Origin of the sequence: Bradyrhizobium sp. BR 10261 (genome assembly GCF_019455395.1) — a bacterium.
GTDB lineage: Bacteria > Pseudomonadota > Alphaproteobacteria > Rhizobiales > Xanthobacteraceae > Bradyrhizobium > Bradyrhizobium manausense.
Genome location: NZ_JACOFQ010000006.1, coordinates 1 through 56,634 on the forward strand (window position 1 = coordinate 1; position 56,634 = coordinate 56,634).

At 65.1% G+C, this 56,634-nt stretch carries 53 protein-coding genes and 1 other RNA gene (1 of these 54 only partly in view); 17 read left to right on the forward strand and 37 right to left on the reverse strand.

All coding sequences use genetic code 11. From position 1 onward, the window contains the following. The 3 genes from HYH07_RS08220 to HYH07_RS08230 form a co-directional block, all read right to left on the reverse strand. Positions 1-750, reverse strand: a 750-nt coding sequence (locus tag HYH07_RS08220) for an amidohydrolase family protein (RefSeq protein WP_220002034.1), incomplete at its 3' end; no start/stop codon positions are given. 14 nt (positions 751-764) lie between these two features. Continuing rightward, positions 765-1,262, reverse strand: a complete 498-nt coding sequence (locus HYH07_RS08225; protein ID WP_220002035.1) for a GAF domain-containing protein — start codon at positions 1,260-1,262, stop codon at positions 765-767. Next, entirely contained in the window at positions 1,259-2,617 is a 1,359-nt protein-coding gene (locus HYH07_RS08230) for an MFS transporter (protein WP_220002036.1), read from the reverse strand. The genes HYH07_RS08225 and HYH07_RS08230 overlap by 4 nt, the downstream gene beginning before the upstream one ends. A gap of 116 nt (positions 2,618-2,733) precedes the next feature. Between HYH07_RS08230 and HYH07_RS08235 the strand changes: the two genes are divergently transcribed. Further along, positions 2,734-3,657 (forward strand): LysR family transcriptional regulator, encoded by a 924-nt coding sequence (locus tag HYH07_RS08235; RefSeq protein WP_057759236.1) that lies wholly within the window; start codon positions 2,734-2,736, stop codon positions 3,655-3,657. Positions 3,658-3,670: 13 nt separating this feature from the next. Here the strand turns inward: HYH07_RS08235 and HYH07_RS08240 are convergent, their stop codons facing one another. The 8 genes from HYH07_RS08240 to HYH07_RS08275 are packed head-to-tail and all read right to left on the reverse strand — an operon-like array spanning position 3,671 to position 11,456. After that, positions 3,671-4,795, reverse strand: coding sequence for an FAD-binding oxidoreductase (locus HYH07_RS08240; protein WP_220002037.1), 1,125 nt, complete (start codon positions 4,793-4,795; stop codon positions 3,671-3,673). Then, positions 4,792-6,210 carry an NAD(P)/FAD-dependent oxidoreductase gene (locus HYH07_RS08245; RefSeq protein ID WP_220002038.1) on the reverse strand — a complete coding sequence of 473 codons (1,419 nt, stop codon included), beginning with the start codon at positions 6,208-6,210 and terminating at the stop codon, positions 4,792-4,794. Before HYH07_RS08245 ends, HYH07_RS08240 begins: the two co-directional genes overlap by 4 nt. Then, positions 6,207-6,503 (reverse strand): (2Fe-2S)-binding protein, encoded by a 297-nt coding sequence (locus HYH07_RS08250; RefSeq protein ID WP_220002039.1) that lies wholly within the window; start codon positions 6,501-6,503, stop codon positions 6,207-6,209. The genes HYH07_RS08245 and HYH07_RS08250 overlap by 4 nt, the downstream gene beginning before the upstream one ends. Positions 6,504-6,530: 27 nt before the next feature. Continuing rightward, on the reverse strand, positions 6,531-7,667 hold the full coding sequence (locus HYH07_RS08255; protein ID WP_220002040.1) for an FAD-binding oxidoreductase: 1,137 nt from the start codon (positions 7,665-7,667) through the stop codon (positions 6,531-6,533). 8 nt (positions 7,668-7,675) lie between these two features. Further along, positions 7,676-8,482, reverse strand: a complete 807-nt coding sequence (locus HYH07_RS08260) for an ABC transporter permease (RefSeq protein WP_220002041.1) — start codon at positions 8,480-8,482, stop codon at positions 7,676-7,678. Further along, entirely contained in the window at positions 8,479-9,354 is an 876-nt protein-coding gene (locus tag HYH07_RS08265; protein ID WP_220002042.1) for an ABC transporter permease, read from the reverse strand. Before HYH07_RS08265 ends, HYH07_RS08260 begins: the two co-directional genes overlap by 4 nt. Continuing rightward, positions 9,351-10,391: an ABC transporter ATP-binding protein gene (locus HYH07_RS08270; protein WP_220002043.1), complete on the reverse strand. Its 1,041-nt coding sequence runs from the start codon at positions 10,389-10,391 to the stop codon at positions 9,351-9,353. Before HYH07_RS08270 ends, HYH07_RS08265 begins: the two co-directional genes overlap by 4 nt. Positions 10,392-10,418: 27 nt before the next feature. Continuing rightward, positions 10,419-11,456 (reverse strand): ABC transporter substrate-binding protein, encoded by a 1,038-nt coding sequence (locus HYH07_RS08275; protein ID WP_220002044.1) that lies wholly within the window; start codon positions 11,454-11,456, stop codon positions 10,419-10,421. Between the two features lie 273 nt (positions 11,457-11,729). Between HYH07_RS08275 and HYH07_RS08280 the strand changes: the two genes are divergently transcribed. Then, a complete protein-coding gene (locus tag HYH07_RS08280) occupies positions 11,730-12,629 on the forward strand; it encodes a LysR substrate-binding domain-containing protein (protein ID WP_220002045.1) in 900 nt (299 codons plus the stop codon). On the opposite strand, the gene HYH07_RS08285 is transcribed toward HYH07_RS08280, so the two are convergent. From HYH07_RS08285 to HYH07_RS08325, 9 genes are all read right to left on the reverse strand, one after another. Then, positions 12,626-13,999 carry an amidohydrolase family protein gene (locus HYH07_RS08285; protein ID WP_220002046.1) on the reverse strand — a complete coding sequence of 458 codons (1,374 nt, stop codon included), beginning with the start codon at positions 13,997-13,999 and terminating at the stop codon, positions 12,626-12,628. The genes HYH07_RS08280 and HYH07_RS08285 overlap by 4 nt on opposite strands. Further along, on the reverse strand, positions 13,996-15,579 hold the full coding sequence (locus HYH07_RS08290; RefSeq protein WP_220002047.1) for an ABC transporter substrate-binding protein: 1,584 nt from the start codon (positions 15,577-15,579) through the stop codon (positions 13,996-13,998). Before HYH07_RS08290 ends, HYH07_RS08285 begins: the two co-directional genes overlap by 4 nt. A gap of 23 nt (positions 15,580-15,602) precedes the next feature. Further along, positions 15,603-16,259, reverse strand: coding sequence for an aspartate/glutamate racemase family protein (locus HYH07_RS08295; RefSeq protein WP_220002048.1), 657 nt, complete (start codon positions 16,257-16,259; stop codon positions 15,603-15,605). Between the two features lie 8 nt (positions 16,260-16,267). Further along, on the reverse strand, positions 16,268-17,152 hold the full coding sequence (locus HYH07_RS08300) for a polysaccharide deacetylase (RefSeq protein ID WP_220002049.1): 885 nt from the start codon (positions 17,150-17,152) through the stop codon (positions 16,268-16,270). Continuing rightward, positions 17,139-17,954 (reverse strand): ABC transporter substrate-binding protein, encoded by an 816-nt coding sequence (locus HYH07_RS08305; protein ID WP_220002050.1) that lies wholly within the window; start codon positions 17,952-17,954, stop codon positions 17,139-17,141. The genes HYH07_RS08300 and HYH07_RS08305 overlap by 14 nt, the downstream gene beginning before the upstream one ends. 15 nt (positions 17,955-17,969) lie before the next feature. Beyond that, positions 17,970-18,734: an amino acid ABC transporter ATP-binding protein gene (locus HYH07_RS08310; protein ID WP_220002051.1), complete on the reverse strand. Its 765-nt coding sequence runs from the start codon at positions 18,732-18,734 to the stop codon at positions 17,970-17,972. Continuing rightward, positions 18,731-19,588, reverse strand: coding sequence for an amino acid ABC transporter permease (locus HYH07_RS08315; protein WP_220002052.1), 858 nt, complete (start codon positions 19,586-19,588; stop codon positions 18,731-18,733). Before HYH07_RS08315 ends, HYH07_RS08310 begins: the two co-directional genes overlap by 4 nt. Further along, positions 19,585-20,412 carry an ABC transporter substrate-binding protein gene (locus HYH07_RS08320; protein WP_220002053.1) on the reverse strand — a complete coding sequence of 276 codons (828 nt, stop codon included), beginning with the start codon at positions 20,410-20,412 and terminating at the stop codon, positions 19,585-19,587. Before HYH07_RS08320 ends, HYH07_RS08315 begins: the two co-directional genes overlap by 4 nt. A 71-nt stretch (positions 20,413-20,483) precedes the next feature. Next, the gene (locus tag HYH07_RS08325; protein WP_220002054.1) at positions 20,484-21,440 is read right to left on the reverse strand and encodes an N-carbamoyl-D-amino-acid hydrolase; all 957 of its coding nucleotides are present in this window, start codon (positions 21,438-21,440) and stop codon (positions 20,484-20,486) included. Between the two features lie 150 nt (positions 21,441-21,590). On the opposite strand from HYH07_RS08325, the gene HYH07_RS08330 reads away from it, so the two are divergent. Both HYH07_RS08330 and HYH07_RS08335 read left to right on the forward strand, forming a co-directional pair. Continuing rightward, positions 21,591-22,517 (forward strand): LysR family transcriptional regulator, encoded by a 927-nt coding sequence (locus HYH07_RS08330; protein WP_220002055.1) that lies wholly within the window; start codon positions 21,591-21,593, stop codon positions 22,515-22,517. An 18-nt stretch (positions 22,518-22,535) separates the two neighbouring features. Continuing rightward, positions 22,536-23,255 carry a type 1 glutamine amidotransferase gene (locus HYH07_RS08335; protein WP_220002056.1) on the forward strand — a complete coding sequence of 240 codons (720 nt, stop codon included), beginning with the start codon at positions 22,536-22,538 and terminating at the stop codon, positions 23,253-23,255. Positions 23,256-23,403: 148 nt separating this feature from the next. On the opposite strand, the gene HYH07_RS08340 is transcribed toward HYH07_RS08335, so the two are convergent. The 7 genes from HYH07_RS08340 to HYH07_RS08370 form a co-directional block, all read right to left on the reverse strand. Beyond that, the gene (locus HYH07_RS08340) at positions 23,404-23,871 is read right to left on the reverse strand and encodes a nuclear transport factor 2 family protein (protein ID WP_220002057.1); all 468 of its coding nucleotides are present in this window, start codon (positions 23,869-23,871) and stop codon (positions 23,404-23,406) included. A gap of 77 nt (positions 23,872-23,948) precedes the next feature. Beyond that, entirely contained in the window at positions 23,949-24,398 is a 450-nt protein-coding gene (ybgC, locus tag HYH07_RS08345; protein ID WP_082813630.1) for a tol-pal system-associated acyl-CoA thioesterase, read from the reverse strand. 68 nt (positions 24,399-24,466) lie between these two features. Beyond that, the gene (locus HYH07_RS08350) at positions 24,467-25,390 is read right to left on the reverse strand and encodes a metallophosphoesterase (RefSeq protein WP_220002058.1); all 924 of its coding nucleotides are present in this window, start codon (positions 25,388-25,390) and stop codon (positions 24,467-24,469) included. 130 nt (positions 25,391-25,520) lie between these two features. Then, complete coding sequence (gene ruvB, locus HYH07_RS08355) at positions 25,521-26,579, reverse strand: Holliday junction branch migration DNA helicase RuvB (protein ID WP_312016655.1); 1,059 nt, start codon at positions 26,577-26,579, stop codon at positions 25,521-25,523. Positions 26,580-26,704: 125 nt separating this feature from the next. Further along, positions 26,705-27,322: a Holliday junction branch migration protein RuvA gene (gene ruvA, locus HYH07_RS08360; RefSeq protein ID WP_220002059.1), complete on the reverse strand. Its 618-nt coding sequence runs from the start codon at positions 27,320-27,322 to the stop codon at positions 26,705-26,707. Next, positions 27,319-27,846: a crossover junction endodeoxyribonuclease RuvC gene (ruvC, locus tag HYH07_RS08365; protein ID WP_220002060.1), complete on the reverse strand. Its 528-nt coding sequence runs from the start codon at positions 27,844-27,846 to the stop codon at positions 27,319-27,321. Before ruvC ends, ruvA begins: the two co-directional genes overlap by 4 nt. A gap of 79 nt (positions 27,847-27,925) precedes the next feature. Further along, positions 27,926-28,672, reverse strand: a complete 747-nt coding sequence (locus HYH07_RS08370; RefSeq protein ID WP_220002061.1) for a YebC/PmpR family DNA-binding transcriptional regulator — start codon at positions 28,670-28,672, stop codon at positions 27,926-27,928. A gap of 208 nt (positions 28,673-28,880) precedes the next feature. Here HYH07_RS08370 and HYH07_RS08375 point away from each other — a divergent pair, with 208 nt between their 5' ends. The 4 genes from HYH07_RS08375 to HYH07_RS08390 all read left to right on the forward strand — a co-directional run bounded on the left by HYH07_RS08375 (position 28,881) and on the right by HYH07_RS08390 (position 35,070). After that, on the forward strand, positions 28,881-30,629 hold the full coding sequence (locus tag HYH07_RS08375; protein WP_220002062.1) for a methyl-accepting chemotaxis protein: 1,749 nt from the start codon (positions 28,881-28,883) through the stop codon (positions 30,627-30,629). Between the two features lie 459 nt (positions 30,630-31,088). Continuing rightward, entirely contained in the window at positions 31,089-31,553 is a 465-nt protein-coding gene (locus tag HYH07_RS08380; protein WP_220002063.1) for a (2Fe-2S)-binding protein, read from the forward strand. Positions 31,554-31,561: 8 nt separating this feature from the next. Next, on the forward strand, positions 31,562-33,730 hold the full coding sequence (locus tag HYH07_RS08385) for a molybdopterin cofactor-binding domain-containing protein (protein WP_220002064.1): 2,169 nt from the start codon (positions 31,562-31,564) through the stop codon (positions 33,728-33,730). Continuing rightward, entirely contained in the window at positions 33,727-35,070 is a 1,344-nt protein-coding gene (locus HYH07_RS08390; RefSeq protein ID WP_220002065.1) for a cytochrome c, read from the forward strand. Before HYH07_RS08385 ends, HYH07_RS08390 begins: the two co-directional genes overlap by 4 nt. 245 nt (positions 35,071-35,315) lie before the next feature. Here the strand turns inward: HYH07_RS08390 and HYH07_RS08395 are convergent, their stop codons facing one another. The 5 genes from HYH07_RS08395 to HYH07_RS08415 all read right to left on the reverse strand — a co-directional run bounded on the left by HYH07_RS08395 (position 35,316) and on the right by HYH07_RS08415 (position 37,923). Beyond that, positions 35,316-36,140 carry a TIGR00282 family metallophosphoesterase gene (locus HYH07_RS08395; protein ID WP_220002066.1) on the reverse strand — a complete coding sequence of 275 codons (825 nt, stop codon included), beginning with the start codon at positions 36,138-36,140 and terminating at the stop codon, positions 35,316-35,318. Then, positions 36,118-36,714: a 5-formyltetrahydrofolate cyclo-ligase gene (locus HYH07_RS08400; protein WP_220002067.1), complete on the reverse strand. Its 597-nt coding sequence runs from the start codon at positions 36,712-36,714 to the stop codon at positions 36,118-36,120. Before HYH07_RS08400 ends, HYH07_RS08395 begins: the two co-directional genes overlap by 23 nt. A gap of 169 nt (positions 36,715-36,883) precedes the next feature. Beyond that, positions 36,884-37,044, reverse strand: a non-coding RNA gene (gene ssrS, locus HYH07_RS08405) — 6S RNA. 208 nt (positions 37,045-37,252) lie between these two features. Beyond that, the gene (locus tag HYH07_RS08410; protein ID WP_057759298.1) at positions 37,253-37,636 is read right to left on the reverse strand and encodes a cell division protein ZapA; all 384 of its coding nucleotides are present in this window, start codon (positions 37,634-37,636) and stop codon (positions 37,253-37,255) included. Then, the gene (locus HYH07_RS08415; protein WP_409363888.1) at positions 37,633-37,923 is read right to left on the reverse strand and encodes a DUF4164 domain-containing protein; all 291 of its coding nucleotides are present in this window, start codon (positions 37,921-37,923) and stop codon (positions 37,633-37,635) included. Before HYH07_RS08415 ends, HYH07_RS08410 begins: the two co-directional genes overlap by 4 nt. 383 nt (positions 37,924-38,306) lie before the next feature. Between HYH07_RS08415 and tkt the strand changes: the two genes are divergently transcribed. The 8 genes from tkt to HYH07_RS08455 all read left to right on the forward strand — a co-directional run bounded on the left by tkt (position 38,307) and on the right by HYH07_RS08455 (position 47,843). Continuing rightward, positions 38,307-40,292: a transketolase gene (gene tkt / locus HYH07_RS08420; RefSeq protein WP_220002069.1), complete on the forward strand. Its 1,986-nt coding sequence runs from the start codon at positions 38,307-38,309 to the stop codon at positions 40,290-40,292. Between the two features lie 172 nt (positions 40,293-40,464). Continuing rightward, positions 40,465-41,472, forward strand: a complete 1,008-nt coding sequence (gene gap, locus HYH07_RS08425; protein ID WP_220002070.1) for a type I glyceraldehyde-3-phosphate dehydrogenase — start codon at positions 40,465-40,467, stop codon at positions 41,470-41,472. A gap of 150 nt (positions 41,473-41,622) precedes the next feature. After that, positions 41,623-42,819: a phosphoglycerate kinase gene (locus HYH07_RS08430; RefSeq protein ID WP_220002071.1), complete on the forward strand. Its 1,197-nt coding sequence runs from the start codon at positions 41,623-41,625 to the stop codon at positions 42,817-42,819. A 67-nt stretch (positions 42,820-42,886) separates the two neighbouring features. Further along, on the forward strand, positions 42,887-43,954 hold the full coding sequence (fba, locus tag HYH07_RS08435) for a class II fructose-bisphosphate aldolase (RefSeq protein WP_220002072.1): 1,068 nt from the start codon (positions 42,887-42,889) through the stop codon (positions 43,952-43,954). Between the two features lie 184 nt (positions 43,955-44,138). Continuing rightward, a complete protein-coding gene (locus HYH07_RS08440; protein WP_220002073.1) occupies positions 44,139-45,164 on the forward strand; it encodes a class I fructose-bisphosphate aldolase in 1,026 nt (341 codons plus the stop codon). 3 nt (positions 45,165-45,167) lie between these two features. Further along, complete coding sequence (locus HYH07_RS08445) at positions 45,168-45,836, forward strand: thiamine phosphate synthase (RefSeq protein WP_220002074.1); 669 nt, start codon at positions 45,168-45,170, stop codon at positions 45,834-45,836. Positions 45,837-45,844: 8 nt separating this feature from the next. Continuing rightward, positions 45,845-46,933, forward strand: coding sequence for a tetratricopeptide repeat protein (locus HYH07_RS08450; RefSeq protein WP_220002075.1), 1,089 nt, complete (start codon positions 45,845-45,847; stop codon positions 46,931-46,933). Positions 46,934-47,048: 115 nt separating this feature from the next. Further along, a complete protein-coding gene (locus HYH07_RS08455; protein WP_220002076.1) occupies positions 47,049-47,843 on the forward strand; it encodes an inositol monophosphatase family protein in 795 nt (264 codons plus the stop codon). Positions 47,844-47,884: 41 nt separating this feature from the next. Here the strand turns inward: HYH07_RS08455 and HYH07_RS08460 are convergent, their stop codons facing one another. Continuing rightward, positions 47,885-48,925 carry a medium chain dehydrogenase/reductase family protein gene (locus HYH07_RS08460; RefSeq protein WP_220002077.1) on the reverse strand — a complete coding sequence of 347 codons (1,041 nt, stop codon included), beginning with the start codon at positions 48,923-48,925 and terminating at the stop codon, positions 47,885-47,887. Between the two features lie 69 nt (positions 48,926-48,994). Here HYH07_RS08460 and HYH07_RS08465 point away from each other — a divergent pair, with 69 nt between their 5' ends. Next, the gene (locus HYH07_RS08465) at positions 48,995-49,396 is read left to right on the forward strand and encodes a hypothetical protein (protein WP_228749321.1); all 402 of its coding nucleotides are present in this window, start codon (positions 48,995-48,997) and stop codon (positions 49,394-49,396) included. A 93-nt stretch (positions 49,397-49,489) separates the two neighbouring features. Here the strand turns inward: HYH07_RS08465 and HYH07_RS08470 are convergent, their stop codons facing one another. The 4 genes from HYH07_RS08470 to HYH07_RS08485 form a co-directional block, all read right to left on the reverse strand. After that, entirely contained in the window at positions 49,490-50,608 is a 1,119-nt protein-coding gene (locus tag HYH07_RS08470) for an AAA family ATPase (protein WP_220002078.1), read from the reverse strand. 216 nt (positions 50,609-50,824) lie between these two features. Further along, complete coding sequence (locus HYH07_RS08475; RefSeq protein WP_220002079.1) at positions 50,825-53,977, reverse strand: multidrug efflux RND transporter permease subunit; 3,153 nt, start codon at positions 53,975-53,977, stop codon at positions 50,825-50,827. Positions 53,978-54,143: 166 nt separating this feature from the next. Beyond that, complete coding sequence (locus tag HYH07_RS08480; RefSeq protein ID WP_220002080.1) at positions 54,144-55,337, reverse strand: efflux RND transporter periplasmic adaptor subunit; 1,194 nt, start codon at positions 55,335-55,337, stop codon at positions 54,144-54,146. 447 nt (positions 55,338-55,784) lie between these two features. After that, positions 55,785-56,634, reverse strand: the 3' portion of a protein-coding gene (locus HYH07_RS08485) for a cyclopropane-fatty-acyl-phospholipid synthase family protein (protein WP_220002081.1). Its footprint extends 182 nt past the window's final position; 850 of the gene's 1,032 nt are visible here — the last part of the coding sequence; its start codon lies beyond the right edge, outside the window; it ends in the stop codon at positions 55,785-55,787.

Genomic DNA, 56,634 nt, shown 5'->3' on the forward strand with positions numbered 1-56,634 from the left:
GATGGTGCGGACGCCGCAGCGGACCGCGCGCGCAATCGCTGGAGCCGTATAGGCATGGGCGAGCACATAGGTCTGCCGGCCCTGTGCTTCGTCGACGATGGCACGGATCTCGTCCTCGGAGTAGCCGAAGGCGCCGACCGGATCGGTCGGAGAGGCCACGCCGCCGGACGCCATGATCTTGATCTGGTCGGCGCCCATCTGCAGCTCCTCGCGGACCGCCTTGCGCACGCTGTCGACACCGTCGGCAACCCGCGCCAGCGCGCCGACCCGCACGCAGCAGGGACAAACGGAATCGCTGGCCAGATAGTCCGAGCGGGCCCGGCCGTCGCCATGGCCGCCGGTCTGACTCAGCGCACGGCCCGAGACGAACAGGCGGGGGCCATCGGTCAGGCCAGTCTCGATGGCCTGCTTCATCGCGTGGCCGGCGCCGCCGGCATCGCGGACGGTTGTAAAACCTCGCCGCAGCATGCCCTTGAGAATCAGCGTCGAACGCAGCGTCACCAGGACATTCGGCATTTTCGCCTGTGCCGCCAGGTTGAGCTCGATCGCGATGGTATGGACGTGCAGGTCGATCAGGCCGGGCATCAACGTCCTGCCCTTGAGATCGATGGTTCGATCTGCGGTAGCCTGGATCGGACGGTCCGAGACCTCCTTGATCATGGCATCCTCGACCAGAACGTCATGGCCGGTCAGCAACTCAGGTCGGAGCGGATCAAGCAGCGCGGCGTTCTTGAAGAGAGTGCTGGGCATGGAGCTTTCCTCTATCAGGCCATCAAAAGCAGCGCCGGCAGCGCGAGTTGGGCAAACGGAAGACACGCGGCCACGTCGTCCCCGTCATACCAGCCGGCTTCGTGAAGCAGGTTGAGCGAGCCGAGCGTGCGGCCGCGCCAGCGCACCGGCATGTTGAGCACGCTGGCGCAGCCAAGCGAGGCGATCAGTGCGTGGTCGGGGAACACGGTGCGCAGATCGTCCTGCGTCCGGCCGATATAGGCCTCGCCGGAATCGAGCACGGCTTCGGTCCACGGTCCCGGCGCGAGGCGCTTGCGACCGCCGGTGGGGTACGGACCCGGCAGATTGGAATACACCCGCGCGGCTTCGAAGGTCGCGCCGTCGTAGGTCAGGATCGTGAACAGCTTGTGCCCGATCGCCGACTTCAGGGCTTCGTCCAGCGCCGCAAAGAGCGCGCCCGGTTGATCCGCCCTGTCCTGCGCCGCCGCAACGGCGCAGAGCAGCGGGTCGGCCGGGCGCCTGGTCGGCCTCATGCTGTTTCACCTGCGGCGATCTCTTCGAGCGAGCGACCGCGCGTCGGCACGCCCATCAAGACGACGGTGACCGCCCCTAACAGCAGCACCGTGGTGGTGACGCCGAACACGCCGGCAAAGCCGAAATTGGGATAGAGGTAGCCGACCAGGATCGGCGAGACGATCGCGCCGATGCGGCCGATGGCGGAAGCAAGCCCGGCGCCGGTGGTCCTGATCGGGGTCGGGAACACTTCGGCGGTGTAGGCATAGACACCGGCATAGGTGCCGTTCATGAACAGCGACAGCAGAATTCCCGCCAGTATGATGTGCTGATCCGTCTGCGCGAAGGCAAGGCCGAGCGCGCTGACGCCGCCGAGCACCATATAGGTCGCAATGGTCGCCTGCCGGCCGATCCGCTCGTTGAAATACGCGGCGCTGAAATAGCCGGGGATCTGCGCGCAATAGATCGCGATCGAATAGCCAAAGCTCTTGGTGATGCTCATGCCGTTCTGGACCAGGAGGCCGGGAATCCAGACGAAGAAGGAATAATAGCTGAAGGTGATCGCAAGCCACATGATCCAGGTCATGATGGTGATACGCGCCTGGCGCGCCGCCAGAAGCGCTGCGAAATTGGCAAGCAGCGTTCCACCGGTGCCGGCGGGAGGGACGACTTCGACCACCGGCGGCGGCAACACACGGCCCTCGCGCGCAAAGACCACCTCGATCCGATCAAGCACGGCCTCGGCTTCCTTCTTCCGTCCGCGGCTCTCCAGCCAGCGCGGCGATTCCGGCAGAGCGCGCCGCCACCACAGCAGCATGACGACAGGCACCGCCGTGATCACAAGCACGATACGCCAGCCATTGTCGTAGGAGGGAACGATGAAGTAGCCGAGCAAGGCCGCGGCCACGAAGCCGAAGGAGAAGAACCCTGCGAGCGCCCCGGTGAAGGCGCCGCGGTAACGTCGCGCCACGAACTCCGCAAGATAGGGCGCGATGATCGCGCTCTCCGCACCCGTGCCCATGCCGGCGATGATGCGGGCGGCGAAGAAGGCCGGCCAGGTATCGACCATCGCGCTGACGATCGATGCTGCGCAATACAGCGCCAGTGCCGACATCATCACGGCGCGGCGCCCGATGAGATCACCGAGCGTGCCGGCGAACAGGGCGCCGAACAGGAAGCCGATATAGGTGCTGCTGCCGAGCACGCCGATCTGGACGCTCGACAGATTCCACGCCGTGCGCAGCACCGGCAGGATGAAGGCCAGCACCGCCGCGTCCATCGCGTCAAACATGTAGCCGAGCCCACCCATCAGCAACAGATGCGTGTGGAAGCGTGCAAACGGAAGGCGCTCGATGCGCGCCGATATCATCGACATGAATATCCCCTCGATCCCGGCGGGCCGGCACCCGCTTGTCGTTCGGGAGGAAATCATAGACAGAATGACGTTATCGTCATAATTTATAATGATGATCTAGTACATCACTGCGGTGAATATCCGTGTCCTTCCGCGCGCTCGACCTCAACCTGCTGAAAGTCTTCGAGGCATTGATGACCGAGGGCAGCGTCACGCGCGCGGCGAGCGCGTTGACGATGACCCAGCCCGCCGTCAGCAACGCGCTCGCACGCCTGCGCGATGCGCTCGGCGATCCGCTGTTCGTACGGTCCGGCACCGGGATCCGTCCGACCCAGCGCGCCGTCGTTCTCTGGGAGCCGATCGGCGAGGCCCTGGAAAGCGTCCGCAGCGCGCTCGACGAGCAGGTGTTCGATCCGGCTCGCGCCCAGACCGAGTTCACCCTGTCGATGTCGGACTACGTCGCCTCGCTGGTGATGCCGAATTTGTTGAACCATCTCGGCGAGATCGCGCCCAAGACGCGGGTCCACACCGTGCCCAACACCATCCTGGAGATCGCCGATCAGCTCGAGGGCAATCGGGTCGATTGCGTGCTGAGCGTCTATGTCAACGAAGCGCAGCAGCCGACGGCGATTCGCTCGCGCTCGCTCTGGACCGTCGATTATGCCTGCTTCATGCGGCGCGGCCACCCGCTCGCCGCCCAGAAGCGGCTGAGCACGCGCGCCTTCCTGAACGCCGGGCATGTCGACGTGACCCTGGCCGGCAAGCGGGCGCCGACCTACGATCTCTTCCTGGCCTCGCGCGGGCTGTCGCGCAATTTGGTCGCGACCGTCAATCATTACAGCGCCGCCTATGAGATCGTGCGCCAGACCGATCTGATCGCCGTGCTGCCGAGCGATCTGCGTTCGCAGTCGCGTCACGCGCCGTTCCTGCATGCGATGCCGCTGCCGCTCAAGGCGCCGGCGCGGATCGTCAGCCTGTTCTGGCACCAGCGCAACGACACCGTGCCTGCGCAGCGCTGGCTGCGCGAGACCCTGGTCGGAATGTTTGCCAAGTCGGAATGAGCGAAGCAGTGCCTCAACGGACGGCCGACGCATGGAAACGCTCGATGCCGAGATCGCTGATGCGAGTCTGGGTGCCGCCGCCCACGATCAGCTCCGCCATCACGGCGCCGGCGCCGGGCCCGAGCTGGAAGCCGTGCAGCGAGAAGCCGAACTGGTGGTAGAGGCCCTTGTGCCGGCTGCTCGGCCCAAATACGGGGATATCGTCCTTCATCTTCGCCTCGATGCCGGCCCAGGCGCGCACGATGGTGGCGCTGCGCATCACCGGGAACAGCTCGAACACGGTCTGCGCGCTGGTGGCGAGGCTCTTCCAGTCCAGCACCGTCTCGTTGCGATCCTGGTAGGGCGTCGCCAGATGACCGCCGCCGATCAGCACGGTGCCGTTCTTGAATTGCTTGAAGGAGAGCTTTCGTCCACGCAGGATCACGACGGGATCGATGAAGTGCGGCACGCGCGAGGTGATCATCAGCATCGGCGCCACGGTCTCGACCGGCACCGGCTCGCCGAGATCGGCGGCGATCTTGCCGGCCCAGGCGCCGGCGGCATTGACGAGCACTGGCGCGGCATATCCGTCGGCACCGACATCGACATGCCAGAGGCCGTCACGGTGCCGGATATTGCTGGCCGCGACGCCCTCACGCACGGTCGCGCCGAGCTGCTCGGCCTTGCGCCGGAACGCCGTTGTCGTCTGCGCCGGGTTGGCCGCGCCGTCGCGGCGCGACACCACGCCGCCGGGGCAGGTCTCGGCCACCGCGGGCACAAGGCGCCGGAGCTCCGCCGCGTCGATCAGCTCCTCATGGGTAAAGCCGAGCGCGTTGAGTTCGGCCACGCGTGCACGGCAAGCGGCGAGCTCCTCCTCGTTCTCCGCGACCAGCACCTGGCCGTAGCTCTCGAAGCTGCAATCATCGTCGAGGAGATCGGTGATCTTCTCCCAGATGCCCATCGAGCGGATCGAGAGCGGAATCTCGGGGATATGCCGCGCGAGCTGGCGGACGCCACCGGCGTTGACGCCTGAAGCGTGGCGGCCGGCATAGTCCTTCTCGATCAGCACCGGCTTCAGGCCGGCGAGACACAGATGCAGCGTCGTCGAGCATCCGTGGATGCCGCCGCCGATGACGATCGCATCCACTGATGTGGTCATCCGCGCACCACGGCCCTGACGTCCTCTTCCGTTTTCGGGACGGCGGCGAGCTCGGCAAGGGTGATCGGTTTCACCGGTGCGCGCAGACGGTAATAGCCGATCTCCTGCGGGGTCTTAGCCCGCGCCTGCGCCATCAGCTCCGTCACCGTGAGGCCGCAGAGCCGGCCCTGGCACGGCCCCATGCCGGTGCGGCGATAGGCCTTGAGCTGGTTCGGCCCGGTCGCGCCGATCGCAACGGAATCCAGAACATCCTTTGCCGTCACTTCCTCACAGCGGCAGACGATGGTGTCGCCTGAGGGAATGCGGAACTGCGGCGCGGGACGGAACAGCGTGTCGAGGAACACGCGGCCGCGCTCGGCCTTGGCGAGATCGGCGCGGAGCGTCGCCACCGGCGCAAGTTTCGCGGCAGCCGCAGGCGCCAGCGCTTCGATCGCAGCGCGTGCGGCAATGCGACCACGGACCACGGCCGCATTGGCACCACCGATGCCCGCACCGTCGCCAGCGATCGCGATGCCGGCGACCGAAGAATTGCCGTTCGCGTCCAGCACCGGCGACCAGCACAATTGCAGGTCATCCCAGCGATGCTCGATACCGGCCGCCATCGCCAGATTGACGTTGGGCACCACGCCCTGATGCAGCAGCAGCAGATCGGCAGCAATGGTCTCGCGCTTGCGGCCGGCAACGTAGCTGACGCTCGCGAGCTGCCCGTCGCCAGCCGCAGCCAGCTCGGTGATGCCGGAGACGACCTGCACCTTCGCCTTCACCTCGCGCATCATCGACAGGCCCTTGGTGAAATAGGGCGAGGTGAGGAATGCGAAGGCGTGCGGGAGCGCGGCGAAGTAGTTGCCGCGCTCGGTGGTGTCGAGAATGCGATCGATACGGCCGCCGAGGCGCAGGATCTGGGCGGCCAGCAGCCAGAGCAGCGGGCCCTGCCCTGCGATCACGGTGCGACCATCGGGCACCAGGGCTGACGATTTCAGCATGGTCTGTGCCGCGCCAGCGGTCATCACGCCCGGGAGGGTCCAGCCAGGAATTGGGAACGGCCGCTCCAGCGCGCCGGTCGCCAGAATCACGCGCTTGGCCCTGACGAACGCAGAGGCGCCGCCGATCGAGACGGCGATATCGAGATTGCGGTCGAGGCTCCAGACGGTGGCACGATGGATGACTTCGGCCTTGCTCGCGCGGAGTGACTGCACGAGATCGGCACCGACCCAATAATCAGCACCGAGCTGACCACGATCCGTCACCGGCGTCGACGAAATGGCGCGGAATACCTGACCGCCGGGACCGATATTCTCGTCGAGCAGCAGCGTCGTGAGACCCGCCTCCGCGGCTGTGGCAGCGGCGGCAAGACCCGCAGGTCCGGCGCCGACCACCACGACATCGTAGTCTTCGCGCTTGGGAGCGACGCTCATCTTCCGATCTCCCGCTTGCCCTTCTGGATCTCGATCTGCATGCCCTCAGCCACTGGCACGAGGCAGCCCTGGCGATTGCCGACACCGTCGATGGTAACGAGGCAGTCGAAGCACACGCCCATCATGCAGTAAGGCAGACGCGGCGCGCCGCTGATTGCCGTGGAGCGCCGTGCGTCGCGGCCGGAGACCAGCAGTGCTGCTGAAACGGTGTCGCCCTCGCGCGCCGCGACGGCGACGCCGTCGACGAAGATCTGCACTGGAGGACGTTTGTCCTGTTCGGATCGTCTAAACATGGGATGCCTCGTGGCTCCTTAATATCTCTAATAGCCGCTGTTGTTCGCAGCGCCGGCGCCGCCAAAACGGCTGGCCGAGAACGCGCCGACCAGCTCGGGCTCGAGCGCGCCCTGCTCGACCATGCGTGCGATCTCGAAAGCGTGGTTGGAGGCCAGCGTCACGCCGGAATGGCAGCAGGCGACGAAGGCGCCGGGATGCGTCTCCGACTGGTCGTAGATCGGAAACCCGTCCTGCGGCATGACGCGAATGCCGGACCAGCTCCTGACAACGTTGAGCCGTGACAGATGCGGAAACATGCGCTGCGCGCGATCGGCCATCACGCCGCTGATCGACGGCTTCAGCGTACGATCATCGAGCTCGTCCTCCTTGCTGTCGCCGATCATCACCGTGCCCTCGTCGGTCTGACGAATCGTGGTGAGGGGATGCGGCAAAAACGGCATGGTGCGCTCGGTCACCACGACCTGGCCGCGGGTCGGGCCCATCGGTGCATGGAGACCGACCATCGGCGCCAGCGCCTGGTTGGCATTCCCGGCGGCAAGCACGATTTTGACGGCGCGCAGCTCGCCCTGCGGCGTGGTCAGGCGGAATTCGCCGCCACTCTTGCTGATCGCCGAGACCGGACGCTCGGGAAAATAGGCGATGCCGAAGGCCTTGAAGCCGGTATGGAACGCGCGGAACGTCCGCAGCGAATTGACGTGGCCGTCGAGCGGACAATAGCTGCCGCCGGAGACCTCTGGCCCGATCAGCGGCAGCCACTTCTTCACCTCGGATGCGGACAGCATCTCCATCTTGTAGTCGGCCGCGCCGGTCTGGTTGTGCATGCGCTTGACGAGCTCGGTGCGCTGGCCGAACTCGTCATCGCCGAGCGTAAGGTGAAAGCCACCGTTCTGCTGAAGCGCGACATCGAGGCCTGTCTGCTGCTTCAGCTCGGACGCGAGCCGCCCCCAGGCCTGCGAGGCCTGCACCGTCCAGACCGTATAGGCGGGCATGCCGAGACCCTTGCTCTGGACCCAGACCAGCGCAAAGTTTGCACGCGAAGCGCGCTTGGTGATGTCGCCTTCGTCGAGCACAGCCACGCTCTTGCCGAGCCTTCCGAGGCCCCAGGCAATGGCGGAGCCGAGCAATCCGCCGCCGACCACGGCGACGTCGTATTCAGTTCGCATAGGTTCTCCTATCGTCCCGCATCGCCCTTGCCGGCGAGCACGCGGTCGAGCCCGTAGAAGCGGTCGAGCAGAATGAGGGCGGTCATGGTGACAGCGATCACGCAGGCCGAGACCGACGTCACCAGCGGATCGATGTTGTCCTGGATATAAAGGAACATGCGCACCGGCAACGTCTCGGTGCCGGGCGCGGCGAGGAAGACGGTCATGGTGAGATCGTCAAAGGACTGGATGAAGGCGAGCGCCCAGCCGCTGATGACGCCGGGCAGGATCAACGGCAGGGTCACCCGGCGAAACAGCGTCCAGCCGCCGGCACCGAGCGAGACCGCGGCCATCTCGACGGTGCGGTCCATGCCGGTTGCCGCCGCCAGCGTCAGCCGCAGCGCGAATGGAAACACGATGACGACATGAGCGATGATCAGCGCGGCAAAACTGCCGCCGAAGCCAACCGATGTGAAGAAACGCAGGAAGGCGATGCCGAGCACGACATGCGGGATCATCAGCGGCGAGAGGAACAGCGCCGCGAGCGCATCGCGGCCGCGGAAGCGATAGCGCGCGATCGCGAGCGCCGCCGGCACGGCAAACAGCAACGCCACGAAGGACGACAGCGCGCCAAGACCGAGACTGACCCAGAACGCATGGATGAATTCGGGATATTGCGCGATCGCCCTGAACCAGCGCAGCGAAAAGCCGTTGGTCGGCAACGACAGAAAACCCTCGGGGGTGAAGGCGACGAGGCAGACCACCAGGATCGGCGCCACCATGACGATGACGAAGACGGTGTGGAAGATCAGTGCGAGCGGGCCGTTCCGGCTCATCGGAACACCTCCGCATAGCGGCGTTCGATCAGTGCGTTGCTGCCGACCACGATCAGCACCAGCGCGACCAGCAGCAACGTGGCGACGGCCGCCCCCAGAGGCCAGTTCAGCGTGTTGAGAAATTCGTCATAGGCGAGCGTCGCCGCGACCTTGAGCCTGCGGCCACCGATGATCGCGGGCGTCGCAAAGGCGCTGGCAGAGAGCGAGAACACGATGATCGCGCCCGACAGCACGCCCGGCATGATCTGCGGCATGATGATGCGGCGGATGATGGTCACGGGTCCGGCGCCGAGCGACATCGCGGCATTCTCGATCTGCGGATCGAGCCGTTGCAACGCCGCCCAGACCGACAGCACCATGAACGGCATCATCACATGCGCGAGCGCGACGACCATGCCTGTTTCGGTGAACATGAAGGGAATGGGGAAACGGATCACGCCAAGCGTCATCAGAAGCTTATTGACGAGGCCGTTGTTGCCGCCGAACAGCAGCGCCCAGCCGAGCGTGCGCGCCACCACCGAGATCAGCAACGGGCCGAGAATGACCAGCAGGAAAAAGCTCTTCCAGCCGCCGCTCATGCGGTTGAGGATGTAGGCTTCGGGCGCGCCCAACAGCGCGGTGAGCAGCGTGGTCAGGATCGCGATGCGAAAGGTTCGCCAGAACATCTCGGCGTAATAGGGATCGGTCGCGATCTCACGCCAGTTCTTGAGAATGAAGACCGGCTCGATGCCCTTGTACTGGCCCCAATCGTGGAACGACAGCATCACGGTCATGGCGAGCGGGATCACCAGCACGCCGACGAACAGCATCAAGGCGGGTGCCGTCAACGCCCATGGCGCACGCGCGCTGCGCTCCCCGGCGGCCATGCTCATGCGCCAGCCCTCGGGCGCACGCTCATGTCTTGGGGACGCCAGGTGAGGCAAACCGCCTCGCCTTCGGCCGGCTGCGGCTTGCCGTCGTTCTGACGGATCACGATCGCAAGGCCGCATTCGCTCTCGCACTGGAACAGCCAGTGATTGCCCTGGAAGATGCGAGTGACGATCTTTGCGTTAAGGCCAGCATTGCCGAAGCCGATACGTTCGGGGCGAATACTAACGGTGACGGAGCCGCTGAGACCCGCAGGCGCCGGCGCACTCCAGGAGCCGGCCAGGAGTTGCGCCGGCGTGGCGATCCGATCAATCCTGCCGGCAAAGTCGTTGGTCTTGCCCAAAAACTGCGAGACGAACGCCGATGCCGGCTTTTCGTAGGTCTCCTGCGGCGTGCCGATCTGCTCGATCCTGCCCTGGCTCATCACCACGATACGGTCGGACAGCGACATCGCCTCGTTCTGGTCGTGGGTGACCAGGATGGTGGTGGTGCCGATGGTGCGCTGGATCTGGCGCAGCTCGATCTGCATCTCCTCGCGCAGTTTTGCGTCGAGGTTGGACAGCGGCTCGTCGAGCAGCAGCACGCTCGGCTTGATCACCAGCGCGCGTGCCAGCGCCACGCGCTGCTGCTGGCCGCCGGACATGCGGCGGGGATGGCGGTCCTCGTAACCGGCGAGGCCCACCATCGCGAGCGCGGCACGGACGCGCTCAGCCCGCTCATTGCGCGGCACATTGCGCATCTCGAGGCCGAAGGCGACGTTCTCCGCCGCGGTCATGTGCGGAAACAGCGCATAACTCTGGAACACGATGCCGAGGCCGCGCTTGGCCGGGTGGATTGCGGTGAGGTCCTTGTCCTCCAGGCGGATCGCGCCGCGCGTGGGATCGAGGAAGCCCGCGATCATCTGCAAGGTCGTGGTCTTGCCGCAACCGGAGGGACCAAGGAAGGAGATGAATTCCCCCTTGCCGACCGCGAGACTGAAGTCATCGACCACTGTCTGCGCGCCGAATTGCTTGGCGACCCGATCGAGCTCGAGATAGGCCATAGGCTGTCTCCGCCGCGGACGATCAGATCAGCGCTCGACCTCGCGATTCCAGCGCTTGGTCCACTCCTCGCGCTTGTCGTTGATGGCGGTCCAATCCGGATTATAGAGCTTGGCTGCACGCTCGCCGATCGGCGCCATCTTGCCGAGTTCCGGCGGCACCTTCAGCGACTTCAGCACCGGGCCGTAGCCGTAATCCTTCAGCATCACGAGCTGGATCTTTGGATCGAGCAGCATTTTCACGAAGCTGGATGCGAGCGGCGAGGCGTTGGGCTTGTTGATCGGACACGCGGTGGTCAGCAGCGTTGCCGCACCTTCCTTCGGATAGACGAAGTCGACGGGGAAGCCGGTATTGGCAAAGCTCTGCACGCGGCCGGTGCCCCACACCGCGATCACGGCCTGGCCGGACTGGAACAGCTCGGTCATCTTGCCCGGCGACGGTTCATAGGCGAGCACGTTCGGATTGATCTCGTCCTTGAAGATCTTGAAGCCGGAATCGACGTTGGACTCGCCGCCGCCGTTCATCTTTGACAGCATCACCAGCGCTTCGAGACCATAGGTGTTGTTGATCGGCGGGATCACGAGCTGCTTGGCGTATTTCGTGTCCTTCAGATCGTTCCACGAGGTCGGCGGCGCCCAGCCTTTGTCCGCGAATACTTTGGTATTGTACATCAGACCAGTCGCGACGATGCCGATCGCGACCGCGCGGTCATCCTTGAAGCGTGCGGTGTCGTAGAGATCGGCGGTCGGCAGGCCGTCGAGCTTGCCGCAGAAGCCGAGCTGGATCGCCTGATACATCGGGCCGTCGTCGACGATGGCGACGTCGATCTGCTGATTGCTCTTCTGCGCCTGGAGTTTTGCCAGCGTGTCGGTCGAGTTGCCGGCGACGTACTCGACCTTGACGTTGTTCTCCTTCTCGAAGGTCGGGATCACCTCGTCGCGGATGGTCTTCTCGAACGAGCCGCCATAGCCGGCGACATAAAGCGTTTTCTGCTGGGCCCAGACGGCCGTGGGGATGGCAATGAGCGCTGCGATGCTGACCGCGATCAGAAGGCTGGAAGTCTTCATGTGGACCGATCTCCAATACCGGAATGAGGTGACGTGCCGACAAACCCTGCGAGAAGCGACTTGCCGCATTTCCTTCCGCGCCGATCCCCTTTGAAGCAGGGCTCCGGCCCCTGCTCGACGGGTTCTGGCGCGATCTGGGACGTTTTGAGCCCCAATCTGCCGAAAAAGCGGTCTGTCTCCAGCTCTGCTGAAAAAGATCGCAAACCCCGGCTTCCATCGTCCAATGAATAATGGCACCCTTTACATGCCTAAATGTTATGAATTGGATTTGCGATGGCGCGGATCAACTCGCGGCAGGTGGAGGCCTTCCGGGCGATGATGCTGACCGGCAGCGTCACCGAAGCTGCGGCGCTGATGACAGTCACGCAGCCGGCGGTCAGCCGGTTGCTGCGCGACCTCCAGGCGCTGTTGAAGATGGAGCTGTTCGAGCGGCGCGGTACGGGCCTGGTGCCGACGGCCGCTGCGATGGCGCTCTACACCGAAGTGGAACGTTCCTTCGTCGGCCTCGAGCGTATCGCCGCCGCAGCGGAGGAAATCCGGGGACGCCGCACCGGCTCGCTGCGGATCGCAGCACTACCGGCGCTGTCGAACGGATACTTGCCGCGGCTCACGGGTCACTTTCTGAAAGAGCGGCCGAACCTCAACCTCGCCTTCTTCGGCGTGATCTCGCCGATCGTGGTCGACTGGGTGCTGAACAATCAGTGCGACGTCGGTTTTGCCGAGGTGCCGATCGCGCATTCCGGCCTGCCAAGCCAGAAGCTGCCGGCGCCTGCGCGCGTCGCGGTACTACCGACCGGTCATCGCCTCGCGGAAAAGCAAGTGCTGGAGCCGCAGGACTTCGAGGGCGAGACCTTCATCTCGCTGTCGGCGGGATCGTCGAGCCGCCACCTCGTCGACCAGATCTTCCATCGCCACGATGTCCGCCGCGTGCTGCGTGTGGAAACCGCGCTGTCCGAGATCATGTGCGGCCTGGTGTCGTCAGGGCTCGGGGTTGCGATCTGCGATCCCTTCACCGCACAGGAATTCTCCACCCGCGGCGTCGTCGTGCGCCGCTTCCTGCCGCGCATCGACTTCGAGTTCTCCGCGGTGTTTCCGGCGCAGCGCAGCCCCTCGCCGGTCGCGCTCGATCTGGTCGAGACCATGCGGAAGTCGCTGGCGGAGTTTGAGAGCTAGCCGTTGAACGCAGCCTGCGCCTCCGGCAGGTCCCAGATCTTGCCGATCGCAGCAGTACCTGCCGCAACCATCGCAGCCTCATCCGCTCCGAGATAGCGGCCCTCATCGATCAGCACACGGCCGTCGACCATGACCTGATCGATATTGGCGCGGTTGGCGAGCGCGATCAGCGCGCGGCGCGGGTCGAACAACGGCTGAAGATGCGGATGGGTAAGATCGACCACGGTGAGGTCGGCGGTCGCGCCGGGCTCGATGCGGCCGAGATCCGGCCGCTTGATCACGTTGGCGGCGACCGCCGTGTTCGCCTCGATCAGCTCGGGCGAGTTCGCGACGTCGGCACGCTGCGACGTGACCTTGGAGATCAGCGAGGCCGCATTGAGCTCGCCGAGCAGGTCCATGTTGTAACCGTCGGTGCCGACCACGGTGCGGACGCCGTGCTCGGCGAAGCGGCTGAACGCTGCGGTGATCCCGGCGCGCGCGAACACGCGCGGGCAGTTCAGCACGGTCATGCCGCGCGCGGCCATCAACTTGAGATCCTCGTCGCTGCTGAACATGCAATGCGCCGCCATCAGGTCCGGCGCAAGCAGGCCGAGCCAGTCGAGATATTCCGCCGGCGTGCGGCCGCCATAGCGCTTGCCGATGGTCTCGACCTCGGCGCGGCTCTGCGCCATGTGCGTCGTGATGGGCACGCCGAGCTCACGCGCCCGTGTCGCGCAGGCTTTCAAGAGATCGGGGCCGCAGGTGTCGGTGGCATGCGGGCTCATCGCGAGGCTGATGCGACCGTCGCCCCGATTGTTCCAGCGCTGGTAGAGCGTATCCCACCTCGCCATGTCGGCAGCGCCGCCGTCGCCGGAATAGCGGACCACGCCATCGGGGCCGGCTTTGGCGTCGGAGGTCGAGAACAGATAGGGCGCGCCATAGAAGCGGATGCCCATCTCCTCCGCCGCGTCGAACATCTCGGGGATCGAGTTGCGGAACGGCTCCATCACCGTGGTGGCGCCGCCCTTGAGCAGCTGGAGGATGCCGAGCCGCGCCACCGCGAGGCGCTCTTCCGCCGACAGGATTTCAGCGCCGCGCTTGGTCAGCGGCAGCAGCACCGTATAGACGATGCTCTGGTTGTTTTTGCGGCCATTGCCATCCTCGCTGTGGCTGCGCGCCACGGCTTCAGAGAAGCAGTGATTATGCAGGTTCAACAGGCCCGGCAGCACGAAGCGGCCAGGACGATCGTAGACCTGATCTGCGCGCGGCCTGTCGCGCGTGACGGCCGCGATCTTCTTGCCTTCGACCAGAACCCAATGGTCGCGCAGCACGTCCTGCGCGCCGTCGTTGCGTGACAGCACATAGCTGCCGAAAATTGCTGTGGTGCTCATGCGGGGCGTACGTTCCAGAACACGGCGGTGCCGTCGAGAATTCCGGTGATATCTTTGCGGTAGGCGGTCGGCTGCTTGTACAGGCCGATCGGAATATAGGGGATTTCCTCGAAGGCCACCGCCTGGATCTCGCGGCAGATGCGCTGCTGCTCGGCAAGCTCCGAGGCCGCCAGCCACTGGCTGCGCAATGGCCCCATCTTCGCGCTCGCATACCAGCCGGCCACCTTGCCTTCGCCGCGAATGTTGGTATTGCCGGCCGGATTGAGCCAATCGATGCCCTGCCAGTTGCCGACCGCCGCGCTCCAGCCGCCCTGCCCGATCGGATCCTTCTTGAGCTGGCGCTGCAGCACCACGGCGAAATCGAGGCCGGCATATTCGACGTTCATGCCCGCCTTGCGCAGCGAGTCCACCGCGATCTCGCCGAGCGGCTTCTGCGCCAGCGAGTTGGTGGGGACCAGCAGCACGATCTTCTCGCCATTGTAGCCGGCGGCCTTCAGGTCGGCCTTGACCTTGTCGTAGTTGCGCGGACCGCGGAACACGTCGAGGCCGACTTCGTTCGCCATCGGTGTCCCCGGCGCGAAGAAGCCGATCGGCGACACCCGGAAGGCGGGGTCGGTGCCGGCCACCGCCGTCATGAATGCCGACTGGTCGATCGCGCCGAGCAGCGCGCGGCGGATGGCAGGATTGTCGAACGGCGGCTGAAGATGATTGAGCCGCATCATGCAGGCGTAACCTCTGGGATCGAGGATGCGCGTCTCGATATCGCCGGCAGCCTTGATGATCGGCAACAGATCGTGCGGCGTGGTCTCCTGCCAGTCCTGCTCGCCGGTCTGGAGCGCGGCAACGCCGGTGCCGGCATCGGGCGTGGTGGTCCAGACCACGCGGTCGTAGTGCACGATCTTCGGGCCCGCGGTCCAATCCGGCTTGCCGTCGGTGCGCGGCTGATAGCGCTCAAACTTTGCGTAGGCGTTGCGCGCGCCCTGCACGCGCTCGTCGGCAAGATAACGGAACGGGCCGCTGCCGATCACCTCGGTGAGCGGCTTGAACGGATCCTGGCTCGCCAGCCGTTCCGGCATCATGAAGCAGGCGTTGATCGCGGCCTTGCCCAGCGCTTGCGGCAACAGTGGAAACGGACGCTTGAGACGGAAGCGGATGGTGCGGTCGTCGGCGGCCGACAGCTCGGCGGTCGCCTCCATCAGCTCGCCGCCAAAGCCGTCGCGCGCCGCCCAGCGGCGGATGCTGGCGACGCAATCGCGTGCGAGCACGCGCTCTCCATCGTGCCAGAACAGGCCGTCGCGAAGCGTCAGGTCCCACTGGAGCTGGTCGCCCGAGATGACGTGGCCCGACAGCATCTGCGGCGAGACCTGGAGCGAGGCGCTCATGCCATAGAGCGTGTCGTAGACCATGAAGCCATGGTTTCGCGACACCTGCGCCGTCGAATAGATCGGATCGACGAAGGCGAGATCGATGACGGGGATGAAGCGCAGCGTGGACTGCGATTCAGCGCGGACGATGCCCGGCAATGAGAGCGCCGGCACCGCTGCGGCGGCCTTGAGGAGCGAGCGACGGGAGATCGGCATTCCTGGAGGCTCCTAAACGTACTTTACGTATTCAATAAGACCGCGCCGATCGCGACGGCCACTGCCTGTTGCGCCGGCTCGACCACGGGGACGCCGATCGCCTCCGCGATGGCGGCGCGGTGCGAGGCCATCCCCGCACAGCCCATCACCACGACATCGGCGCGATATTGCGTGACCAGCGCGCGGCCAGCCTCGATCAACCGCCCGCGGATGTCCGCACTCGCCGTCTCGGCCGCGCTGGCGCCGACCGACCAGCTTCCGGCAAAACGGCCGTCGACGCCCATCACCCGCGCCATGCGCTGCTGACGGCGGATGCTCGACGGCGACAGAGCGATGATGCCGAAACGTTCGCCGAGCATCAGCGCGCGGAAGATGCCACATTCGGCGATGCCCATGACGGGGCGCCCGCCAGCGGCCTCGCGCACCGCATGCAGGCCGGGATCGCTGAAGCAGGCGAGCACGAAGGCATCCGCGTTGTCGCGCGATACACGGTTCACCAGCGGCATCACCACGCTGTCGGCATCGCGCTGCGAGCTGATGCTTGGCGGCCCCTCGGCAAGTCCGACCACCTCGATCTCGGGCCCGCCCGCGATGCGCAGCGGCGCCACCGCGTCGTCAATCGCCGCCGTCACCGACGCCGAGGAGTTGGGGTTGATGACGAGGATGCGGCGACGGGTCATGGTACTTCTCAACGGTTGGCGGCCTCGTGGCGCAGAAAGTTTTCCGCGATCTTCTCGCCGGTGGTGATCCAGACGTCCGGGCACGACTTTGCGTAGGTGAGAAACTCGCGCAGCAGACGCAGACGCATCGGACGACCGCTGCATTGCGGATGCAGCACGGTCGTCACCATCGCGCCCCAGTCGCGCACTTCATCCAGCTCGTCCTTCCAGATCGAGAGCACATGCTCCTTGGGAAAGATCGAGCGCGGGCTGAAGCGGGCGGAGAGACCATGCATCCAGTCGTCATAGCTCGCCGTCACCGGCAGCTCGATCGTGCCGGGCTTGCCGTCGGCGAGGCGATGCCGATAGGGCCTGACGTCGTCGCGGAACGAGGAAGTGTAGACGATGCCATGGCGGACCAGCGCCACGCGCAGCTCCTCGGTGAACTCGCCATAGGGCGCGCGGTATCCGGTCGGCTTGACGCCGAGCCGACGCCTCAAGGCCTCGAAACCGCGCTCCAGCTCCTCCTCGATCCAGGGATCGCCGGGATCGGGCAAGAGATGGTGATAGCCGTGATGGCCGATCTCGTGGCCGGCCTGGAGGATCGATTCCGCCATGGCCGGATGCGCATCGACCGACCAGCCCGTGACGAAGAAGGTCGCCTTGAGATCGAGCTGATCGAGCAGTTCCAGAAGCTTGGGCGTGCCGACGCGCGCCTCATAGCCGCCATAGCTCATGGTGATGAGCCGCTGCGCATGCAGCGCGTCCTTGCTGGTCCACGCGGTCTCGGCGTCGACGTCGAACGACAGGAACATCGCCGATGTGTACGGCTTCGGCCACGGATAGTCCGGCGCAGGATCCGCGGTGTTGGCTGGGGTGAGCGGAATGCTCTGGAGTGCCTTACTGTCCAGCATTGATGGTCGCCTTCTCTATTCCGTTGTCGTTCAGTTTCCATTTCGCCAGCAGCGTACGATAGGTGCCGTCGGCGATCAGCGCATCGACGGCCTCGACGATCGCTTGCTGCAACGCCTTTTCCTTGACCGGCAGCGCGATGCCCGTGAACTGCGTCGCGAAGGGATCGCCGACCGGCGCATAAGTGCCCGGCTCCAGGTCCATCACATAAGGCAGCGTCTCGTTGCCCTGCACGGCGGCGTCGATACGGCCCTGCTTGAGCTGCGTCCGCGCATCGGCCGAGCCGTCGGTGCCGACGAACTGGATCGGATTGCCCGCACAGTTCTGCTGGCTCCACTTGTCGATCTCGGCCGGAAACATGGTGCGACGGCTGGCGCCGACCTTCTTGCCGCACAGGGCGGCCATGTCCTTGAACTCCGCCGCACGGGACTGCTGCACGAAGAACTTTGGACCGCTGCGCAGATAATCGACGAAGGAGGCAATCTCGTGCCGGCTCGCATAGTCGGTGAAGCCGGACAGGATGGCATCGACCCGCCCTGTCGAGATCGACGGCATGAACTCGGCAAAGCTGGTCTCGGTCCATTCGATCTTGACCCCGAGCTTGCGGCCGATCGCCTCGCCGAGATCGACGTCGAATCCGGACAGAGCGTTGGTGGCGGGATCGCGGAACTCCATCGGCGGATAGTTCGGCACCAGCGCCACCTTGAGGCTGCCGCGCTTGGCGATATCTGCCGGCAACTCGACCGCCAAGGCCGATACGGTCATGGCTCCGAACAGCGCCCCCGCAATCAAAACTCTCTTCATCAACATGCCCTCATCTCAGATCACAGCCGAAAGAAATGCCTTGGTCCGCTCCTCGCGCGGTGCGCCGAGGACATCCGAGGCGCGGCCCTGCTCGACGATCGCGCCCTGGTCCATGTAGACGACGCGGTCGGCGACCTCGCGCGCAAAGCCGAGCTCGTGCGTCACCACCATCATGGTCATGCCGCTGTTGGCCAGCTCTTTCATCACGGCAAGCACCTCGCCGACAAGCTCCGGATCGAGCGCGCTGGTCGGCTCGTCGAACAGCATCAGCATCGGCTTCATGGCGAGCGCCCGCGCAATCGCCACGCGCTGCTGCTGGCCGCCGGAGAGCTGCGCCGGATAGGAGTCCGCCTTGGCCGCCAGCCCGACACGACGGAGCAGCTCGATTGCCTCCGCGCGCGCCTCGTCGGCTTTGCGGCCCTGCACCTGGAGCGGGCCTTCGGTGATGTTCTCCAATGCGGTCTTGTGCGGAAACAGGTTGAAGCGTTGGAACACCATGCCGGTCTTCAGCCGCTGCCGTCCGATTTCACGCTCACTGAGACGATGGAGCTTACCACCCTGCTCGCGCACGCCCAAGAGCTCGCCGTCGAGCCAGATGCCGCCGCTGTCGATGATTGCGAGCTGATTGATGCAACGGAGCAGCGTGGTCTTGCCTGAACCCGAGGCGCCGATCAGGCACATCACCTCGCCGGGCCAGACGTCGAGCGAGACGCTTTTGAGAGCCTGAAACTCTCCAAAACTCTTGCTGACGGAGCGGATCGCGACGAGGGGCTTTGTCATCGCGCGAGCCGCATTGTGCCGCGTGCAAAACGGCGTTCGAGCAGCATCTGGAGCGGGGTGAGGATCGAGACGACGAGCAGATACCAGAGGCCCGCGGCGATCAGGAGCTCGATCACGCGGGAATTGGCGTAATAGATGTTCTCGGCGTTGTGCAGCACCTCGGGATATTGGATGACGCTCGCGAGCGAGGTCGCCTTGACCATGCCGATGAACTCGTTGCCGAGCGGCGGGATCACCACGCGCATCGCCTGCGGCAGGATGATCCGGCGCAGCGCGCGCAGCTGCCCCATGCCGATCGCCTGCGCCGCCTCATATTGCCCGATGTCGACCGACAGCATGCCTGCGCGCATGACTTCGGACGTATAGGCGCCCTGGTTGATGCCGAGCCCGAGCAGCGCCGCAAGGAACGGCGTCATGACGTCGACGGCGCGCGCGCTCCACAGGCCGGGAATGCCGATGGTCGGAAACACCAGCGCCAGGTTGAACCACAGCAGCAATTGCAGGATCAGCGGCGTGCCGCGGAACAACCAGGTGTAGCCGGCCGCGACCGTCTTCAGCACCGGATTGGGCGACAGCCGCATGATCGCGACGATGATGCCGAGGACAATGCCGAGCGCCATCGCCAGCACCGCCATCACCATAGTGTTGACGATGCCTTCGAGGATCACTTTTGCGGTGATGAAACGGCTGACATAGGACCATTCGATCTGGCCATTGGCGAAAGCACGCGCGATTGCTGCCAGCACCAGGACGATCAGGGCCGCGCTGAACCAGCGAAACCAGTGCGGCTCGCGCGCGATCCGCATTCCCGACAAGTCGGGGAAGCCTTCCGCGAGTGCCGGCGCCGGCTTCATTGCGGCGCCGCGTTCAGCATGGGCTGGGCGACCGCATTGGCGCCCAGGCCCCATTTGTCGAGCACCGCCTTGTAGGAGCCATCAGCGATCATCGCAGTGAGCTTCTCCGTCACGACCTCGCGGAGTGCCGTATCGTCCTTGCGGAACATGATGCCTTGATAACCTCTGGCAAAGGCCTCGCCGACGATGCGGTATTTTCCAGGTTCTTGCGTCTGCGCATACGGCAGCGTCTCGCTGCCCTGCACGGCGGCGTCGATGCGGCCCTGCCTGAGCTGGTTGCGCACGTCGATCGAGTTCTCGCCAGGCACGTACTGGATCGCCGGCTTGCCGGCCGCTTCGCAATTCTGCTTGCTCCATTTCTCGATCTCGACCGGGAAGCTGGTGCTGCGCGTGGTGCCGACCTTCTTGCCGCAGAGATCGGTCGCGGCCTTCGCGTCGCTGTCGGCCATCACGAAGAACTGCGGTCCTGTCGTCAGATAGTCGACGAAATCGGCGGTCTCGCGCCGCGAGGCGCGGTCGGAGATGCCGGAGATGATGAAATCGGCCCGCTTGGTCTGGAGCGAGGGGATCAGCTCGGCGAATGGCGTCTCGCTCCAGACAATCTTGAGGCCGCCGAGCCGCCTGGCAAGCTCGTTCGCCAGATCGATGTCGAGCCCGACCAGCTCGTTGCTGGCGGGATCGCGATATTCCATCGGCGCATAGGTCGAGTTGACCGTGAGCTTGAGCGCGCCCGCCTGCTTGATTTCCGGCGGGAGCTCGGCCGCTCGCGCGGACGTCACGGCAGCCAGCGCTGCGAAACCGAGGGAAAGCGAGAGGCGTGTCATGTCAATCCTTCAACCTTTATCTTTGCCGACCCTTTTCGTTGCCAATCCAAGCCAGCGCTGTGCCATTTTGCTCAGTCCGCATCGAGCACGGCCGGCTCGATGACGCCGGCGCGCTCGGTGATCACCCTGTACTGCTCAGGCCGCCGGTGGGCGGCGAAATTGAACATCTTGTCCTTGCCCTGGCGGCAGAGGTCGAGATCGATGTCGGCGACGATGACCTCGTCTGTCAACGTCGCCGCCTGCGCGACGATGCGGCCGTTGGGATCGACGATGCAGGAGCCGCCGATCAGGCCGGAGCCGTCCTCCTCGCCCGCCTTGGCCACCGAGATCGCCCAGGTCGCGTTCATGTAGGCGTTGGCTTGCGTCACCAGCGTCGAGTGGAAAGTGCGCAACGAGGCATCTTCGGTGCTGCCGCCATTGGGATCATAGGCCGCCGAATTGTAACCGATGCAGACCAGCTCGACGCCTTGCAGGCCGAGCACACGCCAGGATTCCGGCCAGCGGCGGTCGTTGCAGATCATCATGCCCATGATCGCATGCGCCCAGGCAGATCCCGCGCGGAACGCTGGAAAGCCGAGATCGCCATATTCGAAATAGCGCTTCTCGAGCTGCTGGTAGCGCGCGCCCTCCCGAGGCTCGACCGAGCCCGGCAGATGCACCTTGCGGTAGCGGCCGAGGATCTCGCCGTCGCGATCGACCAGGATGGCGCAATTGTAACGGCGGCCTTCGGGCGTCAATTCGGCATAGCCGACATAGAAGCCGACGCGCAGCGCACGCGCGCGCTCGAACAGTTTTGCCACGGCCGGGTTCGGCATGCCGCGCTCGAAATATTGGTCAAGCGCGGCGCCTTCCAAAAGCCAGCGCGGAAAGAACGTGGTGAAGGCGAGTTCGGGAAACACCACGAGGCTGGCGCCGCGGCCCGCCGCTTCCTCCAGCATGGCCAGCATCCGCGACAGCGTCTGCTCACGCGCATCGGCTTTCTGCGTCGGCCCCATCTGGGCGGCGGCGGCGCGAAGGACACGAACCAAGTTTGCCTCCAATCTGTGCGCAATGCTGCCTCAATGGGCTAGTGAACCCTTTGATCCAGCGTGCAAATCCGCGGTATTAGGCGCAAGCCGGGCTGCAAAAGCAATTCATCGTGCTATGATCTTTTGGCCCAGAGTATAACAGCCAGTGATATGAACCTGCGCCAGCTCGAGATCCTGCATGCCGTTATCCGCCATCGCACCACGGTGGCGGCGGCCGACGAGCTGGCGCTGTCGCAGCCGGCGGTCAGCAACGCGCTGAAGACGATGGAGGCGCAGGCGGGCTTTGCGCTGTTCGAGCGCATCAACAACCGGCTGTTTCCAACCGCGGAGGCGATGGCGCTCTACAAGGAGAGCGAGGCGATCTTCGCGCTTCACGCCAAGCTCGAGAATCGCGTGCGCGATCTGCGCGAGAACCGCGCCGGGCATCTCGCCATCGTGGCAACGCCGCCGCTCGCGTACAGCATCATCCCCACAGCGCTGTCCGGCTTCCTGCGCCGCCGCCCGGAGACGCGCGTGTTCTTCGACGTCCGGCGTTATGAGGGCATCATCGAGGGCGTGCTCAGCCATGTCGCCGAGCTCGGCTTCGCACTCGGGCTGACGCATCATCCCGGCATTGCGCATGAGGTGGTGCACACCGGCGAAATGGTCTGCGTCTTGCCGCCGCAGCACCCGCTGGTGTGCAAGCCTGTGATCTCGGCCTCCGATCTGTCTGGCCTGCCCTTCATCGGGCTCGAGCGCGGCACGCGGCTGGGCGAAGCCGTGCGCGACAGTTTTGCTCGCGCCGGCGCGCCGTTCCAGCCGACGGTTGAGGTACGCTATTGCAACACCGCCTGCGTGCTCGCAGCCGCCGGCGTCGGCGCCGCCGTGGTCGACCCCTTCTCACCGCGCCAGAATGGCGGGCACGGCCTCGTCGTACGGCCGTTCACACCGACAACACGCGCGGTCGCTTACATGCTTTGGTCGGAAGCCGAACCGCTGTCGCGCCTGGCAAAGGCCTTTCTCGGCGAAGTCCGCAAGGAGAGCGCGCTGCTGGCGCGCACAGCGCCACACCAGCAAGATGAGGCAGGAAGCGACTGAGCTTTGACCTGAGGGCATATGGCACGCATCACCATCATCGAGACCGGGCAGGTCCCGCCGAAATATCGCGAGCAGCATGGCTCCTTTCCGGACATGTTCGAGCGCATGGTCCGCGCCGAGGATCCGACCGCCGAAATCGAGGTCGTCAGCATTCCGAATGGCGATGCGCTGCCCGATCCGAGCAAGCTCGAGGCCGTGCTGATCACGGGGGCAGCCGCCGGTGTCTATGACGGGCTCGACTGGATCGCGCCGCTGGAAGATTTCGTCCGCAGTGCCTACGCCAACAAGACGCCGATGGTCGGCGTCTGCTTCGGCCATCAGCTGATCGCGCAGGCGCTCGGCGGCACCGTGCGCAAGTCCGAAAAGGGCTGGGGCATCGGCCGGCACGTCTACCAGGTGCTGCCGGAGAACGGCGTCGTTGGCGGCGAAGCGGTCGCCATCGCCTGCTCGCATCAGGACCAGGTGATCGAAGCGCCCGACGACGCGCTGACCATCCTTTCGTCGGAATTCACCCCGCATGCCGGCTTGCTCTACGCCAACGGCGCGACGCTGACGGTGCAGCCCCACCCTGAGTTCGACGTCGAGTTCGCCCAGGTCTGCTGCGACCTGCGCGACGGCAAGGCGCCGGACGAGGTCGTGGCGACCGCGAGGCAGTCACTGGCGGAGCCGTTGGACAACGCGAAGCTCGGTGGAGCGATTACGCGCTTTTTGGCGCGCAAATCCATCTCCTCACCCTGAGGGCCTGCCAAAGGCGGGCGTCTCGAAGGGTCGAGGTCCCCGCTGTACCGGCCGGGCCTGCATGGTTCGAGACGCCGTGGAGCCTGTCATCGGGCCGCGCGTTGCGCGAACCCGGTGGCGGCTCCTCACCATGAGGATTGAGAGTTACTCAGAACGGATCCGTCCCCAGTCCCGGCACATCCGCCGGCCGCGGTCCCGGCGCGGGCCAGTGAAACCGCCGATCCTTCTCCGCAATCATAATGTCGTTGATCGAGGCTTCGCGCCGCCGCATCAGACCGTGCTCGTCGAACTCCCACTGCTCGTTGCCGTAGGAGCGATACCACTGTCCACCGGCGTCGTGCCATTCATACTGGAAGCGCACCGCGATGCGGTTGCCATCGAAGGCCCAGAGATCCTTGATCAGGCGGTAATCCTGCTCCTTCTCCCATTTGCGGGTGAGGAAGGCGACGATGGCTTCGCGACCTTGAAATACTTCCGAGCGATTGCGCCAGCGGCTGTCCTCGGTATAGGCGAGCGAGACACGTACCGGGTCACGTGAATTCCAGGCGTCCTCGGCCATGCGGGCCTTTTGCGCGGCGGTCTCACGGGTGAAGGGCGGAAGCGGCGGGCGCGACATGAGGGCCTCATCAGTTTGCAAGGCCGCAATCTATCGCCACACGCGGCGGAGTCGAGAGGTGATCCCCTATCGACCGATCACGAAATCAGATCGGCCTTCATCAGCGTACGGATCGATTTCGGGATCGGCTGGGCGCGGCCGCCGCTGATGAAGGCGACGCGCACCTCGGCCTTGACCAGCACGTCCTCACCACGCCGCACCTCCTGCGCCAGCATGATGGACGCCCCCTTCACCGCGACCGGCCAGGTCACAACGTCGAGCACGTCGTCCATCCGTGCCGGCTTGAGGAAGTCCAGATGCATCGAGCGCACCACGAAGGCGAAGCCAGCACCTTCCGTCTCGACCTGATCGAACAGCGCCTGCTGCTCGGCGCCCATCAGACGCAGGTGATTGGTGCGCCCGCGCTCCATGTAGCGCAGATAATTGGCGTGGTAGACGATGCCGGAGAAATCCGTGTCCTCGTAATAGACGCGGACCTGCATGTGATGGCGGCCGTCGCGGATCTCGCCGTCGAGATGAGCTGTCACGTCGCGAGCCTCTTCGCTTGTCGCTGCAGATCCGTTTTGCGCAAAAACGGCCGGCAGCGCAAGCACGGCTAAGACACCGTTGCCACCGGCGCCCGCCCCAGCGTCACCTCGACAATCTCCGGCGGCACGCCGACGCGGACCGGGATGATGCTGCAACCGAGGCCGCCGGAGATGACGACGTCGCATTTCAGCCGGAGATGGCCATAGACGAGCGGAACGCCATGCTGCGGCGGAAGCGCCGGCGACCAACCGAGCAAGCGAACTTGGCCGCCATGGGTGTGACCGGACAATTGCAGCGCAACGCGCGCGGGTACCCGCGTCGCGATATAGGGCTCATGCGCGAGAAGAATGATCGGCGCGTCGTCGGTGATCTTCGCGAGCGTCGCATCGAGATCGTCGGCCCCGAAACTCCTCCCGTGGCCATAGCGCGGCCCAGCAACATAAGCGAGCTGATCACCGAGGCCCGCGAGCCAGAACGAGCGGCCATCCTTGCTCAGACGCACAACGTCGTTCTCGTAGACGGGAATGCCAGCCGTCTCCAGCGCACGATGGGCGACCGTGGGCCCGTGCCCGGCGCGCTGCACGACCTTGTCGTCCCAATAGTCATGATTGCCCATGACGGCATGAACACCGAGCGGCGCCTTCAGGCCAGCCAGCACCCTCGCCCACTCTCCGGCCGGGATAACGCGGGTGACGTGGTGATGGCCGGCGACATAGTCGCCGAGCAGGGCGATCAGATCGGGCTTGAGCGCGTTGGTCTGGTCGACGATGGCCTCGATCCGCTCCAGCGACATCCAGGGATCGCAGGCATGGATGTCGGCGATGACGGCGATCTTCAGCGGCAGGTCCGCAGGCCATTGTCGCGGCATCGGATCATAGCGCGTGATGCGCGGCCGCAGCTCCGGCTCGACGCCGACCCCATAGGCGGCCGTCGAGATGCCAAGCGCCGAAAGGCCGCCGACAGACCGGAAGAGATGACGCCGAGAGATCATGGAAGCCTGCTTGTGATGCGCTTCCGTAATGCAGCCCGATTGGAGCGGAATTGGGGTGCGCTTGTGCAGATCATCTGCACAGATGATTACCGGAAGTTCATGATAGCGACATCATTAACGATTGAGCAGATCACTCGTCGCTGTCGTCGGTGCCGAACAGGCCGAACTGGGCCGCCGCATCCCGCGATGGCTCGGCGATGCCGAGATGTCGGAAGGCGTGCGAGGTGAGCAGGCGGCCGCGCGGGGTGCGCTGGAGGTAGCCGCACTGGATCAGATAGGGTTCGATGATGTCTTCGATCGCATCGCGTGGCTCGGACAGCGCCGCGGCCATCGTCTCCACGCCGACCGGGCCGCCACCGTAGTTCGTCGCGATGGTCGTGAGGTAGCGGCGGTCCATGGCGTCGAGGCCGGCGGCATCGACCTCGAGCGCGCTCAATGCATGGTCGGCGATCTTGCGGTCGATCTTGTCGGCATCGGCGGCTGAGGCGAAATCACGCACGCGACGCAACAGGCGGCCTGCGATACGCGGCGTGCCGCGGGCCCGGCGCGCAATCTCGTTGGCGCCGTCAGCACTCATGCCGACATTGAGCACGCGCGCACCGCGGGTGACGATGCTCTCCAGTTCCTCGATCGTATAGAAGTTGAGCCGGACCGGAATGCCGAAGCGATCGCGCAAGGGATTGGTGAGCAGGCCCGCCCGCGTGGTGGCGCCGACGAGGGTGAACTTCGACAACTCGATCTTCACCGAGCGCGCCGCCGGCCCCTCGCCGATGATGAGGTCGAGCTGAAAATCCTCCATCGCGGGATAGAGCACCTCTTCCACCGCCGGATTGAGACGATGAATCTCGTCGATGAACAGGACATCGCGCTCTTCGAGATTGGTCAGCAGCGCGGCGAGATCGCCGGCCTTGGCAATCACGGGGCCCGACGTCGCACGAAAGCCGACGCCGAGTTCCTTCGCCACGATCTGCGCCAGCGTGGTCTTGCCGAGGCCGGGCGGGCCGACGAACAGCACGTGATCCAGCGCCTCGCCCCGCTTGCGCGCCGCCTCGATGAAGATCGAGAGATTCTTGCGCGCCTGCTGCTGGCCGACGAAGTCGGACAGCGATTGCGGACGCAGCGCGGTGTCGCCGACATCGTCGCTGCGGCGCTCGGGGGAGACCATGCGGTTGGCTTTGGGATCGCTCACTCAGCGAACTCCTCGTAGGGCGGGCAAAGGCGCCCTTCGCGCCCTGCCCACCATGTCTCCGATCAATCCGAAGGTGGTGGGCACGCTCCTCTTTGCCCACCCTACGAGATTGAGCCTTGCAGCCCTCACTTCGAGAGCTCCTTCAGTCCGAGGCGAATGAGCTGCGCCGTTTCGGCGTTCTCACCTGCGCTGCGCGAGGCTGATGCGATCGCCGCAGCCGCCTGCGGCTGGCCATAACCGAGATTGACCAACGCGGAGATCGCATCGGCAACGGGGCGCGGTGCACGCTGGTCGTCGACGGCCCCGGCAAGATGCACGACGGCGGGATCGACACTGGCGAAAGCCGGCGCCTTGTCCCTCAGCTCGGTGACGATGCGCTCGGCGACCTTCGGCCCGACGCCCGGCGTGCGCGACACCGCGGCCTTGTCGCGCAGCGCAATTGCGTTGGCGAGATCGGGCGGCGCCAGGGTGCCGAGCACCGCGAGCGCGACCTTGGCGCCGACGCCCTGCACCGTCTGCAGCAGCCGAAACCATTCGCGCTCCTGGTCGGTGCGGAAGCCGAACAGTTTGATCTGGTCCTCGCGAACATAGGTCTCGATCGACAAGACGGCCGCTTCGCCCGGCGATGGCAGGTGTTGCAAGGTGCGAGACGAGCAATGCACCTGATAACCGACGCCGCCGACGTCGAGGATCACAAAATCCTCGCCATAGGAATCGATCAGGCCCTTGAGCTTGCCGATCATAACCCCGCCACCTTCAGCCTGAGCGCCGTGCTCTGGCGGTGATGGGCGTGGGTGATGGCGATGGCGAGCGCGTCGGCAGCATCAGCGGACGGCGGCTCGGCTTTCGGCAGCAATATCTTCAGCATCATCGCGATCTGTTGCTTGTCGGCGTGGCCAGCACCGACCACCGTCTTCTTGACTTGGTTCGGCGCGTATTCGGCAACGGAGATGCCGAACATTGCGGGCGCCAGCATGGCGACGCCCCGGGCCTGGCCGAGTTTCAGCGTCGCGACGCCGTCCTTGTTCACAAAGGTCTGCTCGACGGCCGCTTCCATCGGCTGATGGCTGGAGAGAATGGCCGCGAGCCCCTCGTGGATCGCCAGTAGCCGGTTCGACAGCGGCAGATCGTCCGGCGGTTCCACCGAACCGCAGGCGACATAGATCAGGCGGTTGCCCTCGGCCTCGATCACGCCCCAGCCGGTGCGGCGCAGGCCGGGGTCGATGCCGATGATGCGAACGGGCTGGCGAATCGGGAGCGCGGTCATGGACCAGTGATAGCGGTTGGCCCATGATAGCGAAACAGAAACAGAACAGAAGTCCCCTGCGGAAAGGCGGTTAGCCGCCCTACCCGCCCATCTTCGCCATCAGCGCGTCCGACACCTCGAAATTGGCGTAGACGTTCTGGACGTCGTCATGCTCGTTGAGCAGGTCCATCAGCTTGAGCAGCTTCTCGCCGGTCTCGTCGTCGACCGCGACCGTGTTCTGCGGCTTCCAGATCAGCGCGGCTTTGCGCGGCTCGCCGAACTTGGCTTCCAGCGCCTTGGCGACGTCGCGATAGCTTTCCGTTGAAGCGTAGATTTCGTGGCCGCCCTCGCCCGAGACCACGTCGTCGGCGCCGGCCTCGATCGCGGCATCCAGCACTGCGTCGTCATCGGCAACGCTGCGGTCATATTCGATGACGCCGGTGCGGTCGAACATGAAGGAGACCGAACCGGTTTCGCCGAGATTGCCGCCCGATTTGGTGAAGAAGGAGCGGATGTCTGAGGCGGCGCGGTTGCGGTTGTCGGTCAGGGCCTCGACGATGACGGCGACGCCGCCCGGGCCGTAGCCCTCGTAGCGGATCTCGTCATAATTCTCGCCATCGCTGCCGAGCGCCTTCTTGATGGCGCGCTCGATATTGTCCTTCGGCATGTTCTCCTGCCGCGCGGCGATCACCGCGGCGCGCAGGCGGGGGTTCATGGCGGGGTCGGGCGTGCCGAGCTTGGCGGCGACGGTGATTTCCCGCGCCAGCTTGCCGAACAGCTTCGACTTCTGGGCATCCTGCCGCCCCTTGCGGTGCATGATGTTCTTGAATTGGGAATGTCCGGCCATGCGTGATCTTCTCTAGGGAATCGTGCGTCAAAGGTGAGCGTGGGGATGCGCGGCCTTATAGGCCGCCAACCCACCGGAATGAAAGAGCCTCTCATACTTTAAGGTAAGATCGTAGAGGCCAGTGCCCAGAACTCAGGCACCGTTAACCCTGATTTCATCCCAGCCTGCAAAAATAGCGTCCGCCCACCTTCCCACAAGAGTAGTCCCAATGGCGTTCTCATTTTTCCGGAAGCGCCTGCCCGACATGGTGACGCCAGCAGCAAGCCCGCAGACCGCGGTGCCGCCCGCCCAGCCCGCGCCCGCTCCGGCCACGGAAGCCGATTCGACCCGCGAGATCCTGGAACTGCTGGAACTCGAGCTCGGCGCCATGATCCGGCAGCTCGAGCGCGCCGCCAATTCGGTGGCAGGCGGCGCCGAGGCGACCGCGGCGACGCTCGCCGATATCCGTAAGCGTACCGACGCGCTGACCGGGCGGACCAATGCCGCGCAGTCCAACGCCTCGAGCTTTGCGGATGCCGCCGACAAGTTCACCCAATCCGCGCGAGGCATCGGCTCGCAGGTCCGCGAGGCCGGCAAGCTCGCCGATCAGGCCAGCGCCGCGGCGCAGGAAGCGCGCGAAAATGTCGACCGCCTGCGCGAATCCTCTGCCGCGATCGGCAACGTCGTCAACCTGATCGCCCAGATCGCGCGGCAGACCACCCTGCTCGCACTGAACTCGACCATCGAGGCCGCGCGCGCCGGCGCTGCCGGCAAGGGCTTTGCCGTCGTCGCCACCGAGGTGAAGGCACTCGCGGTGCAGACCCAGAGCGCGACGGAGGAGATCTCCAAGAAGATCGACGCGCTGCAGCGCGACGCCGCCGGCTCCGTGGATGCGGTGCACCGGATCTCGCAGGCGATCGAGGCGATCCGCCCGGTGTTCGACACCGTCAACGGTGCGGTGGCCGAGCAGAACGCCACCACCAGCGAGGTCTCGGGCAACGCCAGCAGCGCCTCGCAATTCATCATCGCCGTCGGCGAGAGCGCGGCCGAGATCGACGCCGCGACCAAGGCGGCCGAGACTCATGGCGAGAACGTCGCCAGCGCCGGCAAGGCCGTGACGACCTTCGCGCAGAAGCTGAAATCGCGCTGCGCGGTGTTGCTCAAGCAGAGCGAGCACGACGACCGCCGCAAGACCGAGCGCCTGCCCTGCCATCTCAAATTCGACAGCGCGCGCGGCGTGCTGCCGGTCTATGAGATCGCGATGGACGGCGTCTTGATCGGCGGCGCGGAAGCATCCAGGCTCGCAGCCCAGGCGATCATGGACGGCAGCCTCGAAGATATCGGCGCCTGCCGCCTGCGGGTGATCGAGCAATCCAAGGCCGGCGCGCGCACGCTATTCGTCAGCCCCAATTCCGAGCTGCGCGAAAAGATCGAAGACAAGCTCTGGTCGATCCACGAGGAGAACACCGAGTTCGTCACCCGCGCGATGGAGGCCGGCAACGCCCTGACGAAAATCTTCGAGCAGGCCGTCGCGCGCGGCGAGGTCAAGATGGAGGACCTCTTCGACACCGACTACGCGGAGATCGCGGGCACCAATCCGCAGCAATACCGCACGAAATATCTCGACTGGGCCGACCGCGCGCTGCCGCCATTCCAGGAATCCTTCCTCGCCAAGGAGCCGCGCATGGCGTTCTGCGCCATGGTCGACCGCAACGGCTTCCTGCCGGTCCACAACAAGATCTATTCACATCCGCAGCGGCCGGGCGATGTCGCCTGGAACACGGCCAATTGCCGCAACCGCCGCATCTTCAACGATGCAGCGGGGCTGGCGGCCGCGCACAACCAGCGCTCCTATCTGATCCAGAGCTATGCGCGCGACATGGGCAACGGCAACACGGTGATGATGCGCGAGATCGATGTCCCGATCCGCGTGCAGGGCCGGCACTGGGGTGGCTTTCGCACGGCTTACAAGCTGTAGCGAGCAAAATATCATGCACAGTAGCCGGGGCGTGAGAAATCAACGGCTTGGCGCCGCATCACGCGCGCCGGGCGCCTGTTGCGTTGACTCGTCGGGCAAAACACCTGCATAATGCTATTATTCCGAAATTTGTATCCTGCGGGCGCGCCGCCCCATTTCATGTTCGCACGAATTTCGTCATCGCATGATTTTGCTTGATCGCACGATTGTCTTGCTCCGATCGGCGGCGTCATGGCGAAAATGCGTCAAAACATGACGATTATCATATCAATTAGCCCAAAAGCTTTGCAGCAATCGCCGCACAAATTCGTGAACGTCATGGCGTGACGCTTCGCCGGCGCAGATATGCATTGCTGCGAATTTGAAAGCTTCATCGTTGCGCATCGGTATGATTATGGTCGCGCGACATTTCGCCGAGCAGGTCGCCGCAAGCGATCCGGTGCGAGCAAGGGGATGCATATGGCAACAGTTCTCACCATCAACGGCGAAACGAAATCGTTCGATGCACCACCTGACATGCCGCTGCTGTGGGTGCTGCGCGACATCCTGGGGATGACCGGCACCAAGTTCGGCTGCGGCATCGCGCAATGCGGCGCCTGCACGGTGCATGTCGATGGCAAGGCGGTGCGCTCCTGCGTGCTGACGGTCAGCGCGGTCGGAAGCCGCGCCATCACCACCATCGAGCATGTCGGCACGACGCCCGCGGGGGCGAAGGTGCAGAAGGCCTGGCTGGAGGCCGAAGTGGTCCAGTGCGGCTATTGCCAGTCTGGCCAGATCATGGCGGCCGCGGCGCTGCTGGCGGCAACGCCAAACCCTGACGATGCCGACATCGATGCGGCGATGGCCGGCAACATCTGCCGCTGCGGCACCTATGTGCGCATCCGCGAGGCCATCAAGCTCGCCGCCACCGGCAAGCAGGCGTGAGGTCCACCATGAATGCACACGACACCGTCTCCCGCCGTTCGCTCCTGACCGGCGGCCTCGCAGGCGGCTTCCTGCTCGCCTTCCATTTGCCGCTGCGCGCCGCCCCCAACGAGCCGGTGCAGCCGAAGGATACGACCGACGACAAGTTCGCGCCCAACGCCTTCATCCGCATCGACGAGACCGGTCGCACCGTGCTGATGATGCCCCAGGTCGAGATGGGTCAGGGCACGTATACCTCGATCTCGGCGGTGATCGCCGAAGAGCTCGACGCCGACTGGAGCAAGGTCGAGGTGCAGCACGCCCCGCCCAACGACAAGCTTTACGGCAACCCGACCTTCGGCCTGCAGGTCACCGGCAACTCCAACTCGATCCGCGCCTGGTGGCTGCCGTTGCGCAAGGCCGGCGCGACCGCGCGCGCGATGCTGGTGCAGGCCGCCGCCAGCCAATGGGACGTCGAGCCGGCAAGCTGCACGGCCTCGAAGGGTGAGGTCGCCCATGCCGCGAGCGGCCGCAAGCTGGGCTATGGCGAGTTGGCGCTTGCCGCGCAGAGCCAGACGCCGCCCAAGGACGTCGCGGTCAAGGACCCCAAGGATTTCGTTCTGATCGGCCAGCCGCTGAAGCGGCTCGACACGCCAAACAAGGTCAACGGCAAGGCGCTCTACGGCATCGACGCGATCCTGCCCGACATGAAGATCGCCGCGATCGCCAATTGCCCTGTGTTCGGCGGCAAGGTCGGCAAGGTCGACGACAGCGCGGCGATGAAAGTCGCCGGCGTGCGCAAGGTCGTCGTGCTCGACGACGCCGTTGCCGTGATCGGCGATCACATGTGGGCGGCCAAGAAAGGTCTCGAGGCGCTCAAGATCGAGTGGAACGAGGGGCCGAACGCAAAAATCTCCACCAAGGACATCTGGGACGATTTGCGCAAGGCCAGCGAGAAGGACGGCGCGGTCGCCAAGTCGACCGGTGATATCGCCAAGGCGCTCGCCGCTGGCGACAGGTTCGAGGCGGCGTACGAACTGCCGTTCCTGGCGCACGCCTCGATGGAGCCGATCAACGCCACCGTCCATGTCAGGCCAGATGCCTGTGAGATCTGGACCGGCACGCAGATCATGACGCGGGTACAGTCGGAGGCGGCGAAGGCCGCCGGACTTCCCGTCGACAAGGTGATCGTCAATCAGCACCTTCTCGGCGGCGGCTTCGGCCGCAAGCTCGAGCCCGACATGGTGGTTGCGGCGGTGAAAATCGCAAAGCAGGTCGACTATCCCGTCAAGGTGATCTGGACGCGCGAGGAAGACATCCAGCACGATGTCTACCGTCCGGTTTATCGCGACCAGATCACGGCCTCGCTGGTCGATGGCAAGGTCGCGGCCTGGAAGTACAAGGTCGCGGGGTCCGCGATCCTGGCGCGATGGCTGCCGCCGGCGTTCCAGAAGGGCATCGACATCGACGCCATCGATGCCGCGGTCGATGCGCCCTACGACTTCGCCAATTTCCACGTCGAATATGTCCGGGCCGAACCGCTGTCGATACCCACAGGCTTCTGGCGCGGCGTCGGCCCGAATAACAATGTGTTCGCGGTCGAATGCGCCATGGACGAGCTGGCCCGCAAGGCCGGCAAGGACCCGATCGAATTCCGCCGGGCCATGCTGACCAAGAACCCGCGCATGCTCGCGGTGCTCAATCAGGTCGCGGAGAAATCAGGCTGGGGCCAGCCCTTGCCGGCCCGCGTCGGCCGCGGCGTCTGCGTGCAGCCATCCTTCGCCAGCTTCATCGCGACCGTGGTGGAAGCGGAGATCGACGACATCGGCGAGATCGTGCTCCGCCGCGTCACCTCGGTCGTGGACACCGGCATTGCGGTCAACCCTGACACGGTGAAGGCGCAGATCGAGGGCGGCCTGATCTTCGGCCTCACCGCCGCGCTCTATGGCGAGATCACCATCGACAAGGGCCGCGTGCAGCAGTCGAACTTCCACGACTACCGCATGATGCGCATCAACGAGACGCCGAAGATCGAGGTGACCGTCGTCAAGAGCGGCGAAGCACCCGGCGGCATCGGCGAGGCCGGCGTCAATGCCGGACCGCCGGCCCTGCGCAACGCGATTCTTGCAGCAACCGGCGTGGCGCTGCGGCGCCTGCCGATTGATCGGAAACTGCTGGCTGCGGGGAAGAAGGCATGAACAGGACAATGCGTATCCTCACAGGCCTCGTCGTGATCGCCATCGTTGCGGTGGGGATCGGCGTCTTCATCATCCGAGGACCGGGGCCGCTCGATTTTGCCGGCGGCACCAAGGTGGCGCTGGCGGATGACCGCGCCGGCAAGCCGACCGGTGCGCCCGCCAAGTTGGAGAAAGCGAGCCTGGTCGAGCGCGGCGAATATCTGGCGAAGGCAGCCGACTGCATGGTCTGCCACACCAAGCCCGGCGAGAAGGACTATGCCGGCGGGCTGGCGTTCAAGCTGCCCTTCGGCACGCTCTATTCCACCAACATCACGCCGGACAAGGACACCGGCATCGGCAATTACAGCGACCAGGATTTTCTCAACGCGGTCCAGCGCGGCAAGCGCCATGACGGCGCCCGGCTTTATCCGGCAATGCCCTACACGTCCTACACCTACATGAGCGACGAGGACGTGCTGGCGGTGAAGGCCTATCTGTTCAGCCTGCCGGCGGTGCACGCCAGGGCGCCCGACAACACGCTGTCGTTCCCGTTCAACCAGCGCTGGGCGATGATCTTCTGGTCGGCCGTGTTCAATCCCGACACGCGCTTTGCGCCTGATACCTCGAAGAGCCCGGAGTGGAACAGAGGCGCGTATCTGGCCGAAGCGCTGGCGCATTGCGGCGAGTGCCACACCCCGCGTAATCTCGGCTTCGCGCTCGACAACCGCAAGAAGTTTGCAGGCGCGATCACCGCCGGCTGGCACGCGTTCAATATCTCTTCGGACAAGGCGACGGGTCTCGGCAATTGGAGCGATGAGGATCTGATCTCGTATCTGTCGCTCGGCCACGCGCCGGGCCATGGCTCGGCCTCGGGTCCGATGGGCGAAGCAGTTGATCACAGCTTTAGCCAGTTCGCGCCGGAGGACATCCGCTCGATCGTTGCCTACTTGCGCAGCGTGCCGCCGGTCTCCTCGCCTGATCTGCCGGCCACGACGGCGCCGGTCGCCCCGGCCTCGCACAAGGACGGCGTCACCGCCGACGCACGCGGGAAAAAAGTCTTCGCCAGCGCCTGCGCCAGCTGCCACGGCTGGAGCGGCGAAAGCCCGGTCTCGCCGATGGCAACGCTGACCGGCACCTGGGCCGTCAACGACCCCGCCGCCACCAACGTCGCGCAGATCGTGATCTCGGGCACGAAGCGACACACGCCTGACGGCGCGCTGGCGATGCCGGCATTCGGCAATGCCTACACCGACGACGAGATCGCGGCGGTGGCGAACTATGTCACGGCGCGGTTCGGGACGAAGGGCTCGAAGCTGACGGCGAAGGATGTGGCGCAGCTGCGGGGGCAGACGGCGGAGTAGCGTGATGATGGGATTGATGCGCGATCGCGCGTCGATCTCCGCTGTCGTCCCGGCCCCCGTGCGCAATTGCGCACTAGGCCGGGACGACACCGCGTATGTGGGCGCGACCGTTCAGCTCAACCAGTATCGTAGGGTGGGCAAAGCGAAGCGTGCCCACGCGCTTTGCGAACATGGAGAGAGATCGTGGGCACGGCGCAAGTGCGCCTTTGCCCACCCTACGATTTCGGAGAGTGTAGCTTCGTTCTTCAGCTCAACCAGAATTTCGGTGTTGCCGGCTCCAGCCTTCCACCGACGCGCACCGGTGCGATGCGTAGCGCGAGCCCCGTCGCATCGTCCGTCTCCACGGCCACACCGCTGAGCGTCGCCACGCCCGCAGCCGGTTCGAACCGGCCCGACGGAATCCCCGACGTGAACCGGCGCAGCGGCTCTTCCTTCTGCATGCCGATGATCGAATCGTAGTCGCCGGTCATGCCGGCATCGGTCATGTAGGCGGTGCCGCCTGAGAGGATCTGGTGGTCGGCGGTCGGCACATGCGTGTGGGTACCGACGACGAGGCTGGCGCGGCCGTCGCAGAAGAAGCCGATGCCCTGCTTCTCGCTTGAAGCCTCGCAATGGAAATCGACGACGATGGCATCGGCGGCGACGCCGAGCGGACAGGCGCCCAGCTCGCGCTCGAGCGCGGCAAAGGGATCGTCGAACGGGGTCATGAAGACACGGCCCAAGGCGTTGACGACGAGGGCATGCTTGCCGTTCTTGGTCTCGACCAAAGCGGCGCCGCGGCCGGGCGTGCCGCGCGGATAGTTCGCGGGCCGCACCAGGCGCTCGGCGCGCTCGATGAAGACAAGGGCTTCGCGCTGGTCCCAGGAGTGATTGCCCAGGGTCACCGCGTCGGCACCGGCGTCAAGGAACTCCTGATAGATCGCCTCCGTGATGCCGAAGCCGCCGGCCGAATTCTCGCCGTTGACCACGACGAAATCGAGCGACCAGTCCCTGACCATGCCGGGCAGATATTCGGCGACGGCGCTACGCCCGCTGCGGCCGACGACATCACCCACGAAGAGAATGCGCAACTTCAGAACTCCGGAAATCGAACAATTCGGTTTCCGTTAGCACATAATCCAGCGCCACGTCGTGGGATAGTGCCGGAACCGCCTTGATCTCCTGCGCTGCAAACGCAAGCCCGATGCCGACGATGTGCTTGGTCTTGCGCAGGTGTGCGAAGGTGAAATCGTAATGTCCCGCGCCATAGCCGATGCGATGGCCGAGGCGGTCGAACGCTGCGAGCGGCGTCAGCATGATATCGGGAATGACCTCGGCGGCCGCGGGCGACGGCTCGGGAATGCCGAGCGGGCCGAGCATCAGGCGGTCGCTCGGATGGAAGATGCGGAAGATCAGCGACTGGCCGCGCGCGGTGACGCAAGGCAGCGCCAGCCTGGCGCCCTCCTCAGCGAGCTTCTTCATCAGCGGCAGCGGATCGATCTCGCTGCGGATCGGCGAATAGCCGGAGACGATGCTGCCCGGCAGCAGCTTGAACGGCAGCCCACGCCTGGCGAGCTTGGCGGCGGCGGCAACGCGCTTCTTCTCGCTGAGCGCGTCGCGCGCCGCGAGGGCTTTGGCGCGAAGTTCGGATTTTGTGTTGGTCATGTGCGCTTGCTCGCGGTCATCACCCGCGAATGCGGGTGATCCAGTATTCCAGAGGCGGTCGTGATTCACACAAAGGCCGCGGCGTACTGGATTCCCCGCTTTCGCGGGGAATGACACCGGTTGAACTGGCCGCAGTCGTTCAACAGGTACAAACCAAGCAGATATCAAGTGCGAAGCCGCGGACGCCGTTGAAGCACTCGATCCCGGAGTTCCCTACGAAAGTAGGTGGGCACCATATGTCCGGGCCCACGGGCCCGGCCAGGGACAGTTCCCTAAAGGATCGATAAGGCCCCGGGGATATATGGCTCCTGACGCACGTCGCAGCCTCGCTTGCGCAATGTAACAACGATACTGACGAATCGCCAGCCCGCTCGAGAATGCCGAGCTGCATGCCAGGCCGAAAAGTGCGCTCCCCGACAGTCATTCCGGGGCGCGCGTAGCGCGAGCCCGGAATCCGTCGGGCTGCAGGCGCTGCGGATGGATGGATTCCGGGCTCGCGCCAAGAGGCGCGCCCCGGAATGACGGCGGAGTGCCGCCACTACCCGATCGCAATCCCGTTGCCGACGGTGCGGTTCAGTACCTGGGTCGATTTCTCGATGCGCTCGGCGGCGGCGTTCAGGGCGTTGACCACGGCGGTCTGGGTCATGCGGGCGCGTTCGACGGCGGCGTTGCGGAAATCCCGGAGCTCGACCAGCTCCTGCTCCATGGTGCGGATGCGATTTCCCGCGTCGATCAGCTCGTCGCAGACGGTCAGCGCCGCCATCACGGTGAGGCGCGCATCGCCGATCTCGCCGAACTTTCCGCGCAGCGACTGGATCCGCGTCTCCAGGCTTTCGGCGAGCTTGAGCAGCCGCACCTCCTGGCCCTCCTCGCAGGCCATGCGGTATTGCCTTGCGTTGATGGTGACGTTGATGTGGCTCATCCGTCCTCTCCGGTATCGAGCACCGAGCGTATCGTGACGATCGCGGAATCCAGCCGGTCGGAGATCTCGCGATTGACGCGTTCGAGCTTGCGCGCCTTCACCAGCGCGCCGTCGAGTTCGTCGGCAAGGCGTGAGCGGTCGGCGCCCAGCGCCTGGATCCGCGTCGCAAGCTCGTTCTCGTCGCGATCGGCATCACGCCTTCGCTCGACCGCGCTTTCGAGCGCGTCGAGCGCCGCCGTGAGTCTGCGGGTCGCGATCTCGATCTCGACGGCGGACGACTCCGTCATGGCAGAGCTTTTGGATACGCGATCGTTCATGCAGTCAGCGGCGGAACCCTGTGGGCTTTGCCCGTGGCCTTTATCTCGGGCCTGCCGTCCGGCAAAAGACTCGGTTCGGCAAGCGGTTAGAAGCAGAAATTTACGTGGCAAGCTAGCCAAGCGCAACGCCGCCGCGAAACTATGCACCGTTCTTGCGGGCATGATCTGGCCGGAAGACCAGCCTCCACTTTTCCGGATCATGCCGTAAGCAGCTTTTCGCGCCGTGGCGCGTTTGATTGCCTTGGCCTCCCGGAACCGAGATGCTATCCCAGCCCCGACCTTCAGCGGCCGAAAGGCTCCTTTCCGCGCGGGCGAACCACCGCCAAGCGCTTCATTTCAGACGGATTTCAGACATGACGCAGGTCGACCACAACCGCATGGCCAACGCGATCCGCGGCCTCTCGATGGACGCTGTCGAGAAAGCGAAATCGGGCCATCCCGGCCTGCCGATGGGCGCTGCCGACATCGCCACGGTGCTGTTCACGCAGTTCCTGAAATTCGATGCCGCAGTTCCGGCCTGGCCGGATCGCGACCGCTTCGTGCTCTCGGCCGGCCACGGCTCGATGCTGCTCTACTCGCTGCTGTACTTGACCGGCAATTCCGAAATGACGCTGGACCAGATCAAGCAGTTTCGCCAGGTCGATTCGCTGACGCCGGGGCACCCGGAGAACTTCCGCACCAAGGGCATCGAGACCACCACCGGTCCGCTCGGCCAGGGCATCTCGACCGCGGTCGGCATGGCGCTGGCCGAGAAGATGCTCGCCGCCGAGTTCGGCAAGAAGATCGTCGACCACCATACCTATGTGCTCGCCTCCGACGGCGACCTGATGGAGGGCGTGTCGCAGGAAGCGATCGCGATGGCCGGCCACTGGAAGCTCGGCAAGCTGATCGTGCTCTACGACGACAACGGCATCTCGATCGACGGCCCGACCTCGATCTCCGATTCGGTCGACCAGGTGAAGCGCTTCAAGTCCGCGGGCTGGGCCGCCGAGAAGATCGACGGTCATGACCAGGCCGCGATCGCATCTGCGATCGCCCGCGCGCAAAAATCCAACAAGCCGACTCTGATCGCCTGCCGCACCACCATCGGCTTCGGCGCGCCGCACAAGGCCGGCACCGCCAAGGCGCATGGCGAAGCACTCGGCGCCGACGAGCTGAAGGCCGCCAAGGAAAATCTCGGCATCTCGCTCGAGCCGTTCTCGGTGCCCGATGACGTGCTGAAGGCCTGGCGCGCAGCCGGCTCCCGTGGCGCTGCGGCGCGTCAGGAGTGGGAGGCTCGGCTCGGCGAACTCGGCAGCCGCAAGCGCGCCGAGTTCGAGCGCCGCCTGCGCCATGAGCGCCCGGCTTCGCTCGCCAAAGCTATCCGCGCCTACAAGAAGGAACTGCTGGAAAAGCCGCTTGTCGCGGCCACGCGCAAATCGTCGGAAGCGGTCATCGAAGTGATCGCCGGCGCGATGCCGATGGAATTCCTCGCAGGCTCCGCCGACCTCACCGGCTCCAACAACAACAAGGCGAAGTCGGCGACCGCGTTCTCGGCCAAGACGCCGAAGGGCCGTTTCATCCATTACGGCATCCGCGAGCACGGCATGGCGGCTGCGATGAACGGCATCTTCCTGCATGGCGGCTTCGCGCCGAACGGTGCGACCTTCCTGGTGTTCACCGACTATGCGCGGCCTGCCATGCGCCTCGCCGCATTGATGGGCGCCGGCGTCGTCTACGTGATGACGCACGATTCCATCGGCCTCGGCGAGGACGGCCCGACCCATCAGCCGGTCGAGCATCTCGCAGCGCTCAGAGCCATTCCCAACATGCGCGTGTTCCGTCCCTGCGATGCCATGGAAGTCGCCGAGTGCTGGGAGCTTGCGCTGAACCGCGTGGACGGCCCGACCGTGCTGGCGCTGACCCGCCAGAACCTGCCGCAGCTCCGCACCACCGCGCCGAACGACAACCCTTGCGCGACGGGCGCCTACGAACTGGTTCCGGCACAGGGCGAAGCCAAGGTGTCGCTGTTCGCCTCCGGCTCCGAGGTCGAGATCGCGGTGGCCGCCCAGAAGCAGCTCGCCGAGCGCGGCATCGCGTCACGGGTGGTTTCGGTGCCCTCGCTCGAGCTGTTGTTAGCGCAACCAGAAGCCAAGCGCGCGGCGATCATCGGCAACGCGCCGGTGAAGGTCGCGATCGAGGCTGCGGTGCGCTGGGGCTGGGATGCCGTGATCGGCCAGGACGGCGAATTCGTGGGCATGCATTCCTTCGGCGAAAGCGGTCCGGCGAAGGAGCTTTTCAAGCATTTCGGCATTACCGCCGAGGCCACGGTTAACGCTGTGCTGAAGCGCATTTCCTGAGAGTTGAGCTTGCCAAAAAAAAGGACTACGTAAGGTCCCATATGATCAAGCACCGCCCGGCCGAACCGGGCGTCCGCCTCTAAAAAACCCTCGCAGGCGCGCAAAGCGCGCGTTGTGCGGGACGATGGGGTCATTGAACAGCCGTCACTGAACGGTCATAAGGAGACGAAACATGGCAGTCCGCGTTGGAATTAACGGTTTTGGTCGCATCGGCCGCAACGTCCTGCGGGCTATCGCCGAATCCGGCCGCAAGGACATCGAGGTCGTCGGCATCAACGATCTCGGCCCGGTCGAAACCAATGCTCATCTCCTCCGCTATGACAGCGTCCATGGCCGCTTCCCCGGCACCGTGACCGTCGAGGGTGACTCGATCAGCCTTGGCAGCGGCAAGATCAAGGTCACTGCCGAGCGTGATCCCTCGAAGCTGCCCTGGAAGGATCTCGGCGTCGACATCGCGCTGGAATGCACCGGCATCTTCACCTCGAAGGACAAGGCCTCCGCGCATCTGACCGCCGGGGCCAAGCGCGTGCTGGTCTCCGCGCCCGCCGACGGCGCCGACGCCACCATCGTCTTCGGCGTCAACCACGAGACGCTGACCAGGGATCACCTGGTCGTCTCCAACGGTTCCTGCACCACCAACTGCCTCGCCCCGGTCGCCAAGGTGCTGAACGATCTCGTCGGCATCGAGACCGGCTTCATGACCACGATCCACGCCTATACCGGCGACCAGCCGACGCTGGATACGCTGCACAAGGATCTCTATCGCGGCCGCGCGGCGGCGATGTCGATGATCCCGACCTCGACCGGCGCCGCCAAGGCCATCGGCCTGGTGCTGCCCGAGCTGAAGGGCAAGCTCGACGGCGTCGCGATCCGCGTTCCGACCCCGAACGTCTCGGTCGTCGACCTCAAGATCGTCGCCAAGCGCGCAACCGACGCCAAGGAAATCAACGCGGCGATGAAGCGCGCCAGCGAGCAGCAGCTCAAGGGCGTGCTCGGCTACACCAATGCGCCGAACGTCTCGATCGACTTCAACCACGACCCGCACTCCTCGACCTTCCATGAGGACCAGACCAAGGTGCAGAACGGCACGCTGGTGCGCGTGATGTCCTGGTACGACAACGAGTGGGGCTTCTCGAACCGCATGGCCGACACCGCCGTTGCGATGAGCAAGGTACTCTAAGCAGGGTCTCGTGTCCCGGACGCGATGCAGCGTGAAACGCTGCTTCGCAGAGCCGGGACCCGTCTAACCGCGGGACTCGCAGTGATGTGGGTCCCGGTTCTGCAGCGCACCGCTTCGCGCTGCGCAGCGCCCGGGACAAGAGAGCCGAGCATGACCAACAAATTCCGCACCCTCGACGACGTCGACGTGAAGGGCAAGCGCGTGCTGCTGCGCGTCGATCTCAACGTGCCCATGGACAATGGCCGCGTCACCGACGCGACCCGGCTCGAGCGCGTCGCGCCGACCATCAATGAAATCGCGGACAAGGGCGGCAAGGTCATCCTGCTCGCGCATTTCGGCCGGCCGAAGGGACGCGACCCCAAGGAGTCGCTGAGGCCCGTCGCGGAAGCGCTGGCGAACGTGTTGAAGAGGCCCGTCGCCTTCGCTGACGACTGCGTCGGCGAGCCTGCGGCCAAGGCGGTTGCGGCGTTGAAGGATGGCGACATCCTGTGCCTGGAAAACACCCGCTTCCACAAAGAGGAAGAAAAGAACGATCCGGCCTTCGTCGCGGAGCTGGCCAAGCTCGGCGACATCTGGGTCAACGACGCGTTCTCGGCGGCGCACCGCGCCCACGCCTCGACCGAAGGTCTCGGCCACAAGCTGCCGGCCTATGCCGGCCGCACCATGCAGGCCGAGCTCGACGCGCTGGAGAAGGCGCTGGGCTCGCCGACCAAGCCGGTCATCGCCATCATCGGCGGCGCCAAGGTCTCGACCAAGATCGACCTGCTGGAAAACCTCGTGACCAAGGTCGATGCGCTCGTCATCGGCGGCGGCATGGCCAACACCTTCCTGCATGCCCAGGGCGTCGCGATCGGCAAGTCGCTGGCCGAGAAGGAGCTTGCGCCCACGGCGCTGCGGATCATGGAGAAGGCGGAAGCCGCCAATTGCGCGATCATCCTCCCCGTCGACGCCACCGTCGCCTACCACTTCGCGGCCAATGCGCCCTCGCATGCCTACGGCCTCGATGCGATCCCGGCCGACGGCATGATCCTCGACGTCGGCCCGCAATCGATCGTGCGCGTCCAGGCCGCGATCGACGATGCCGCCACGCTGGTGTGGAACGGGCCGCTCGGGGCGTTCGAGATGCAGCCGTTCGACCGCGGCACGGTCGCGGCCGCCAAGCACGCGGCCGAGCGCACCAAGGCCAAGAAGCTGATCTCGATCGCGGGCGGCGGCGACACGGTCGCGGCCCTCAACCAGGCCCATGTGGCAGGTCAATTCACCTATGTCTCGACCGCCGGCGGCGCATTTCTTGAATGGATGGAAGGCAAGCCGCTGCCCGGCGTCGAAGTGCTTCGCACCAAGTAAACTGGCAGCAGGTCATTCAAACGGCAGGAAACAAGCGGCCCTCAGGCCCAAACGGAGAGAAAAACAGATGGCTCGGATCACGTTGCGTCAATTGCTCGACCATGCGGCTGAGAACGATTACGGCGTACCGGCCTTCAACATCAACAATATGGAGCAGGCGCTGGCGATCATGGACGCGGCCAACCAGGTCGACGCGCCTGTCATCATCCAGGCCTCGCGCGGCGCGCGCTCCTACGCCAACGACGTCATGCTCAAGCACATGATGGACGCGGTGACCGAGATCTATCCGCACATTCCGGTGTGCGTGCATCTCGACCACGGCAACGAGCCCGCGACCTGCATGACCGCGATCCAGGCCGGCTTCACCTCTGTCATGATGGACGGCTCGCTCAAGGCCGACGGCAAGACCCCCGGCGACTGGGCCTATAATGTCGGCGTCACCAAGACCGTGACCGACATGGCCCATCTCGGCGGCATCTCGGTCGAGGGCGAACTCGGCGTGCTCGGCTCGCTCGAAACCGGCATGGGCGACAAGGAAGACGGCCACGGCGCCGAAGGCAAGCTGTCGCATGATCAACTGCTGACCAATCCGGACGAGGCCGTGAAATTCGTGCAGGAGACCAGGGTCGACGCGCTGGCGATCGCGATGGGGACTTCTCACGGCGCCTACAAGTTCACCCGCAAGCCTGACGGCGACATCCTCGCCATGAACGTGATCGAGGAGATCCACCGCAAGCTGCCGAACACCCATCTGGTCATGCACGGCTCCTCGTCGGTGCCGCAGGACCTGCAGGACATCATCAACGCCTATGGCGGCAAGATGAAGCCGACCTGGGGCGTGCCGGTGGCCGAGATCCAGCGCGGCATCAAGAACGGCGTGCGCAAGATCAACATCGACACCGACAACCGCATGGCCATGACCGGCCAGATCCGGAAGGTGCTGAAGGACAATCCGGAAGAGTTCGATCCGCGCAAATACCTGAAGCCGGCGATGGAAGCCATGACCAAGCTGTGCAAGCAGCGGCTGCAGGAGTTCAACACCGCAGGCCAGGCCTCGAAGATCAAGAAGGTGCTGACCACCGCCGAGATGGCCAGGCGCTACGCCAAGGGCGAGCTGGACCCCAAGGTCGCGTAAGCGATCGCGCGGGTGGCGTAAGGCCCTCCGCTGGCACCTTCTCCCGTCATTCCGGGGCGCCGCAAAGCGGCGCGCCCCGGAATGACCGATGCCCCCTCCCCTGCGACCAACGTTGTCTCGGCAATTGCCCGAGAACGGTCTATTTTCACGGGCAAGGGCAGAATCGTTTTGGGAGGACCTCTCGATGAATCTGACTGAGCTCAACAGGATCGCGACCGCCATGGTCGCACCAGGCAAGGGCATCCTTGCCGCCGACGAATCCTCCGGCACCATCAAGAAGCGGTTCGACGCGATCGGCGTGGAATCGACGGAAACGAACCGCCGCGACTATCGCGAAATGCTGTTCCGCGCCAAGGAGGCCATGCGCCAGTACATCTCCGGCGTGATCCTCTATGACGAGACGATCTGGCAGGATGCCAAGGACGGCACGCCGCTGATCAAGCTGATCGAACAGAGCGGCGCCATTCCCGGCATCAAAGTCGACGAGGGCACGCAAGCCTTACCGATGTGCCCGGGCGAGCTTGTCACCGTCGGGCTCGACAAGCTCGCCGAGCGGCTGAAGAAATATTACGAGCGCGGGGCGCGCTTTGCCAAATGGCGCGCGGTGATCGATATCGGCAGTGGCATTCCCTCGATGACCGCGATCAGCGTCAATGCCCATGCACTGGCGCGCTACGCCGCGCTGTGCCAGGCCGCGCAGATCGTGCCGATCGTCGAGCCGGAGGTGCTGATGGACGGCGACCACGACATCGACCGCTGCTATGAGGTCACGAGCCGCGTGCTCAACAAGACGTTCCAGGAACTGCGCGTGCAGCGCGTCGCGCTCGAAGGCATGGTGCTGAAGCCGAACATGGCGATATCAGGAAAGAAGTGCCCGAAGCAGGCTTCCGTCGAGGAGGTCGCGGAGAAGACGATCCGGCTGCTCAAGGCCTGCGTGCCCGCGGCGGTGCCCGGCATCGCCTTCCTCTCCGGCGGCCAATCCGACGAGGAGGCGACCGCGCATCTCAACGCCATGCACAAGCTCGGTCCGTTACCTTGGGGCCTGACCTTCTCCTACGGCCGCGCGCTGCAGGCCGCGCCGCAGAAGGCCTGGTCGGGACGGCCCGAGAATGTTACGGCCGGACAGAACGCATTCAGTCATCGTGCCCGCATGAACGGCCTCGCCTCCAGGGGCGAATGGCAAAGCAGCCTGGAAAAGAAGGCAGCCTAGACCTTGTCGAACAAATCGCCTCCGCCGCGCCCGGCGCCGCGTCTCTATCTCGCGACGCCCGTGGTCGATGATCCCGCCGCGCTCCTTGCCGAATTGCCTGATCTGCTCGCAGCCGTCGATGTCGCGGCCGTGCTGGTGCGGCTGAAGGAGACCGACCAGCGCACCATGATCTCGCGGATCAAGGCGCTGGCGCCGGTCGTGCAGAACGCCGGCGCGGCCCTGCTGGTCGAGGGCCACCCCGAGATCGTCGCGCGCGGCGGCGCCGATGGCGCGCATCTTTCGGATATCGCCGCGCTGGAAGAGGCGATGCCGTCGCTCAAGCCCGATCGCATCGCCGGCGTCGGCGGGCTCGAGACGCGCCACGAATCCATGAATGCGGGCGAGATGGGCGCCGATTACGTGCTGTTCGGCGAGCCCGACAAGAAGGGCCAGCGGCCCTCGGCCCAGGCGATCGCCGAGCGGCTGGACTGGTGGGCCGAGCTGTTCGAGCCGCCCTGCGTCGGCTTCGCCGCCTCGATCGAAGAGGCTTACGACTTTGCCGCCAGCGGCGCCGATTTCGTGCTGGTCGGCGATTTCATCTGGGCCGATCCACGTGGGCCCAAGGCCGCGCTGATCGAGGCCGACGCCGCGATCAAGCAGGCCTTCGCGGCGGCTGCCGTGGGCCAGGGCTAGCAGGCCACATGACGCTCCCGCGCATCACCCTTGTGGCCACGCTGCTGCTGGCAACGCCCGCGCTCGCGCAGCTCCAGATCACGCCGCCGGCGACAATCCCGAGCCCCGCGACCGACAAGCAAAAGGCCAAAGAGCCTGCGAAGGAAAAGCCAAAGGCCACCCCGCACACGATCACCAAGAAGAAGGAGCCGGCGCCGAAGCCGTCAGCCTCGCCGAGCCCCACGCTGCCGGCGACCGTGATCCCTGCGCCGCCAACCGACAATTCCAACGTCGATCTGGTGTTCGGCGCCTATCAGCGCGGCCAGTACAAGACCGCCTTCGACCTCGCCAGCGCGCGCGCCCAGACCGGCGATGCCAAGGCCATGACCATGCTGGGCGAGCTCTATTCCAACGCCATGGGCATCCGGCGCGACTACGCCAAGGCGGTCGAGTGGTACAAGCGCGCCGCCGATGCCGGCGATCGCGAGGCGATGTTCGCGCTGGCGATGCTGCGGATGGCCGGCCGCGGCGGCCCCGTGGACAAGGGCGAGGCGGTCAAGCTGATGGCCTCCGCCGCCAAGCTCGGCGAGCCCAAGGCGGCCTATAATCTCGCGCTGCTTTATCTCGACGGCCAGACCCTGCCGCAGGACGTCAAGCGCTCCGCCGAGCTGCTGCGCCAGGCGGCCGATGCCGGCCTGCCCGAGGCGCAATACGCGCTCGCCACCTTCTACAAGGAAGGCACCGGGGTGCCGAAGGACCCCGAACGCGCGGTGCGGCTGCTCCAGGCGGCCTCGCTCGCCGACAATGTCGATGCCGAGGTCGAATACGCCATCGCCATGTTCAACGGCACCGGCACGCCGAAGAACCAGCCCGCGGCCGTGGCCTTGCTGCGCAAGGCCGCCCGCCAGGGCAGTGCGATCGCGCAGAACCGCCTGGCCTGGGTTCTCATCAACGGCATGGGCGCGCCCGTGGACAAGGTCGAGGGGTTCAAATGGCACCTGGTGGCCAAAACATCAGGCAAGGGCGATCCGGAGCTCGATAAGCAGCTGGCCGATCTGCCGGCCGATGACCGCGCCAGGGCAGAGGCCGCCGCCAAGAAATGGCTCGGGAACAAATGACCTGACGCAAGTGAGCTGCAAAGGACCCGAATGACTTGACCTTTGGCCCCTCGCGGGGCACCCAATCCCCTCAAATGGCGCCTTCCGCGCCCCTCCCCCGTCAAAGACTGATCTCATGCTGTATTCCGCCACTATCAACGTCATGGTCAAAGCCGCGCGCCGCGCCGGCCGCAGCCTCAAGCGCGATCTCGGCGAGATCGAGCATCTGCAGGTTTCGCTGAAGGGGCCGGCCAATTTCGTCTCGCTCGCCGACAAGCGCGCAGAGGAGATCCTCTACCAGGACCTCGCCAAGGCGCGGCCCGGCTACGGCTTCATCGGCGAAGAGGGCGGAATGCGCGAGGGCACCGACAAGAGCCACACCTGGGTCGTCGATCCCTTGGACGGCACCACCAACTTCCTGCACGGCATCCCGCAATTCGCGATCTCGATCGGCCTCGTGCGCGAGGGCACGGTCATCGCCGGCGTGATCTACAACCCCGCCAATGACGAGCTCTACATCGCCGAGCGCGGCAAGGGTGCCTTCCTCAACGACCAGCGCCTGCGCGTCGCCGGGCGCCGCCAGCTCAGCGAATGCGTGGTGGCCTGCGGCCTGCCCCATATCGGCCGCGGCGACCACGAGGAATTCCGCCGCGAGATGACCGCAATCCAGGACCGCGTCGCCGGCCTCCGCCGCTTCGGCGCCGCCTCCCTCGACCTCGCCTTCGTCGCCGCCGGCCGCCTCGACGGCTATTGGGAACGCAATCTGCAATCCTGGGATATCGCCGCCGGTATGCTGATGGTGCGCGAGGCCGGCGGCACGGTGAGCGACATCAACACCTCTGGCGATGCGCTGGTCACCGGCGATGTCGTGTGCGGGAATGAGCACGTGCACGGGGAGCTGGTGAAGATCTTGAAGCGGCTCGGGCAGTAGGCACGTCGAGGCGATCCGCCGTGACCGCCCAGCGCGCTGCGTCAGGCGGCGCGTTGGCTGGGCCGCGACAGATCCGGACAAAGCACGAGCTTGCCCTCAAGACCGCCGGCCTCGAGGCGACGGTGAGCATCGACGACCTCCTCAAAAGGGATACGCCCGGCGATGCGCGGCCGGATTGCGCCCGTTGCCAGAAGCCCGAACAGTTGCTCCAGGTCATCCTTGAACCAGTCGGGATGTCGCGCCCGCATGGCGTTGACCGAGTAAAAACGCGCTCGCTTGCCGCCGGGCAACAATCTCCACAGATAAAGGCGCGCGATCTCCAACAAGATAGGAATCATTCGACGCTGTGCCTGCACGCTCGCCGAGAAACCGATGGCACAGAGCAGGCCACCTGGCTTCAGCGCCGCGTATGAGCGACGATAGCCGTCTTCGCCAACGCCGTCGATGATGACATCGAACCCGCCCGGCACGATCCGCGTGAAGTCCTCATGCTGGTAGTCGATCGGCGTCGCCCCCAGCTCTCTGACAAGCGCCATGTGCTCGCCGCGTACAGTGCCCCACAGCTCGAGGCCGGCCAATCTTCCGAGCACGATCAGCGCCTGGCCGACTGCGCCGGCGGCCCCGTGCACGAGCACACGTTGACCTCGCTGGACCCTGGCCGCGCGGTGCAGAAGCTGATGCGCAGTCGTCCAGCTTAAGATCAGCGCGGCCGCTTCAGCCGCGTCCACGCCCGCCGGCACGCGGGCCACGTCCCTCGCCCGAAGCGTGCGATACTCGGCATTTGACCCGACCACTGTCATGTCGGCCACGCGGTCGCCAATCTGAAAGTCATGCACGCCTTCGCCGAGTTGATCGATTGCCCCCACCACGTCGTAGCCCATCACGAAGGGCGGCCGGAGGCGCATCGTTTGCGGATAGAGGTGACGCCTGATCAACACCTCGGTGTAGTTGAGGCTCGAGGCGAGTACGCGAACACGCAGCTCGCCCGGGCCGGCGATCGGCAGGTGAGCGTCGACGACCTCCAGTCTCTCGGGATCACCGAAGCGGCTGACCTGAACAACGCGATTGCGCTGCTCCATCATGGGCGGTCTCCATGCAATGCCGTCATTCAGCGAGGGCGGGCAGACTGCCGCCAAGCCGGAGAAATAGAATTGATCCAGATCAATCTTCAGGCTGCACTCTTTGGAATTCTCCTCCAGCCAAAAACCGTTTGGCGGCACCTTTTTTCATTGGAGGAGAAAATGCCTGCAGTTGCTATGCAGTTCGTTTCGCATCCAAGACCCGGTAGTGATCTTGCGACCATCTTACAGCTGGCAAAAGACGGCGCGGCACTTTGGAGAAAACACGGAGCCGATGTCAGCTATTGGTCAGTGATCGGCGGCGAGGTCGGGAACTACGCCTTCGTCGCTCGTTTCGACAGTGTCGAATCCTATGGGCGCGCCCTGGCCTCACTAGGTGCCGATCCAGCGTTCGCAGAATTTCAAGCCAAGCGGCTGAAGGCTGGACAGTCGGATTGGGTACGTTCGAACATTTCCATCCAGGTCGATCTTTGACGGAACGCCTTCCGTCCCGAATGCGAGACCGCCTTCGGGCGGTCTCTTGCTACGCGATCAAAGCGGATATCGTGGACGATTGTGAGTGGCTACCTAATCGTCGTCTTCATCGTCACGAAACTCGCCGCCGAGGGTGAGGCCCTCGATCATTGTGGCGCCCTTCGACTTGGTCACGCGGCGAACCGGGACTGAGCTCTCGCTTCGCAAGGCGTCCATCAACTGCTCCGAATGGGTGACAATCCAGATGTCGGCGCGGCTCGATGCCTTGACGATCAGACGGGCCAATGGCGCCAGCAGCGACGGATGCAGGCTGGTCTCGGGTTCGTTCAGGGCGATGAACGGCGGCAGCCGATAGCCCATGAACACCGCGAGCAGGCAGATGTATTTCAGCGTCCCGTCGGATAGTTCATGCGCCCTGAACGGCCGCGGCATATCCTCCAATTGCAGATCGAATTCACACAGGCCGCCTTCTTCCCATGCGCGGAGCTCGGCGCCCGGGAAGGCATCCTGGATTGCGTCCTGCAGGTCGGCGGCATCTCCCCTGATCGTATAGAGCGTCGCCAGGGCCGCAGCCAGATCGCTGCCATCGGCACTGAGCGAGGGCGTCGTGATCGCCAGGCACGGCTTTCGGATCGGTGACGCCGGATCGGTGCGAAAGTCGTGATAGAAGCGCCAGCCCAGCATTGCATTCCTGATCAGATCGATCTCAGGGCATTCCTTGCCGTCGAAAAAGCCCGCAAGCGCGGGCTCGGACGGCAGCACCGCGTCCTTGTGGCTGGTCCATGCGCCGCTGCCGCCGCGGATGCTGACGAGCGAATTCTTCCGCTCCATCAGTCGAACCGTTCGCTTGCCCTGCGTCGCCTCGATGCTCTCTTCCTTGATCATTGGCTCGCCGGCAAACGCCGCCGCGACCGGGCTGGGGAATCCGATTTCGATGGAATATTTCAGGCGATCGAATCTGGCCGACAACCGCAATCGCCCATCTTCGCCGCGTTTGCGGATGCCTGACCAGCAGACCGAATTCAGTCCGCCCTCCTCGGCGATCGTGCGCGTGATCCGCCCGGTCGCCGCGTCGCGCAACAGCGACAGGGACTTGTAGAGATTGGATTTGCCGACGCCGTTCTCGCCAACGAACACGGACAGGGGGTGGATTGGGAGGGAGAGCCGCCTGATGGAGCGATAGTTCGAAATCGCAATGTCGGTCGGACGCATCAGGTGCTCTCAACAGGCGGGTAGCATTCGCGACGCGAATTGCACGTGCTTTCAATCCAGAGATGCAGTCTGGATCGACGATCGCGCCAAGGCAAGCTCCGCTCGTCATTCCGGGGCGCGCCTCTTGGCGCGAGCCCGGAATCCATTGATCGGCTGTGCTCGCGGCCCGATGGATTCCGGGCTCGCGCTGCGCGCGCCCCGGAATGACAGTGTGCGTTACGGCTTCACCGGCGCCGGCGGTCTATACGTCTCGGCCTTCCTCTCCACCTTCTCCCTGTCCCCCGCCAGCGCGCGCTGCACGGAGACGAAGAACACAGGCACCATCAGCAACGCCAGGATCACAACCGCGATCATGCCGCCCATCACGACGCTGCCGAGCGCCTGCTGGCTGGCGCCGCCGGCGCCGTGGGCGATGGCCATCGGCAGCACGCCGCAGATGAAGGCGAGGCCCGTCATCAGGATCGGGCGGAAGCGCAGGCGGCAGGCCTCGATCGTCGCCTCCATCAGTGGCTTGCCTTCTTTGCGCAGATCCTTGGCGAACTCGATGATCAGGATCGCGTCCTTGGCGGCAAGGCCAATGATGGTGATCAGACCGACGGTGAAATAGACGTCGTTCGGCAGTCCGCGCAGCATCGCCGCGGCCACGGCGCCGACGATGCCGAGCGGCACGGTGAGCAGCACCGCGAGCGGGATGGTCCAGCTTTCGTAAAGCGCGGCCAGACACAGGAACACCACGAAGACCGACAGCGCCAGCAGGAACGGCGCCTGCGAGCCCGACAGTTTTTCCTGCAGCGACTGGCCGGTCCATTCATAGCCGAAGCCGCGCGGCAGCCTGCCGGCGAGCTTCTCCATCTCGGCGATGGCATCGCCCGAGGTGAAGCCGGGTTTGGCCTCACCCGAGATGCGCACCGCCGGATAATAGTTGAAGCCGGCGATCTGGGTCGGTCCGCGCGACCATTCGACTGTCGCGAAGGAGGAGAACGGCACCAGCTGGCCGCCGCTGTTCTTGACGTTGTAATTGAGGATATCCTCGGTCTTCATGCGGTCGCGGGCGTCGGCCTGCACCACGACGCGCTGCATGCGGCCGCGATTCGGGAAGTCGTTGATGTAGTTCGAGCCGAGATTGGTCGAGATCGTGTTGTTGATATCCTCGAAAGTGACCCCGAACGCGCCGGCCTTCTCGCGGTCGATGACGAGATTGACCACGCCTGCTTCCGGCAGGCCCTCGACATAGACCTTCTGCAGCACCGGGCTGGCATTGGCCTCCGCGATCAGCTGGTCGGCGGCGCGCATCAGGGCGGGATAGCCCTTCTGGCCGCGGTCCTGCAGACGGAACGAGAAGCCGGAGGAATTGCCGAGATTGTCGATCGGCGGTGGCTGCAGCGCCGAGATCTTTGCGTCGCGGATCGATGCTCCGAGATCGCGATTGATGTCGTTGACAACAGCCGCCGCGGAATCCTTCGGCCCGCGCTCCGACCAATCCTTCAAGGTGATGAAGGCCTGCGCGGTGTTCATGCCCTGGCCGGAGAAGCTGAATCCGGTGAGGAAGGTGACGTTGTCCACGCCCGGCCGCTGCGCCAGATATTTTTCCACCTTCTCGATCACGGCCTCGGTGCGGCCATAGGACGAATCCGACGGCGTCTGCACGTCGGTGGTGACAAAGCCCTGGTCGTCGATGGGCAGGAAGCCGCCGGGCAGGCTGACGAAAGCCCAGGACAGGCCGGCCAGCAATGCAGCATAGACCAGCATCAGGCGGCCGGTGCGCTTGAGCGAGAAGCCGACGGTGCGGGAATAACCCTCCTTGCTGCCTTCGAGCATGCGATTGAACCAGCCGAACACGCCCTTTTTCGCGTGGCCGTGGCCGGCGGCGACGGGCTTGAGCAAGGTCGCGCACAGCGCCGGCGTCAATGACAGCGCGAGGAAGGCGGAGAAGCCGATGGCTGCGACCATCGTCACCGAGAACTGGCGGTAGATGATGCCGACCGAGCCGGGGAAGAACGCCATCGGCACGAACACCGCCATCAGCACCAGGGTGATGCCGATGATCGCGCCCGTGATCTGCGACATCGCCTTGCGCGTGGCCTCCTTCGGCGACAGGCCTTCCTCGGCCATGATACGCTCGACGTTCTCGACCACGACGATGGCGTCGTCGACGAGGATGCCGACCGCGAGCACCATGCCGAACATGCTGAGCATGTTGATCGAATAGCCGGCGAGCAGCAGCGTGGTGCAGGCCCCTAACAGCGCCACCGGCACAACGATGGTGGGGATGATGGTATAGCGGATGTTTTGCAGAAATAAGAACATCACCACGAAGACCAGCACCACGGCCTCGAGCAGCGTCGACAGCACCTTCTTGATCGAGGCCTCGACCACCGGCGTGATGTTGTAGGGGATTTCATAGGAGATGTTGGCCGGGAAGAAACGCGACAGCTCCTTCATCTTCGCTTCGACCGCGCTCGCGGTCGCCAGCGCATTGCCGGTCGGCGACATCAACACGGAGAGACCGGCGGTCGGCTTGCCGTTGAGGCGGGTGTTGAACTGGTAGCTGAGGCCGCCGACCTCGATGCGCGCGACGTCGCGCAGCCGCACGGTCGAGCCGTCGGCATTGGCGCGCAGGATGATGGCGCCGAACTCGTCAGGCGAGGACAGCTGCCCCTTGACCAGCACCAGCGCGGAGGTGCGCTGGGTCGCGGTCGACGGCTCGGCGCCGATGCTGCCAGAGGCGACCTGCGCGTTCTGTGCTGATATCGCCTTGTTGACATCGTCGGCGGTCAGGCCATAACCGACGAGCTTGGCGGGATCGACCCAGACGCGAAGGCTGCGCTCGGTCGAATAGAGCGTGGCGCGGCCGACGCCGGGGATACGCCTGATTTCACCGAGCACGTTGCGGATCATGAAGTCGCCGAGCCCGACTTCATCCAGGCTGCCGTCGGTCGAGTTCAGCGTGATGATCTGCAGCACCGCGCTGGAGGCTTCCTCGATCAGGATGCCCTGCTGGATCACCGCGCGCGGCAGGCGCGCCTCGACCCGCTTGATGCGGTTCTGCACCTCGACCGAGGCCGCGCTGGTGTCGGTGCCCGGCTGGAAATTGGCCGTGATCTCGACCTGGCCGAGCGAGTCGCTGGTCGATTCGAAATTGAGGATGCCGGAGGCGCCGTTGAGCTCCTCCTCGATCAGGCGCGTGACGCTGTTGTAGAGGTTTTCCGGCGAAGCGCCGGGATAGCTCGTCGAGATCGAGATCGAGGGCGGCGCGATGATGGGATATTGCGCGATCGGCAACAGCGGGATCGAGATCGCGCCGATCAGACAGATGAACAACGCGACCACCCAGGCGAAGATCGGCCTGTCGATGAAGAAGCTCGGCATTTGCCGCTTTACCCTTGTTGTTGTGTTAGCCCCTCATGGTGAGGAGCGCGGAACGCGCGTCTCGAACCATGAAGGCCGCGGCTCTCTCCCGCGGCCATCCTTCGAGACGCCCGCTTTCAGCGGGCTCCTCAGGATGAGGGTCGACGACCCGCGCGGCGCTCCGGAGTTACCGAGTGAGCTTGAGCGCGTGCCTGTTGTCTGCGCTCGCCTCGGCCTCGGACCAGGACTGCGGCTTGACCTTGTCGCCGGCCGCGAATTTCTGGAAGCCTTCGACCACGACCTTGTCACCGGGCTTGAGGCCGTCGGTGACGAACCAGACGCCGTCCTGCACCGAGCCGGTGCGAACAGGCTGCACCGCGATGCGGTTGTCGTCCTTGACGACGAACACCTCGCTGCCGCCGCCGCCATTGCGCTGGACCGCCTGCTGCGGCACCGCGATCGCATCGGAGTCCAGGCCCTGGTCGATGCGAACGCGGACATACATGCCCGGCAGCAGCTCGCGCTTGGGATTGGGGAATTCGCCGCGCAAGGTCACCTGCCCGGTATGGGCGTCGACCTTGGCCTCGGAGAACAGCAGCTTGCCGTCGAGCCCATAGACGGAGATGTCGTCGAGCACGAGGCGCACCTTGACGGCATCGGATTCGATGCGATCGAGGTCGCCGTTCTCGAAGGCGCGGCGCAGCTGATTGAGCTCGGTCACCGACTGGGTGAAGTCGGCATAAATAGGATCGAGCTGCTGCACGGTGGCAAGATTGGTCTCGTTCTGCACGACGAGCGCCCCTTCGCTGACGAGGGCGGCGCCGACGACGCCGTCGATCGGTGCGCGCACGGTCGCATAGTCGAGATTGAGTTTTGCCCGCGCGAGATCGGCCTTGCGGCCCTCGACTTCGGCCTGGGCCTGACGCTCGGCGGCGATGGTCTTTTCGTTCTCGGCTTCGGGGGCTGCACGCTGGCTGGTCAGCGTCGCGATGCGGCGCGCCTGCTGCTGCGCCTGCATCAACGCGGCTTCGGCCTTGGCAAGCGCGGCCTCATTGGCCATGACCTCGACCTCGAACGGACGCGGATCGATGCGATAAAGCGGATCGCCCGCCTTCACCTCGCTGCCCTGGCGGAACAGCCGCTCGACCACGATGCCCGACACGCGAGGACGCACTTCCGCGACGCGCGTCGGCGAGATCCGCCCCGGCAGCTCGCGCACCACGGCGCGCGGTTGTGGTTTAACCATGACGATGCTGACGTCGGGTTCGGTGGCTTGCGCAGCGGAGACGGCGGAGGAGGATTCATCGCAAGCAGCAAGCAGCGGCGCAAGGGCCGCGAGCATGATTGCAACGCATGCCGATCGCGCTCGAAGTCCTGACATGAAATGGGGTGCCCCAAGATTGTTGAAACTACGCCCCGCGCAACGCCCGTTCTTGGCAATCCTGCGCGGCTGCTGCGGTCAAAATAGAATGCGCGTGTTGCGACGCAACGCATGGCGCGGGCGGCTCAATGTCACATCCGCTATCCCGCTGAGTTCAGGTTGATTTCTGGGACTCACCGGATTGTGAGTCTGGTTCCACCGCTCGCGCGCTGCGACAGAACATCGCAATTGATCAGCGGTCCCTAGAATTTTTGAACCGTCATCCTGAGGTGCGAGCCATGCGGCGCAAAGCGTCGCATGGGGAGAAGGATGAACGGCCGAGATGCAGCCGGGCCGTCGCCCTTCGAGGGCCGCTGAAGGAGCGGCCGCCTCCAGCGACAATGGCTTCGCCATTGCGCGGGGGTGACGGTTTGGTTGAGCGTGCCCGCGGCGTGAAGCTGCTTAGGTTTAGCTGTCCGCCGCCTTCATCCGGTAGTGGCTGATACCCCATTCCGTGCCGTCGGCATAGCCGAACAGGCCTGCGGTGGCGAGGAAGAACCAGCGCCAGCGGCGCATCCACAAGCTCGTCTCGTCGCCGTAGACGTTGCGCAAGACGGCTTCGATCGTGTCGCGATGCGCGTCGAAATTGGCGAGCCAGTCCATCGCTGTGCGCTGATAATGGGTGCCGCTCCAGCGCCATTCCTTCTCGATCTGGAAGATGTCGGCATATTGCCTGACGAGCTGATGGCTCGGCATCACGCCGCCGGTGAAGAAATGCTGCGCGATCCAGTCCTCGCGATTGGCGCGGTCGAATACATAGGAGCCGGCGCGATGGGTGAAGATGTGCATGAAGAAGCACCCATCGGGGGCGAGCCATGAGCGCACGCGCGTCATCAGCTTGCGCCAGTTCATCATGTGCTCGAACATCTCGACCGAGACGATGCGGTCGAACTGGCCCTCCGGCGCGAACACGTTCATGTCTGCCGTGACCACGCGCAGGTTCAAAAGGCCGCGGCTCTGCGCGACGTCCTCGATATAGGCGCGCTGGCCTTGCGAGTTCGACACCGCGGTCACCTTGGCATGCGGAAACTGCCGCGCAATCCACAGCGACAGCGCGCCCCAGCCGCAGCCGAGCTCGAGGATGGTCTGGCCGTCGGCGAGGCCGGCATGCGCGACGGTCTGGCGCAGCGCCTCTTCCTCCGCCTCCTGGAGCGTGGTCGCATCCGTCTTGTAGAAGCAGGAGGAGTATTTGCGGTTCGGGCCCAGCACCTGCGTGAAGAAGCTTTGCGGCACTTCGTAATGCTGGGTGTTGGCGGCG

Excerpts from the sequence above, each read along its gene's own strand:
- HYH07_RS08225 (WP_220002035.1), bottom strand. The coding sequence starts at position 1,262 with ATGAGGCCGACCAGGCGCCCGGCCGACCCGCTGCTCTGCGCCGTTGCG.
- HYH07_RS08230 (WP_220002036.1), bottom strand. The coding sequence starts at position 2,617 with ATGTCGATGATATCGGCGCGCATCGAGCGCCTTCCGTTTGCACGCTTC.
- HYH07_RS08240 (WP_220002037.1), bottom strand. The coding sequence starts at position 4,795 with ATGACCACATCAGTGGATGCGATCGTCATCGGCGGCGGCATCCACGGA.
- HYH07_RS08245 (WP_220002038.1), bottom strand. The coding sequence starts at position 6,210 with ATGAGCGTCGCTCCCAAGCGCGAAGACTACGATGTCGTGGTGGTCGGC.
- HYH07_RS08250 (WP_220002039.1), bottom strand. The coding sequence starts at position 6,503 with ATGTTTAGACGATCCGAACAGGACAAACGTCCTCCAGTGCAGATCTTC.
- HYH07_RS08255 (WP_220002040.1), bottom strand. The coding sequence starts at position 7,667 with ATGCGAACTGAATACGACGTCGCCGTGGTCGGCGGCGGATTGCTCGGC.
- HYH07_RS08260 (WP_220002041.1), bottom strand. The coding sequence starts at position 8,482 with ATGAGCCGGAACGGCCCGCTCGCACTGATCTTCCACACCGTCTTCGTC.
- HYH07_RS08265 (WP_220002042.1), bottom strand. The coding sequence starts at position 9,354 with ATGAGCATGGCCGCCGGGGAGCGCAGCGCGCGTGCGCCATGGGCGTTG.
- HYH07_RS08270 (WP_220002043.1), bottom strand. The coding sequence starts at position 10,391 with ATGGCCTATCTCGAGCTCGATCGGGTCGCCAAGCAATTCGGCGCGCAG.
- HYH07_RS08275 (WP_220002044.1), bottom strand. The coding sequence starts at position 11,456 with ATGAAGACTTCCAGCCTTCTGATCGCGGTCAGCATCGCAGCGCTCATT.
- HYH07_RS08280 (WP_220002045.1), top strand. The coding sequence starts at position 11,730 with ATGGCGCGGATCAACTCGCGGCAGGTGGAGGCCTTCCGGGCGATGATG.
- HYH07_RS08285 (WP_220002046.1), bottom strand. The coding sequence starts at position 13,999 with ATGAGCACCACAGCAATTTTCGGCAGCTATGTGCTGTCACGCAACGAC.
- HYH07_RS08290 (WP_220002047.1), bottom strand. The coding sequence starts at position 15,579 with ATGCCGATCTCCCGTCGCTCGCTCCTCAAGGCCGCCGCAGCGGTGCCG.
- HYH07_RS08295 (WP_220002048.1), bottom strand. The coding sequence starts at position 16,259 with ATGACCCGTCGCCGCATCCTCGTCATCAACCCCAACTCCTCGGCGTCG.
- HYH07_RS08300 (WP_220002049.1), bottom strand. The coding sequence starts at position 17,152 with ATGCTGGACAGTAAGGCACTCCAGAGCATTCCGCTCACCCCAGCCAAC.
- HYH07_RS08305 (WP_220002050.1), bottom strand. The coding sequence starts at position 17,954 with ATGAAGAGAGTTTTGATTGCGGGGGCGCTGTTCGGAGCCATGACCGTA.
- HYH07_RS08310 (WP_220002051.1), bottom strand. The coding sequence starts at position 18,734 with ATGACAAAGCCCCTCGTCGCGATCCGCTCCGTCAGCAAGAGTTTTGGA.
- HYH07_RS08315 (WP_220002052.1), bottom strand. The coding sequence starts at position 19,588 with ATGAAGCCGGCGCCGGCACTCGCGGAAGGCTTCCCCGACTTGTCGGGA.
- HYH07_RS08320 (WP_220002053.1), bottom strand. The coding sequence starts at position 20,412 with ATGACACGCCTCTCGCTTTCCCTCGGTTTCGCAGCGCTGGCTGCCGTG.
- HYH07_RS08330 (WP_220002055.1), top strand. The coding sequence starts at position 21,591 with ATGAACCTGCGCCAGCTCGAGATCCTGCATGCCGTTATCCGCCATCGC.
- HYH07_RS08335 (WP_220002056.1), top strand. The coding sequence starts at position 22,536 with ATGGCACGCATCACCATCATCGAGACCGGGCAGGTCCCGCCGAAATAT.
- HYH07_RS08340 (WP_220002057.1), bottom strand. The coding sequence starts at position 23,871 with ATGTCGCGCCCGCCGCTTCCGCCCTTCACCCGTGAGACCGCCGCGCAA.
- HYH07_RS08350 (WP_220002058.1), bottom strand. The coding sequence starts at position 25,390 with ATGATCTCTCGGCGTCATCTCTTCCGGTCTGTCGGCGGCCTTTCGGCG.
- ruvA (WP_220002059.1), bottom strand. The coding sequence starts at position 27,322 with ATGATCGGCAAGCTCAAGGGCCTGATCGATTCCTATGGCGAGGATTTT.
- ruvC (WP_220002060.1), bottom strand. The coding sequence starts at position 27,846 with ATGACCGCGCTCCCGATTCGCCAGCCCGTTCGCATCATCGGCATCGAC.
- HYH07_RS08370 (WP_220002061.1), bottom strand. The coding sequence starts at position 28,672 with ATGGCCGGACATTCCCAATTCAAGAACATCATGCACCGCAAGGGGCGG.
- HYH07_RS08375 (WP_220002062.1), top strand. The coding sequence starts at position 28,881 with ATGGCGTTCTCATTTTTCCGGAAGCGCCTGCCCGACATGGTGACGCCA.
- HYH07_RS08380 (WP_220002063.1), top strand. The coding sequence starts at position 31,089 with ATGGCAACAGTTCTCACCATCAACGGCGAAACGAAATCGTTCGATGCA.
- HYH07_RS08385 (WP_220002064.1), top strand. The coding sequence starts at position 31,562 with ATGAATGCACACGACACCGTCTCCCGCCGTTCGCTCCTGACCGGCGGC.
- HYH07_RS08390 (WP_220002065.1), top strand. The coding sequence starts at position 33,727 with ATGAACAGGACAATGCGTATCCTCACAGGCCTCGTCGTGATCGCCATC.
- HYH07_RS08400 (WP_220002067.1), bottom strand. The coding sequence starts at position 36,714 with ATGACCAACACAAAATCCGAACTTCGCGCCAAAGCCCTCGCGGCGCGC.
- HYH07_RS08410 (WP_057759298.1), bottom strand. The coding sequence starts at position 37,636 with ATGAGCCACATCAACGTCACCATCAACGCAAGGCAATACCGCATGGCC.
- HYH07_RS08415 (WP_409363888.1), bottom strand. The coding sequence starts at position 37,923 with ATGACGGAGTCGTCCGCCGTCGAGATCGAGATCGCGACCCGCAGACTC.
- tkt (WP_220002069.1), top strand. The coding sequence starts at position 38,307 with ATGACGCAGGTCGACCACAACCGCATGGCCAACGCGATCCGCGGCCTC.
- gap (WP_220002070.1), top strand. The coding sequence starts at position 40,465 with ATGGCAGTCCGCGTTGGAATTAACGGTTTTGGTCGCATCGGCCGCAAC.
- HYH07_RS08430 (WP_220002071.1), top strand. The coding sequence starts at position 41,623 with ATGACCAACAAATTCCGCACCCTCGACGACGTCGACGTGAAGGGCAAG.
- fba (WP_220002072.1), top strand. The coding sequence starts at position 42,887 with ATGGCTCGGATCACGTTGCGTCAATTGCTCGACCATGCGGCTGAGAAC.
- HYH07_RS08440 (WP_220002073.1), top strand. The coding sequence starts at position 44,139 with ATGAATCTGACTGAGCTCAACAGGATCGCGACCGCCATGGTCGCACCA.
- HYH07_RS08450 (WP_220002075.1), top strand. The coding sequence starts at position 45,845 with ATGACGCTCCCGCGCATCACCCTTGTGGCCACGCTGCTGCTGGCAACG.
- HYH07_RS08455 (WP_220002076.1), top strand. The coding sequence starts at position 47,049 with ATGCTGTATTCCGCCACTATCAACGTCATGGTCAAAGCCGCGCGCCGC.
- HYH07_RS08460 (WP_220002077.1), bottom strand. The coding sequence starts at position 48,925 with ATGATGGAGCAGCGCAATCGCGTTGTTCAGGTCAGCCGCTTCGGTGAT.
- HYH07_RS08470 (WP_220002078.1), bottom strand. The coding sequence starts at position 50,608 with ATGCGTCCGACCGACATTGCGATTTCGAACTATCGCTCCATCAGGCGG.
- HYH07_RS08475 (WP_220002079.1), bottom strand. The coding sequence starts at position 53,977 with ATGCCGAGCTTCTTCATCGACAGGCCGATCTTCGCCTGGGTGGTCGCG.
- HYH07_RS08480 (WP_220002080.1), bottom strand. The coding sequence starts at position 55,337 with ATGTCAGGACTTCGAGCGCGATCGGCATGCGTTGCAATCATGCTCGCG.